62 protein-coding genes, 1 tRNA gene and 1 pseudogene (2 of these 64 running past the window's edge) are annotated in these 54,065 nt (G+C 64.3%); 18 read left to right on the top strand and 46 right to left on the bottom strand.

The genetic code is table 11. From position 1 onward, the window contains the following. The 4 genes in view from ABWO17_RS04075 to ABWO17_RS04060 are tightly spaced (at most 34 nt apart) and all read left to right on the top strand, a layout consistent with a single transcriptional unit that may run on beyond the window. Window positions 1–959: the 3' portion of a metal ABC transporter solute-binding protein, Zn/Mn family gene (locus tag ABWO17_RS04075; RefSeq protein WP_353116310.1), read on the top strand. 67 nt of this gene lie to the left of the window's left edge; the window shows 959 of its 1,026 coding nt (coding positions 68–1,026); the start codon falls outside the window, past its left edge; it ends in the stop codon at window positions 957–959. A 6-nt stretch (window positions 960–965) separates the two neighbouring features. Continuing rightward, the gene (locus ABWO17_RS04070; protein WP_353116309.1) at window positions 966–1,931 is read left to right on the top strand and encodes a metal ABC transporter ATP-binding protein; all 966 of its coding nucleotides are present in this window, start codon (window positions 966–968) and stop codon (window positions 1,929–1,931) included. Beyond that, window positions 1,931–2,755 carry a metal ABC transporter permease gene (locus ABWO17_RS04065; protein ID WP_353116308.1) on the top strand — a complete coding sequence of 275 codons (825 nt, stop codon included), beginning with the start codon at window positions 1,931–1,933 and terminating at the stop codon, window positions 2,753–2,755. The genes ABWO17_RS04070 and ABWO17_RS04065 overlap by 1 nt, the downstream gene beginning before the upstream one ends. Before the next feature lie 34 nt (window positions 2,756–2,789). Next, a complete protein-coding gene (locus tag ABWO17_RS04060) occupies window positions 2,790–3,257 on the top strand; it encodes a Fur family transcriptional regulator (protein ID WP_353116307.1) in 468 nt (155 codons plus the stop codon). A gap of 452 nt (window positions 3,258–3,709) precedes the next feature. Here ABWO17_RS04060 and ABWO17_RS04055 read toward each other — a convergent pair whose 3' ends face one another. From ABWO17_RS04055 to ABWO17_RS04025, 7 genes are all read right to left on the bottom strand, one after another. After that, on the bottom strand, window positions 3,710–4,084 hold the full coding sequence (locus tag ABWO17_RS04055; RefSeq protein ID WP_353116306.1) for an iron hydrogenase small subunit: 375 nt from the start codon (window positions 4,082–4,084) through the stop codon (window positions 3,710–3,712). A gap of 11 nt (window positions 4,085–4,095) precedes the next feature. Continuing rightward, entirely contained in the window at window positions 4,096–5,361 is a 1,266-nt protein-coding gene (locus ABWO17_RS04050) for a [FeFe] hydrogenase, group A (RefSeq protein WP_353116305.1), read from the bottom strand. A gap of 124 nt (window positions 5,362–5,485) precedes the next feature. Beyond that, complete coding sequence (gene hydF / locus ABWO17_RS04045) at window positions 5,486–6,739, bottom strand: [FeFe] hydrogenase H-cluster maturation GTPase HydF (protein WP_353116304.1); 1,254 nt, start codon at window positions 6,737–6,739, stop codon at window positions 5,486–5,488. After that, window positions 6,661–7,704, bottom strand: a complete 1,044-nt coding sequence (gene hydE / locus ABWO17_RS04040) for a [FeFe] hydrogenase H-cluster radical SAM maturase HydE (RefSeq protein ID WP_353116303.1) — start codon at window positions 7,702–7,704, stop codon at window positions 6,661–6,663. Before hydE ends, hydF begins: the two co-directional genes overlap by 79 nt. After that, window positions 7,701–9,329 (bottom strand): aspartate ammonia-lyase, encoded by a 1,629-nt coding sequence (locus tag ABWO17_RS04035; RefSeq protein ID WP_353116302.1) that lies wholly within the window; start codon window positions 9,327–9,329, stop codon window positions 7,701–7,703. Before ABWO17_RS04035 ends, hydE begins: the two co-directional genes overlap by 4 nt. Window positions 9,330–9,354: 25 nt before the next feature. Continuing rightward, window positions 9,355–10,764: a [FeFe] hydrogenase H-cluster radical SAM maturase HydG gene (gene hydG / locus ABWO17_RS04030; RefSeq protein WP_353116301.1), complete on the bottom strand. Its 1,410-nt coding sequence runs from the start codon at window positions 10,762–10,764 to the stop codon at window positions 9,355–9,357. 33 nt (window positions 10,765–10,797) lie between these two features. Next, the gene (locus ABWO17_RS04025) at window positions 10,798–11,067 is read right to left on the bottom strand and encodes a TM1266 family iron-only hydrogenase system putative regulator (RefSeq protein WP_167123316.1); all 270 of its coding nucleotides are present in this window, start codon (window positions 11,065–11,067) and stop codon (window positions 10,798–10,800) included. A gap of 658 nt (window positions 11,068–11,725) precedes the next feature. On the opposite strand from ABWO17_RS04025, the gene ABWO17_RS04020 reads away from it, so the two are divergent. From ABWO17_RS04020 to ABWO17_RS04010, 3 genes are read left to right on the top strand one after another with little or no spacing between them, the layout of a single operon-like run. Then, on the top strand, window positions 11,726–12,739 hold the full coding sequence (locus ABWO17_RS04020) for a FlgO family outer membrane protein (protein WP_353116300.1): 1,014 nt from the start codon (window positions 11,726–11,728) through the stop codon (window positions 12,737–12,739). A 17-nt stretch (window positions 12,740–12,756) separates the two neighbouring features. Further along, a complete protein-coding gene (locus ABWO17_RS04015) occupies window positions 12,757–13,023 on the top strand; it encodes a hypothetical protein (RefSeq protein WP_353116299.1) in 267 nt (88 codons plus the stop codon). Between the two features lie 22 nt (window positions 13,024–13,045). After that, window positions 13,046–13,621 carry a FlgO family outer membrane protein gene (locus ABWO17_RS04010; RefSeq protein ID WP_353116298.1) on the top strand — a complete coding sequence of 192 codons (576 nt, stop codon included), beginning with the start codon at window positions 13,046–13,048 and terminating at the stop codon, window positions 13,619–13,621. Between the two features lie 402 nt (window positions 13,622–14,023). Here ABWO17_RS04010 and lon read toward each other — a convergent pair whose 3' ends face one another. The 5 genes and pseudogenes from lon to ABWO17_RS03985 all read right to left on the bottom strand — a co-directional run bounded on the left by lon (window position 14,024) and on the right by ABWO17_RS03985 (window position 20,811). After that, complete coding sequence (lon, locus tag ABWO17_RS04005; RefSeq protein ID WP_353116297.1) at window positions 14,024–16,483, bottom strand: endopeptidase La; 2,460 nt, start codon at window positions 16,481–16,483, stop codon at window positions 14,024–14,026. A 462-nt stretch (window positions 16,484–16,945) separates the two neighbouring features. Beyond that, the gene (clpX, locus tag ABWO17_RS04000; protein WP_353116296.1) at window positions 16,946–18,199 is read right to left on the bottom strand and encodes an ATP-dependent Clp protease ATP-binding subunit ClpX; all 1,254 of its coding nucleotides are present in this window, start codon (window positions 18,197–18,199) and stop codon (window positions 16,946–16,948) included. 7 nt (window positions 18,200–18,206) lie between these two features. Continuing rightward, window positions 18,207–18,815 (bottom strand): annotated as a pseudogene (clpP, locus tag ABWO17_RS03995) (ATP-dependent Clp endopeptidase proteolytic subunit ClpP); the annotation flags it as partial. A 534-nt stretch (window positions 18,816–19,349) separates the two neighbouring features. Beyond that, entirely contained in the window at window positions 19,350–20,648 is a 1,299-nt protein-coding gene (gene tig, locus ABWO17_RS03990; protein ID WP_353116292.1) for a trigger factor, read from the bottom strand. 78 nt (window positions 20,649–20,726) lie between these two features. Beyond that, a tRNA-Leu gene (locus tag ABWO17_RS03985) sits at window positions 20,727–20,811 on the bottom strand. A 333-nt stretch (window positions 20,812–21,144) separates the two neighbouring features. Here ABWO17_RS03985 and ABWO17_RS03980 point away from each other — a divergent pair. From ABWO17_RS03980 to ABWO17_RS03970, 3 genes are all read left to right on the top strand, one after another. After that, window positions 21,145–22,107: a selenium metabolism-associated LysR family transcriptional regulator gene (locus ABWO17_RS03980; protein ID WP_353116290.1), complete on the top strand. Its 963-nt coding sequence runs from the start codon at window positions 21,145–21,147 to the stop codon at window positions 22,105–22,107. Continuing rightward, entirely contained in the window at window positions 22,104–23,156 is a 1,053-nt protein-coding gene (gene selD / locus ABWO17_RS03975; protein WP_353116288.1) for a selenide, water dikinase SelD, read from the top strand. Before ABWO17_RS03980 ends, selD begins: the two co-directional genes overlap by 4 nt. Window positions 23,157–23,541: 385 nt before the next feature. Continuing rightward, a complete protein-coding gene (locus ABWO17_RS03970) occupies window positions 23,542–24,285 on the top strand; it encodes a hypothetical protein (protein WP_353116286.1) in 744 nt (247 codons plus the stop codon). Window positions 24,286–24,440: 155 nt separating this feature from the next. Here the strand turns inward: ABWO17_RS03970 and rplQ are convergent, their stop codons facing one another. The 32 genes from rplQ to rpsL all read right to left on the bottom strand — a co-directional run bounded on the left by rplQ (window position 24,441) and on the right by rpsL (window position 42,319). After that, a complete protein-coding gene (gene rplQ / locus ABWO17_RS03965; RefSeq protein WP_353116284.1) occupies window positions 24,441–24,845 on the bottom strand; it encodes a 50S ribosomal protein L17 in 405 nt (134 codons plus the stop codon). Then, window positions 24,835–25,878 carry a DNA-directed RNA polymerase subunit alpha gene (locus tag ABWO17_RS03960; RefSeq protein ID WP_035063978.1) on the bottom strand — a complete coding sequence of 348 codons (1,044 nt, stop codon included), beginning with the start codon at window positions 25,876–25,878 and terminating at the stop codon, window positions 24,835–24,837. The genes rplQ and ABWO17_RS03960 overlap by 11 nt, the downstream gene beginning before the upstream one ends. 12 nt (window positions 25,879–25,890) lie before the next feature. After that, window positions 25,891–26,517, bottom strand: coding sequence for a 30S ribosomal protein S4 (gene rpsD / locus ABWO17_RS03955; RefSeq protein ID WP_353116282.1), 627 nt, complete (start codon window positions 26,515–26,517; stop codon window positions 25,891–25,893). A gap of 16 nt (window positions 26,518–26,533) precedes the next feature. Continuing rightward, entirely contained in the window at window positions 26,534–26,923 is a 390-nt protein-coding gene (rpsK, locus tag ABWO17_RS03950; RefSeq protein ID WP_007521058.1) for a 30S ribosomal protein S11, read from the bottom strand. 150 nt (window positions 26,924–27,073) lie between these two features. Then, entirely contained in the window at window positions 27,074–27,442 is a 369-nt protein-coding gene (gene rpsM, locus ABWO17_RS03945; RefSeq protein WP_012611260.1) for a 30S ribosomal protein S13, read from the bottom strand. A 17-nt stretch (window positions 27,443–27,459) separates the two neighbouring features. Continuing rightward, window positions 27,460–27,573, bottom strand: a complete 114-nt coding sequence (rpmJ, locus tag ABWO17_RS03940) for a 50S ribosomal protein L36 (protein WP_007521055.1) — start codon at window positions 27,571–27,573, stop codon at window positions 27,460–27,462. Between the two features lie 85 nt (window positions 27,574–27,658). Beyond that, entirely contained in the window at window positions 27,659–28,453 is a 795-nt protein-coding gene (gene map / locus ABWO17_RS03935) for a type I methionyl aminopeptidase (RefSeq protein ID WP_353116278.1), read from the bottom strand. A 1-nt stretch (window position 28,454) separates the two neighbouring features. Continuing rightward, complete coding sequence (secY, locus tag ABWO17_RS03930; protein ID WP_353116276.1) at window positions 28,455–29,768, bottom strand: preprotein translocase subunit SecY; 1,314 nt, start codon at window positions 29,766–29,768, stop codon at window positions 28,455–28,457. A gap of 3 nt (window positions 29,769–29,771) precedes the next feature. Then, window positions 29,772–30,221: a 50S ribosomal protein L15 gene (rplO, locus tag ABWO17_RS03925; RefSeq protein WP_353116274.1), complete on the bottom strand. Its 450-nt coding sequence runs from the start codon at window positions 30,219–30,221 to the stop codon at window positions 29,772–29,774. Next, window positions 30,221–30,391: a 50S ribosomal protein L30 gene (gene rpmD / locus ABWO17_RS03920; RefSeq protein ID WP_035063968.1), complete on the bottom strand. Its 171-nt coding sequence runs from the start codon at window positions 30,389–30,391 to the stop codon at window positions 30,221–30,223. Before rpmD ends, rplO begins: the two co-directional genes overlap by 1 nt. 9 nt (window positions 30,392–30,400) lie before the next feature. Continuing rightward, the gene (gene rpsE / locus ABWO17_RS03915) at window positions 30,401–30,892 is read right to left on the bottom strand and encodes a 30S ribosomal protein S5 (protein ID WP_353116272.1); all 492 of its coding nucleotides are present in this window, start codon (window positions 30,890–30,892) and stop codon (window positions 30,401–30,403) included. Between the two features lie 18 nt (window positions 30,893–30,910). Next, complete coding sequence (rplR, locus tag ABWO17_RS03910) at window positions 30,911–31,270, bottom strand: 50S ribosomal protein L18 (RefSeq protein WP_007521046.1); 360 nt, start codon at window positions 31,268–31,270, stop codon at window positions 30,911–30,913. Window positions 31,271–31,284: 14 nt separating this feature from the next. Further along, window positions 31,285–31,821, bottom strand: a complete 537-nt coding sequence (gene rplF, locus ABWO17_RS03905) for a 50S ribosomal protein L6 (RefSeq protein ID WP_353116270.1) — start codon at window positions 31,819–31,821, stop codon at window positions 31,285–31,287. A 9-nt stretch (window positions 31,822–31,830) separates the two neighbouring features. Next, window positions 31,831–32,211 (bottom strand): 30S ribosomal protein S8, encoded by a 381-nt coding sequence (gene rpsH, locus ABWO17_RS03900; protein WP_353116268.1) that lies wholly within the window; start codon window positions 32,209–32,211, stop codon window positions 31,831–31,833. Between the two features lie 18 nt (window positions 32,212–32,229). Further along, on the bottom strand, window positions 32,230–32,415 hold the full coding sequence (locus ABWO17_RS03895) for a type Z 30S ribosomal protein S14 (protein ID WP_007521040.1): 186 nt from the start codon (window positions 32,413–32,415) through the stop codon (window positions 32,230–32,232). A 12-nt stretch (window positions 32,416–32,427) separates the two neighbouring features. After that, on the bottom strand, window positions 32,428–32,967 hold the full coding sequence (gene rplE / locus ABWO17_RS03890; protein WP_353116266.1) for a 50S ribosomal protein L5: 540 nt from the start codon (window positions 32,965–32,967) through the stop codon (window positions 32,428–32,430). A gap of 11 nt (window positions 32,968–32,978) precedes the next feature. Then, entirely contained in the window at window positions 32,979–33,302 is a 324-nt protein-coding gene (gene rplX / locus ABWO17_RS03885) for a 50S ribosomal protein L24 (RefSeq protein WP_167128968.1), read from the bottom strand. A 10-nt stretch (window positions 33,303–33,312) separates the two neighbouring features. Continuing rightward, window positions 33,313–33,681 (bottom strand): 50S ribosomal protein L14, encoded by a 369-nt coding sequence (gene rplN / locus ABWO17_RS03880; RefSeq protein ID WP_007521033.1) that lies wholly within the window; start codon window positions 33,679–33,681, stop codon window positions 33,313–33,315. A 9-nt stretch (window positions 33,682–33,690) separates the two neighbouring features. After that, complete coding sequence (rpsQ, locus tag ABWO17_RS03875) at window positions 33,691–33,957, bottom strand: 30S ribosomal protein S17 (protein WP_353116263.1); 267 nt, start codon at window positions 33,955–33,957, stop codon at window positions 33,691–33,693. A 4-nt stretch (window positions 33,958–33,961) separates the two neighbouring features. After that, the gene (rpmC, locus tag ABWO17_RS03870) at window positions 33,962–34,147 is read right to left on the bottom strand and encodes a 50S ribosomal protein L29 (RefSeq protein WP_353116261.1); all 186 of its coding nucleotides are present in this window, start codon (window positions 34,145–34,147) and stop codon (window positions 33,962–33,964) included. A gap of 1 nt (window position 34,148) precedes the next feature. Beyond that, complete coding sequence (rplP, locus tag ABWO17_RS03865) at window positions 34,149–34,562, bottom strand: 50S ribosomal protein L16 (protein WP_353116259.1); 414 nt, start codon at window positions 34,560–34,562, stop codon at window positions 34,149–34,151. After that, the gene (rpsC, locus tag ABWO17_RS03860; RefSeq protein WP_353116257.1) at window positions 34,562–35,203 is read right to left on the bottom strand and encodes a 30S ribosomal protein S3; all 642 of its coding nucleotides are present in this window, start codon (window positions 35,201–35,203) and stop codon (window positions 34,562–34,564) included. The genes rplP and rpsC overlap by 1 nt, the downstream gene beginning before the upstream one ends. A gap of 3 nt (window positions 35,204–35,206) precedes the next feature. Further along, the gene (gene rplV, locus ABWO17_RS03855; protein ID WP_012611250.1) at window positions 35,207–35,545 is read right to left on the bottom strand and encodes a 50S ribosomal protein L22; all 339 of its coding nucleotides are present in this window, start codon (window positions 35,543–35,545) and stop codon (window positions 35,207–35,209) included. A gap of 12 nt (window positions 35,546–35,557) precedes the next feature. Then, the gene (rpsS, locus tag ABWO17_RS03850; RefSeq protein WP_007521020.1) at window positions 35,558–35,839 is read right to left on the bottom strand and encodes a 30S ribosomal protein S19; all 282 of its coding nucleotides are present in this window, start codon (window positions 35,837–35,839) and stop codon (window positions 35,558–35,560) included. A gap of 9 nt (window positions 35,840–35,848) precedes the next feature. Further along, entirely contained in the window at window positions 35,849–36,679 is an 831-nt protein-coding gene (rplB, locus tag ABWO17_RS03845) for a 50S ribosomal protein L2 (RefSeq protein ID WP_353116255.1), read from the bottom strand. A gap of 2 nt (window positions 36,680–36,681) precedes the next feature. After that, complete coding sequence (gene rplW, locus ABWO17_RS03840) at window positions 36,682–36,972, bottom strand: 50S ribosomal protein L23 (RefSeq protein ID WP_353116253.1); 291 nt, start codon at window positions 36,970–36,972, stop codon at window positions 36,682–36,684. Window positions 36,973–36,983: 11 nt separating this feature from the next. Further along, window positions 36,984–37,604 (bottom strand): 50S ribosomal protein L4, encoded by a 621-nt coding sequence (gene rplD / locus ABWO17_RS03835; RefSeq protein ID WP_353116251.1) that lies wholly within the window; start codon window positions 37,602–37,604, stop codon window positions 36,984–36,986. Between the two features lie 18 nt (window positions 37,605–37,622). Further along, the gene (rplC, locus tag ABWO17_RS03830) at window positions 37,623–38,252 is read right to left on the bottom strand and encodes a 50S ribosomal protein L3 (RefSeq protein ID WP_353116249.1); all 630 of its coding nucleotides are present in this window, start codon (window positions 38,250–38,252) and stop codon (window positions 37,623–37,625) included. A gap of 12 nt (window positions 38,253–38,264) precedes the next feature. Beyond that, the gene (gene rpsJ, locus ABWO17_RS03825; RefSeq protein WP_007521013.1) at window positions 38,265–38,582 is read right to left on the bottom strand and encodes a 30S ribosomal protein S10; all 318 of its coding nucleotides are present in this window, start codon (window positions 38,580–38,582) and stop codon (window positions 38,265–38,267) included. 785 nt (window positions 38,583–39,367) lie between these two features. Then, entirely contained in the window at window positions 39,368–41,443 is a 2,076-nt protein-coding gene (gene fusA, locus ABWO17_RS03820) for an elongation factor G (RefSeq protein ID WP_353116247.1), read from the bottom strand. A gap of 18 nt (window positions 41,444–41,461) precedes the next feature. Next, window positions 41,462–41,932 carry a 30S ribosomal protein S7 gene (gene rpsG / locus ABWO17_RS03815; protein WP_012611244.1) on the bottom strand — a complete coding sequence of 157 codons (471 nt, stop codon included), beginning with the start codon at window positions 41,930–41,932 and terminating at the stop codon, window positions 41,462–41,464. Window positions 41,933–41,947: 15 nt separating this feature from the next. Beyond that, entirely contained in the window at window positions 41,948–42,319 is a 372-nt protein-coding gene (rpsL, locus tag ABWO17_RS03810; RefSeq protein ID WP_007521010.1) for a 30S ribosomal protein S12, read from the bottom strand. A gap of 1,147 nt (window positions 42,320–43,466) precedes the next feature. Between rpsL and sat the strand changes: the two genes are divergently transcribed. Continuing rightward, window positions 43,467–44,753 (top strand): sulfate adenylyltransferase, encoded by a 1,287-nt coding sequence (sat, locus tag ABWO17_RS03805; protein ID WP_353116244.1) that lies wholly within the window; start codon window positions 43,467–43,469, stop codon window positions 44,751–44,753. Between the two features lie 193 nt (window positions 44,754–44,946). Here the strand turns inward: sat and ABWO17_RS03800 are convergent, their stop codons facing one another. Continuing rightward, a complete protein-coding gene (locus ABWO17_RS03800) occupies window positions 44,947–45,963 on the bottom strand; it encodes a M48 family metallopeptidase (protein ID WP_353116242.1) in 1,017 nt (338 codons plus the stop codon). 92 nt (window positions 45,964–46,055) lie between these two features. On the opposite strand from ABWO17_RS03800, the gene ABWO17_RS03795 reads away from it, so the two are divergent. The 7 genes from ABWO17_RS03795 (at window position 46,056) to dsrP (ending at window position 53,072) form a co-directional block, all read left to right on the top strand. Further along, window positions 46,056–47,096 carry a hypothetical protein gene (locus ABWO17_RS03795; protein WP_353116240.1) on the top strand — a complete coding sequence of 347 codons (1,041 nt, stop codon included), beginning with the start codon at window positions 46,056–46,058 and terminating at the stop codon, window positions 47,094–47,096. 450 nt (window positions 47,097–47,546) lie between these two features. Continuing rightward, window positions 47,547–48,092, top strand: coding sequence for an RsbRD N-terminal domain-containing protein (locus tag ABWO17_RS03790; protein ID WP_353116238.1), 546 nt, complete (start codon window positions 47,547–47,549; stop codon window positions 48,090–48,092). A gap of 15 nt (window positions 48,093–48,107) precedes the next feature. Next, on the top strand, window positions 48,108–49,115 hold the full coding sequence (gene dsrM, locus ABWO17_RS03785; RefSeq protein ID WP_353116236.1) for a sulfate reduction electron transfer complex DsrMKJOP subunit DsrM: 1,008 nt from the start codon (window positions 48,108–48,110) through the stop codon (window positions 49,113–49,115). Window positions 49,116–49,124: 9 nt separating this feature from the next. Next, complete coding sequence (gene dsrK / locus ABWO17_RS03780) at window positions 49,125–50,735, top strand: sulfate reduction electron transfer complex DsrMKJOP subunit DsrK (RefSeq protein ID WP_353116234.1); 1,611 nt, start codon at window positions 49,125–49,127, stop codon at window positions 50,733–50,735. A gap of 2 nt (window positions 50,736–50,737) precedes the next feature. Then, a complete protein-coding gene (gene dsrJ, locus ABWO17_RS03775; RefSeq protein WP_309541591.1) occupies window positions 50,738–51,118 on the top strand; it encodes a sulfate reduction electron transfer complex DsrMKJOP subunit DsrJ in 381 nt (126 codons plus the stop codon). Further along, window positions 51,118–51,897: a sulfate reduction electron transfer complex DsrMKJOP subunit DsrO gene (gene dsrO, locus ABWO17_RS03770; RefSeq protein WP_353116231.1), complete on the top strand. Its 780-nt coding sequence runs from the start codon at window positions 51,118–51,120 to the stop codon at window positions 51,895–51,897. Before dsrJ ends, dsrO begins: the two co-directional genes overlap by 1 nt. 11 nt (window positions 51,898–51,908) lie before the next feature. Further along, window positions 51,909–53,072: a sulfate reduction electron transfer complex DsrMKJOP subunit DsrP gene (dsrP, locus tag ABWO17_RS03765; RefSeq protein ID WP_353116229.1), complete on the top strand. Its 1,164-nt coding sequence runs from the start codon at window positions 51,909–51,911 to the stop codon at window positions 53,070–53,072. 589 nt (window positions 53,073–53,661) lie between these two features. On the opposite strand, the gene ABWO17_RS03760 is transcribed toward dsrP, so the two are convergent. Further along, window positions 53,662–54,065 carry the 3' end of an OmpP1/FadL family transporter gene (locus ABWO17_RS03760; protein WP_353116227.1) on the bottom strand. Its footprint extends 883 nt past the window's final position, so the window shows 404 of its 1,287 coding nt (coding positions 884–1,287); the start codon falls outside the window, past its right edge; its stop codon occupies window positions 53,662–53,664.

Here is a 54,065-nt window from a genome sequence, read left to right as displayed (position 1 = left end):
TGTCCGCCCTGTTCTTCCTGTTCCTGCTGTCCGGCCTGCTTGCCGCGCCCGGCACCCCCGCCGTTGCGCCCGCCAGTGCCGCTGCCGCCGTGCAGGTGGCGGTCAGCATCCTGCCGCAAAAGTATTTCATCCAGCGCATCGCGGGTGACCTGGCCGAGGTGACGGTGATGGTGCCCCCCGGTGCCGACCCGCACACCTACGAGCCGAAACCCAGCCAGATGCGCGGACTTGCCAGCGCCAAGCTGTACATGACCATCGGCGTACCCTTCGAAAAGGCCTGGCTGGACCGCATCACCTCGGCGGGCGGCAAGGACATGACCCTGGTGCGCCTGGAAAAGGGCATCGACCTTTTGCCGGAAGAAGAGCGCGCCATGGACGGGGATCCCGACCATGACGGTGACCATGACCAGCACGACGGCGAGGCCGCCGCAGGGCACCACCACGACCACGAAGGCGGCGACCCGCACATCTGGCTGTCTCCCGCACTGGTCAAGATGATGGCCGGTTCCATCAAGGCCGCGCTGGTCAAGGCCGATCCGGCCCATGCTGCCGTGTACCGCGCCAACCACGACGCCTTCGTGCGCGAACTGGACGAACTGGACCTGCGCATCAACGACCTGTTCCAGAACGTGCCCGAAAACCGCCGCCGCTTCATGGTCTTTCACCCGGCGTGGAGCTATTTCGCCCACAACTACAACCTGCGTGAAGTGGCCATAGAAGTGGAAGGCCGCGAACCGGGACCCAAGCAGTTGACCCGCATCGTGGAGTTCGCCAAGAAGGAAAAGATCGAAGCCATCTTCGTCCAGCCGCAGTTCTCCAAGCGCGGCGCGGAAACCATTGCCCGCAACGTGGGGGCAACGCTCATCGAGGCCGACCCGCTGGCCGAAGACTGGGCCGCCAACATCCGCCGCGTGGCCGAAGCCATGGCCAAAACCCTGACCCAACCCCCCAGCAAGTAAACACGCATGCACATGCCCTCCAGTGCGCCCGGCATGCCGGGCGCACCGCATACATCGCACGAACCGGTCATCGCCGTGCGCGACCTGTGCTTCGCCTACGGCGATGAACCGGTGCTGGACCACGTGGACCTTACCGTGGAGCGCGGCGAATTCCTGGCCGTGCTCGGCCCCAACGGCGGCGGCAAGACCACCCTGCTCAAACTGCTGCTGGGCCTGCTGGCCCCGCGTTCCGGCAGCGTGACGCTGTTCGGTGGCGCACCGCAGGCGGCGTTGCCGCGCATCGGCTACGTGCCGCAGTACTCCACGGCCCGGCTGGACTTTCCCGTCACCGTGCTGGACGTGGTGCTGATGGGCCTTGCGGGCACCCGGCGCGGTCTTTTCGGCCGCCACTGGCGGCGCGATGGTGCGTCCATCGACCGCGCCCGCGAGGCGCTGGACCAGGTGGGCCTTTCCGGCATGGAAAGACGCATGGTGGGCGAACTTTCCGGCGGGCAGCGTCAGCGGGCCGTGGTGGCCCGCGCCCTGATGGCCCAGCCGGAACTGCTGCTGCTGGACGAGCCCACCGCCTCCATCGACCCGCAGGGCTCGTTCTGCTTCTTCGAATTCCTGGGCACCCTGCGCGGCCCGCACACCCTGGTGGTGGTCAGCCACGACCTGTCCATCGCCACGTCCACCTTCTCCAACGTGGCCTTCGTCAACCGCACCCTGGTACACAGCCGGGGCGCGGGGCTGACCCCGGACATGCTGAGCATGCTCTACGGCCACCACGAAAAGACCTGCCCCATGGGGGCGTTCATCTCATCCGTCTCCGGGCTGTTCCCGGTGCTGCCGCGCCCTGTGCTGCCAAGCATTGACGAACTGCCATCTTCCGCCGCCACGACGCCAGTTTCCCCCGTTTCCCCCGTTTCCCCCGTTTCCACTGACACCACTGCCCCGAACGCCGCCACTTCTCCCGCCGCAAAGGACGCCTGATGCTCGACGCGCTTTCCTACGACTTCATGCAGCAGGCCCTGGCCGCATCGCTGCTGGCCAGCATTGCCTGCGGGGTCATCGGCACCCTGGTGGTGGTGAACCGGCTGGTGTTTCTGGCAGGCGGGGTGTCGCACGCGGCCTACGGCGGCGTGGGGCTGGCCTTTCACTACGGCTGGCCGGTGCTGCCCAGCGCCATCGGCTTTTCCGTGGCCGCGTCCATGCTCATGGCCGGGGTGGCCCTGAAGCGGCCCGAAAAATCCGATACGGCCATCGGCGTGCTGTGGGCGGCGGGCATGGCCTTCGGGATCATCCTCATAGACCTTACCCCCGGCTACAAGGCCGACCTGATGAGCTTTCTGTTCGGGTCCATCCTGGCCGTGCCGCTGACCGACCTATACCTGATGGCCGTGCTAGACGCCGCCCTGCTGGTCATGGTGGCCCTGTGCCACCAGACCTTGCTGGTAACGTCCTTCGACCGCGAATTCGCAGAGGCGCGCGGCCTGCCGGTGCGCACCGCGCACTACCTGGTGGTGGGCATGACGGCGGTGGGCGTGGTGATGCTGATCCGCGTGGTGGGGCTGGTGCTGGTCATGGCCCTGCTGACCATCCCGCCATTCATCGCGGCGCGCTCGGCCCGTTCGCTGCCCTCCATGATGGCCGCCGCCACCGCCTGGAGCACCGTGTTCTGCGTGGGCGGGCTGGCCCTGGCCTACCGCTGGGATGTCACCTCGGGCGCGGCCATCATCGCCGTGGCCTCGGCAGGGTTCATGGCCGTGTCCGGCGCGGGCGCGCTGCGCAAGGCCGTGGCCCGCAAGACCGCCTGACAGACGCAACAAGGGCGCAAGCCAAGGATACTTCATGACCGACACCACCCATCACCACGCCCCCGCCCCGCGTCCCCTTGCCGAACCAGACGCCCGCGCCCGGCTGGAACACGCCGGGCTGGAGGCCACCCCCCGCCGGATTGCCGTGCTGGAGGCCCTGGCCGCCCTGCCCCATGCCCCTGCCGCGCAGGAACTGCTGGACGCGGTGCGCCGCACCACCCGCATGGACAAGGTGACCCTGTACCGCACCCTGGACCTGCTGGTGGAGGCGGACATCCTGCAACGCCACAGCGGGGCCGACGGCACCTTCCGGCACTGTATGGCCCCGGCGGGGGAAAACGCGCCGCACGGCCATTTCCAGTGCACCCGCTGCGGGGTGATGACCTGCCTGCCGCCGCTGCCCAAGGCGCTGGACGCCGCCGCCCTGCTGCCCGCCGGAGTCACCGTGGAGCATGTGGAAGTGCGTCTGGACGGCGTGTGCGGACGGTGCAGCAAAAGCTGAGCGTCCCATTGCCCACTGACGCCGCGAAGTATAGCCTGACTGCGGCAGAATCCGAGCCGGAAGGATTCACCCCGCAGGGGTGAGGGCACGCCGTACTCCCCGGCATTCCGGTACGATTCTGCCTTTCCTTTTACACGCGCGGTGTGCCGCGCCATGCAGGAACACCAGGGAAGACGCAGGGCTGCCTTTCGGGCTGGCACCTCCTTCCACGTCCGCCTCCCTTCCCCACTCCCAGCCCCACACGGCGCAAGGGCCGGGCACCCGGAACCATCCGGATGCCCGGCCCTTGCGCCGTCATGCATCTGCATCTTCGCTTCGTTCCGTGACCTCGCCCTTGGTGTCAGGGGGTTTTTCCCCTCGTCGCAGGCGGGCCGTCGGATCATGCACGGTCACGGGACAATGCCCGTATCAGGACGCCGTGTCTGGCACCGCGTCTGGGCGGCACCCCGCCGCTATTCGTAGGGATAGGTGTTGCCCGCGAATTCCTTGGCGCGCGGGTTGGGGTAGGCCCCTTCGGCCTTCATGCGCTCGATGGCCTTGGAGCGGTCCACCCAGTGGGTGTGCAGCAACTGTTCGGCCTTGTGGCTCATGGGCTTTTCCATGAAGTCCTTGTACAGCTTCTGGACCTGCACGTTGTCCTGCGAGGCGCGCACCGGGAACTTGGCGTCCGCCCCGTACACCGCGTTGATGCGGTCCATCATGTAATCCTTCAGCTGCTTGGCGGCGGCCACGGCCTTGCCGGTCATGCGAATGCTGATCAGGGCGCCGCCGGTGACGACGCAGGCGGCCTTCAGAAAGCCGCGCCGGGTAAGGTTGACGATCTGCATGGTGATTCCTCCTATGCCCGGCTGGCGCTGGCCATGGCCAGGCGCTTCTTCAGGCCCGCGTACATCTGGGTCACCCTGCGGTCGGCGGCTTCAAGCACGCCGGGCATCACCGGCTGACCGCCGCCGCACACGCAGCCACCGGGGCAGGCCATGAACTCGATGAAGTGCCACGGAGCCTTGCCGGCCTTCACCAGTTCGCACACGTCATGGAAACGCTTGGCGCCGTGCACCACGGCCACCTTCACGTCCACGCCGCCCACGTTCACCGTGGCTTCCTTCACGCCCTGCAACCCGCGCACGCCCTTGAAGTCCATGCTTTCCGGCTTCTTGCCGGTGACGGCCTGGTAGGCGTAACGCAGCGCCGCTTCCATGACCCCGCCGGTGACGCCGAACAGGGTCGCGCCGCCGGTGGATTCACCCATCAGGGTGTCGCGCTTGCCGTCGGGCAGCTTGGTGAAGTCGATCTTGGCCTTCTTGATCATGTACGCCAGTTCGCGGGTGTCGATGGTGGCGTCGATGTCCTTGTAGCCGCTGTCCCACAGCTGCGGACGCATGCCTTCGTACTTCTTGGCGGTGCACGGCATGATGGACACCGTGTACACCTTGGAGCGGTCGTACTTCATGCGGTCCGCGCCGTAGGTCTTGGCCAGCGAGCCCAGCATGCCGATGGGCGACTTGCACGACGACATGTGCGGGAACAGCTCGGGATACAGCGATTCCACGTACTTGTGCCAGCCGGGGCAGCACGAGGTGAACTGGGGCAGCGGCTTGTCCAGCTTCTTGGTCAGGCGCTGCACGAATTCGGTGCCTTCTTCCCAGATGGTCACGTCGGCGGTGAATTCGTTGTCCCAGCAGTGATCGAAGCCCAGTTCCTTGAGCGCCGAGAACATCTTGCCGGTGGTCACGGTGCCCACGGGCAGGCCGAAGGCGTCGCCCAGGGCGTAGCGCACGGCGGGAGCGGGCATGGCGATGACCTTGACGTCCTTGGCCTTGATCTGCTTCTCGATCTCGGTCACCCACGACTGCGCCTCATAGATGGCGCCCACGGGGCAGTGAGTCAGACACTGTCCGCAGTTGATGCACATTTCCTCGTGGGGAATCTTGTGCGCGTCGCCCGTGTCGCCGAAGATGGCGCCCGTGGGGCAGTACTGCTGGCAGGTGTCGCACCCGATGCACTTCGTTTCATCGATCTGGATGAAGAAGAGCTTGTCGGGATCGGCCTTGGGGTCTGGAGCGTGATCTTCGTAAAAGACCTTCTCCATTTCGATACGGCTCATCTGCACGTCTCCTGTGGTTGTAGGTTGCGATCACGTCGTTGGCACCCGCGACGCCGTCCGAACACCTCCTTGTCCCGCGCCGCCTTGTACCGGTCCGACACTGCCCGCCGCCACCGGGGTGGCGTCAGGCGCCCTTCGCCGCCGCGCGGAAGGCGTCCAGCGCCGCCGGGAACGGTCCCAGCGCGCGGGGCAGCACCCCTTGCGTCAGCGAAATGGCCAGCCCGTAATTGGTCATGGGCACTCCCGCCCGCCGCGCCGCGCGCAGCCGGGCCAGCATGTTGCCCCGGTTGATGACGCAGCCGCCGCAATGCACCACCAGCGCATAGGCGGCCATGTCGTCGGAAAGTTCCTTGCCCGCCGTGACGTCGATTTCGATGTCGCCGCCCGCGTACTGGCGCAGCCAGCGGGGAATCTTGACCCGGCCTATGTCGTCGGCCAGGGGGTGGTGGGTGCAGGCTTCGGCTATCAGCACCCGGTCGCCCGGCCCCAGCCGTTCGATGGCCGCAGCACCGCGCGCCAGTTCCACCAGGTCGCCCTTCAGCCGGGCCATCAGGATGGAAAAGGTGGTCAGGGGCACGCCGGGCGGGGTATCCGCCGCCGCCTTCAGCACCACCTGCGAGTCGCACACCACAAGGTCCGGCGGCGCGGAAAGGCGCTCCAGAGCGGCGCGCAGTTCGCGCTCCTTGACCACCAGGCACATCTGGTCGCCGTCCAGCAGGTCGCGGATGGCCTGCACCTGGGGCAGGATCAGCCGCCCCCTTGGCGCACCAAGGTCGATGGGCACCACCAGCACCACAAGCCCTCCCGGCGGCACCAGGTCGGACAGCATGTGCGGCTGGGCGATGGCGTGTTCCGGGGCCAGCATGGCGATGCGCTCGCGCACGGCGTCCAGCCCCTTGCCCAGCAGCGCCGAGGCCGCCACCACGGCAATGCCGCGACCGGCCAGCGCATCGCGCACGGCTTCGGGCAGCACGGCCGCCGGGTCGTCAGCCGGAGCAAGGTCCGCCTTGTTGGCCACCACGAAGTACGGCAACTTGCGCGCGGCGAATGCGGCCTCCAGCGCCTCCTCGTCCCGGCCCCACGCACCGTCGGTGACCAGCAGGGCCACGTCGGTGCGGTCCAGCGCCCGTTCCGAGCGTTCGCGGCGCAACGCGCCCAGCGCGCCCTCGTCGTCGATGCCCGCCGTATCGATGAACACCACCGGGCCGACAGGGTCGAGTTCCAGCGTCTTTTCCACGGGGTCGGTGGTGGTGCCCGGCGTGTCCGAAACGATGGACGCGCCCTGCCCCACCAGCCCGTTCAGCAGCGACGACTTGCCGACGTTGCGGCGCCCGTAGATGCCGATGTGCAGCCGCAGCCCCCTTGGGGTATCCTGCATGCCCTTGCTCCTTGCGCCGGGGCGGGCACGCGCCCGGCCCGGCGGATGGTGTCCAGCGCGTCATCCATGTCCACGCGCCGCTTGTGGTCGTAAATGTGATAGTCCGCCCGGCGGGCGGCGGGGGTGAAGCCCGGCATCAGCACGTTGCCCCCCGCGCGCAGCCCGTCCAGTTGCCCGTCCTGCGGGGCCAGGGTGGCCAAGGCGGTGGTGGCGGGCAGGTTAAGGCCGGGCCGGGCGATGCGCAGCGCCGCCATGCAGCGCAGGGTCAGTTCCACCGGGCCGGGCGCCGCCCCGGCCAGGGGGGTTGCACCGTTGGGCACGAAGGGACCGGCCCCGCACATGTCCGCAGCCAGTTCGCACACCAGCAGGACGTCGTCGGCCAGCGATTCCGGTCGCTGCCCCGGCACCCCCACGATGAACCCGCTACCCACCTCGTAGCCCGCGTCGCGCAGGCGGCGCAGGGCCGCAAGCCGCTGGGCCAGCGTCTTGCCGGGGTGCAGGCGGGCGTACAGGGCGGCGTCCGCCGTCTCGTGCTTCATCAGAAAGCGGTCCGCCCCGGCGGAACGCCACAGGGCGTAGTCCCGCGCCGGGCGTTCGCCCACGCTCAGGGTGACGGCAAGGCCCAACCGGGTCTTCACCGCTTCCACGATGTCGGCAAGATCGCGCGGGGCCATGCCGTAATCGTCACCCGATTGCAGCACCACGGTATCCGCCCCCGCCGCGGCGGCCTCGCCCGTCGCAGCCAGCACCTCCGGCAGGGTCAGCCGATAGCGGCGCGCCTGCGCATTGTCGCGGCGCAGCCCGCAGTACACACAGTTGCGGATGCAATGATTGGAAAATTCCACGATGCCGCGCACGTGCACCATGTCGCCCTTGGCCTCGCGGCGCACCGCGTCGGCGCGAGCCGCAAGTTGGTCGAACGGCGTATCGAACAGCAGACCGAGAATCTCGTCGCGATGCATCATGGCCGCCCCCGGCCATTGCCATGGCTGTCGTCGCGGTCGTTGGCGCGGCCATTGGTACGCCCATAGTCCCGAACATTTCGGGGTGCACCGGGGTGCATCGCCTGCCCGGCGGGACTTCCCAGCCGGGCCATGGCCTCTGGCGAAAGCAGCGCATCCAGCGTAGCCTCGTCCAGCAGGCCGATGTGCCGGGCCGCCTCGCGCAGGCCGCAATCCCGCTCGCGCATGACGCCCACCAGCCGGGTGGCCCCGTCGTAACCCAGCACGGGCACCAGCGCAGTCAGCGTGCCCCACGAATCGTCCACGTGGCGCGCGCAGGCCGCCGCGTCCGCCCGCATGCCTTCCACGCAACGGGTGCGGAACATGACACAGGCGCGGGCAAGGATGGAAATGGTGTCCAGCAGCGCATCGGCCACCAGCGGCAGGAAGGCATTCAACTCCAGTTGCCCGGCCTGCGCGGCCACGGTCAGCGCCGCGTCGTTGCCCAGCGCGCGCATGGCCGCCTGGGCCACCGCCTCGCAGATCACCGAGTTGACCTTGCCGGGCATCAGGCTGGACCCGGCCTGAACGGCGGGCAGCGCAAGTTCGCCCAGCCCCCCGCGCGGGCCGGAGGCCAGCAACCGCAGGTCTGCGGAAATCTTCAGCAGGTTCACCGCGTGCGCCTTCAGGATGCCGGACACCTCCACGAACACATCGGCGTTCTGGGTGGCGTCCACCAGATTTTCGGCGCGGGCCATGCCAAGGCCTGTCACCTCGCGCAGCCGCTCCACCACCAGAAAGATGTAGTCGCGCGGGGCGGTGACGCCCGTGCCCACCGCCGTGCCACCCAGGTTGACCACGCGCAGCCGCTCCTCGCACTTGAAGATGCGCCAGCGGTCGCGCGAAAGCGCTTCCGCCCAGGCGGAACATTCCGCCCCCAGGGTCATGGGCACGGCGTCCTGCAACTGGGTGCGGCCCAGCTTGACCACCCCGGCAAAGTCGCGTTCGCGGTCCTGGAAAGTGCGTTGCAGCGCGGCCACGGCCCGCTCCAGTTCGCGCAGGCCGCGCATGGCCGCCACGCGCAGCGCCGTGGGAAAGACGTCGTTGGTGGACTGGTGCAGGTTCACGTGGTCCAGCGGGTGCACCAGTTGGTACGCGCCGCGCGTGCCGCCCATGAACTCTTCCGCCCGGTTGGCCAGCACCTCGTTGACGTTCATGTTGGCCGAGGTGCCCGCGCCCCCCTGCAAGGCGTCCACCACCACGTGCGCGCCAAGATCGCCGTGCTGCATGTCGTCGCAGGCGACGCATACGGCGTCGGCCACGCGCGGTTCCAGGTAGCCCAGCTCCGCATTGGCGCGAGCGCAAGCCTTCTTGACCAGGGCAAGCGCCTCCACGAGTCCCGGGTGGAGGCGCCGCCCGGCAACGGCGAAGTTGTCCAGTGCCCGCTGGGTGTGGATGCCATGATAGGCATCCGCGGGCACGGACATTTCGCCCAGCAGGTCGTGCTCCGCGCGGACGGGTGCGTACGCCGCGCGGTTGCACGTCCCGCAGGTATCCGAGGACAAGGTGGTGGCCGCGTCCGTCCCTTCCGTCCCTTCCATCCCTTTCATCAGGGACGGTGCAGACGTGATGGACGGTGCGACCGCCATGCCCTGCCCCGCAGAAGCGACAGGTTCAGCAGAAGACATCCCTGCGCCCTTCCTGCACCTTGCCCAACATGCGTTCGGCCACGCGGCGGGTGCGGTCGTCCATGCAGCCGAGTTCGGCGGCGATGACGCCCTGGCCCACCTCGCGCTCCATGGGGCTACCGTAGTCGATAAGGTATTCGAGGAAGGTGGACAGCGCGTTGGGGGCGCACTTTTCCTTGATCAGGCCGGGCTTGGCGAGATCCATGAAGTCCTGCCCGGTGCGGCCCAGCCGGTAGCAGGCGGTACAGAACGAGGGGATGTAGCCCATGCGTCCGATGTCGGCCACGACCTCGGAAAGGCTGCGGTGATCGCCAAGCTGGAACTGGCTGGATTCGAACTTTTCCGTCTCCACATAGCCGCCGGGGTTGGTGCGGCTGCCCGCCGATATCTGCGACACGCCAAGGGCAAGGGTGGAATGGCGCACTTCGGCGTTTTCACGCGTGGACATGATCAGGCCGGTGTAGGGCACGGCCAGCCGCAGAATGGCCACCAGTTTGCGGAACTCGTCGTCGGTCACGGCCTGCGGCGGACAGCTGGCCATCTCGGAACCCACGGCGGGCTCGATGCGCGGCACGCTGATGGTGTGACAGCCCACGCCGAAGCGGTCTTCCAGATGGCGGATGTGGCTCATCAGCGCCAGGGTGTCGAACCGCCAGTCGGCCAGCCCGTACAGCACACCCAGGCCCACGTCGTCGATGCCCGCGCGCATGGCCCGATCCATGGCCGAGGCGCGCCAGTCGAAGTCGCGTTTCAGGCCGCCCACGTGCACACGGGCGTAGGTGGGCCGGTGGTAGGTTTCCTGGAACAACTGATAGGTGCCGATGCCGCGTTCCTTCAGACGGATGAAGTCTTCCACCGTCAGCGGGGCCACGTTGACATTGACGCGGCGTATCTCGCCGCTTTCCTCGTGCACCGAGTACACGGCGTCGATGGCCTTCAGCACGTACTCGAAGCCTTCGCCGGGGTACGATTCGCCCGCCACCAGCAGCACGCGCTTGTGGCCCTGGCGCACCAGCACGCGGGTTTCGGCGGCCACTTCGTCCATGGACAGGGCGCGCCGGTCCAGTTCCTTGTTGGTGGCGCGGAACGCACAGTACAGGCATTCGTTGGCGCACAGGTTGGAGATGTACAGCGGCGCGAACATGACCAGCCGGTTGCCGTAAATCTCTTCCTTGACCCGGCGGGCGGTGTCGAACAACTCATCCACCAGGCCGGGACTGTTCACGTGCATCAAAGCGGCCACGTCGTCGTGGTCCAGCCCTTCCAGTTCGCGGGCCTTGGCCAGCACCTCGCGAATCTTGCCTCCGTCCTCGGCGGTGTTGCGGGCCAGCGTGTCCGCGATGAAGCCGTCGTCAAGCCACGAAACATCCCTGTCGGCATCCGTTGCCTTGCCCATGGTCCTGCTCCTTCCACGGTATGGCGGCGCGGCTCATGCCGCGTCGGTAAGCAGAAGCGTCTTGATGCGCACGCCGGGGATGGCCCCCAGCCTGCCCGTCATCGCCCCCAGTTCGTCGGTGGTGCCGTCCACGATCAGCGAAATGACGCCCACTCCGCGTTCCCGGTACGGCACCCCCATGCGTCCGATGACCAGCGAACCGAACTCGCTGATCACGGCATTGACCTTGTCCGCGCAGGCTTCGCGGTTGCCGACCAGCAACGCCACCACACCCACGCGCTTGCATTGTCCGTTGACGTGCATCCCCGCCCCGCCTCCCCGGCCTCGCCACCCCGCCATCCAACCCGCACCCGTCGCATGACGCGCGCACAAGGGGTACGCCCCAATGCGCGCCAGCGAGCCCCAATGAGACGGATGCGCACGAACGCGCCCTGATGCAGACGGACGCGCACAACCACCCAGCAGGGCTGCGTTGCCAACGTTTGGCGGGCCTGCACGCGAAGCCGCCGTTTCCACGAGCGTCTTCTTGCATCGCGCTTGATGGCCACCGTGTTATGTTTTTTATTGCGATTACTCCCATGTGTTACCTATGTCAATTTCGTGCTACATTTTTATGCTACATATCCAATCCTGAAAATAGATTTCATCAATGCGAACGTTCCGGGTTGTTCCACCAAACAATACAGAATGCACGAGCATTGGTGCATCCGCCACCCAATGCCGCTGACGCATGACGCAAAAGTTGTCCCACGCGCACAACCGCTTGCCGCCACCCGGCCTGCGGCATGCCGGGAACACTGCCGCCATGGGGATTGCAACCTCAAGCTTTTCGTGTTTCCGCCGATAGGACGAGCAACGAAGCATCCCGCAGGCAGCGCCCGGCCACATCGGCCAGACAGGCGCGCCGCAGAATGCGGCGCGCGGCCCGGTGCCGCGCGGATACCATCGGAGGCCCCCCCCCATGTCCCGCGAATTCCGCGAACCCCGCGAGTCACATATTCTGAAAGAAGTCGGGCAGGCCGATCTGGCCGATCTGGCCAATCCGGGCGATCACGAGGGCAACGGCGACGGGCGCGGACGCCCCAGTTCGCCCAGTGCGGGCCGTGCACTCCGCACTGGCCCCGTTGCCGCCGGACTGATCGGGACCGGCCTGATCGTCACGGGCCTGGCCCTTGCCGCCCTGCCGCTGCTGCCCCCCGGCGGCACACCCGCAGGGGCGGAGATGCGCCAGTCGCAGGGCGTCCCGACGCAGCCCGCGTCCATGGCGCCCCAACCGCCGCGCCTTGGCGCTGACCCCGGCGCCCCGCTGGTGGCCAAGGAATCGGGCGAGGCCAACGTGAACGGGCAGACCATGCCCCTGTCCACGGTGGTCACCCACGACAACGGCTTCATGGTGCCCGACAATCAGGGCGGCATGTTCTGGAGCAAGGGCGCGCCGCGCCCCCAGGCGGACCCCAACTACATGGAGGCCCGCGAACTGAAGCTGAAGGTGCGCGAACTGGTGGACCAGTTGCTGGCCACGGTGCCCAACGATGCGCTGATGGGGTACATTGCCCTGCCCACGTCGTTCGTGAATCAGGACGACTTTGACGAATCGTCGTCGCTTGGCCGGTACATCGCCGAGCAGTTGTTCTACGAATTCAACCAGCGCGGCTTTCCCGTACGCGAATACCGCCTGCCCGGCACCCTGCGCCCGCGCGAGGGCGAAGGCGAATTCCTGCTGTCGCGCAACGTGGGCGTGTTGCCCGCGCGCGAAGGCTGGGCCGTGTTCGTGGCGGGCACCTACTACCGCGACAAGTACAGCGTGTTCATCAACGCCCGGCTGATCCGCGCGGCGGACGGGCTGGTGCTGCGCACGGCAGAACTGGTGATGCCCGCCAACGGCCTGCTGGGCCGCATGCTGGCCAATACCGGGCGCAAGCTGATGGGCGGTTCCATGAACATCGGCGATTTCGACCGGACCACCCGGAAATAGCCGCAAGGAATACAACCATGCGTATCCCCGCCATTCTTCTGCTGCTGGCCAGCCTTGCCCTGCCCGCCCTTGCGGGGTGCGGCAAGCAGGTGGCCTCCATACCGGATAGCGACGAGGCCCTGCACAACTGGCACCAGGGCCGCACCTACCAGGCCCAGGGCCGCTATGAACTGGCCCGCGAACACTACCTGCTGGCCCTTGCCGCCGCGCGCTCTGACGACGTGCGCGATGCCCTGGCCCGCGAAGTGGACGTGGTGGACCGACAGATAAAGACGCTGCGCTGACGCGGCGATTCCGGAGCATCCCATGAAACGCATACTTGCCCTGCTCGTGCTGACCATAGGTCTGCTGCTGCCCATGGCGGCAGCCGCTGCCAGCGTGCCCGAGGCCGCTGACGCCATGGCTGCGGCCATGGACGTGCAGATGGCCCGCAAACTGGGGCAGGAAGCCCCGCCCGCCAAGGGCATAAGCATCATGGTCACCACCCCGGTGGACCTGGGCGACCTGGAAGGCGCCAACGGGCTGGCCCGCCAGATGGCGGAGGAAATGTCCCGCTGGTTCGTGCAGGCTGGCTACCGGGTGCAGGAAATCCGCAAGGGCCGCACCATCCTGTTCCAGCCGGAAACGGGCGAACTGCTGCTGACCCGCAAGACGGAACTGCTGGGCACCCAGAACGTGTCCAGCGTGGCCATTCTGGCGGGCACCTACACCATCACCCCCAAGGCCGTGCGCTTCAACATGCGGCTCATCCACACCCCGTCCAACGAGGTGCTGGCCATGGGCACCGCCACGGTGCCGGTTTCCGAGGAACTGAGGCCGCTGCTGGTGGACGCATCGCGCCTTGGCCCCATCCGGCCCAGCGTGGGCACCAGCCTGCGCTGACCTACAAATTCCGACGCCCGGCCCCTCGCGCCAGGGGGGCCAGGGCCCGGGCACCACGCCCAGGATACGGACCGCCCCGCCCTGCCGTTCAGGACGGGGCGGCTCCTATTTGGGGCGACCGGTTTTTTGTTCGCCTCCGGCGGGCAGGGGGCAATGCCCCCTGCACCCCCTTTATGGGGCCAATCTGTCTTGGCGACATCCCCCTCTTCCCTACGAGTTCCAATTATTCACTACACCCCTCACGACAAAGAGCCCCCGTCGCGTCTCCGCAACGGGGGCTCATCGGACCAATTGAAAAGTTTGCGGGTGGGAAGGGGGTCCGGGGGAAGGGAGGGGGCTTTCCAAAGCCCCCTCCCTTCCCCCGGTTACTCTTGCATCAAATCACCCTTGCTACCACTACGCCTAGTGCGCGGTGGGCACGGGCGGGGTCGCATCGCAGGTGGCGCCTTCGCGCAGGGTGCGGAAGAGCGGCAGTCCTTCGGCGCGACCGGAGAAGATGGCCTCGGCCTCGCTTTCGAGAGCCAGGGGCAGCACTTCGTCCACGTGGTCCACGAAGGTGATGGTCAGGTCCTTGAGGATTTCGTCGGGGACGTCCTTGAGGTCCTTCTTGTTGTCGCGCGGCACGAGCACCTTGGTGATCAGGCCCCGGTGGGCGGCCAGCAGCTTTTCGCGCAGGCCGCCGATGGGCAGCACGCGACCGCGCAGGGTGATCTCGCCGGTCATGGCCACGTCGTTGCGCACGGGCACGCCGAGCAGGGCCGAGACCAGCGAGGTGGTCAGGGTGATGCCTGCCGAGGGGCCGTCCTTGGGGGTGGCGCCTTCGGGCACGTGCACGTGGATGTCGATGTCCTTGTGGAAGTCGCTGCGCAGGCCGAACATGTTGGACCGCGAACGCACGTAGGACAGGGCGGCCTTGGCCGATTCGGTCATGACCTCGCCAAGCTTGCCGGTGATGACCACCTTGCCGGTGCCGGGCATGAGGGCGGTTTCCACCATCAGCAGTTCGCCGCCAAGCTCGGTCCAGGCAAGCCCGGTGGTCACGCCCACCTGGGGATTGGCCTCGCGCTCGCCGTAGCGGAACTTCTTCACGCCCAGGAACTGGGACAGGTTCTGCCGGGTGACGGTGACCGTCTTGTCCAGGTCGTCGGCCTCGACGATCTGCATGGCCACCTTGCGGCACACGCCCGCCAGCTCGCGCTCGAGGTTACGCACCCCCGCCTCGCGGGTGTAGGTGCGGATCATTTCCAGCACGGCGTTGTCCGACATCTTCATGTTCTCGGTCTTGATGCCGTGGGCCTCGATCTGCTTGGGCAGCAGAAAATCGCGCGCGATGCGGCGCTTTTCCGTTTCGAGGTAGCCGGGCAGCCGGATGATCTCCATGCGGTCCTGCAACGGCAGGGGAATGGAGTGCAGGCTGTTGGCCGTGGTGATGAAGAACACCTGCGACAGGTCGTAGTCCATGTCCAGGTAGTGGTCGTTGAAGGTATTGTTCTGCTCGGGGTCCAGCACTTCCAGCAGGGCGGCGGAGGGGTCGCCCCGGAAGTCCATGCTCATCTTGTCGATTTCATCCAGGCAGAACAGGGGGTTGTTGAACTTCACCCGCTTCAGCGACTGAATGATCTTGCCGGGCAGCGCGCCCACGTAGGTACGCCGGTGGCCGCGGATTTCGGCCTCGTCACGCACGCCGCCAAGGGAAAGACGCACGAACTCGCGCCCCGTGGCCTTGGCCACGGACTTGGCCAGCGAGGTCTTGCCCACGCCGGGGGGGCCCACAAGGCACAGGATGGGACCCTTGAGGCGGTTCACCAGCTTCTGGACGGCCAGATACTCGAGGATGCGTTCCTTGGGCTTTTCCAGGCCGTAGTGGTCGGCGTCGAGAACCGTGCGGGCCTTCTCGATGTCGATCTCGGTTTCCTTCAGGGTGTTCCACGGCAGATCGAGAATCCAGTCCACGTAGTTGCGCACCACGGTGTACTCGGCGGACGAAGGCGGCATCTGGCGCAGCTTCTTCATCTCGCGCAGGGCCTTCTCGCGCGCCTCGTCGGGCATGTTCTTTTCCGCCAGGCGCTGTTCCAGCTCGTTGACCTCGGCCTGGGGATCTTCCTCGCGCCCCATTTCCTTGTGGATGGCCTTGATCTGCTCGTTCAGGTAGTACTCGCGCTGGTTGCGCTCCATCTGGTTCTTGACGCGGTTCTTGATGCGCTTTTCCATGGACGAGATGGCAATCTCGCCCTGGAGCAGCTCGTACACCTTTTCAAGGCGCACCACCGGGTCTTCCAGTTCCAGCACTTCCTGCTTCTTGCGGTAGTCCACCTTCAGGTGGGGCATCACCGCATCGGCCAGGCGGCCCGCCGTGTTGATGGCGGTAATGGCCAGCAGGGTTTCCTGCGCCAGCTTCTTGTTGATCTTGCTGTATTCCTCCAGCGCTTCCTGCGTGGCGCGCACCAGCGCCTCGGACTCCGCAGTCAGGGCGTCGGATTCGCGCAGGGGCAGGATGGAGGCGCGGGGAAAGTCGCCCTCGCCTTCTTCGCCAAGGGCTTCCCAGCGGGCGCGGTACAGGCCTTCAAACAGCACCTTGATGGTGCCGTCGGGCAGGCGCAGCAGTTGCAGGATCTTGCTGACGGTGCCGACCTCGAACAGGTCCTCGCCGCCGGGCTTTTCCACTTCGGGCTCGCGCTGGGCCACCAGGAATATCTTCTTGCCGTAATCGGAGATGGCGTTCTCGATGGCCCGGATGGACGCCTCGCGCCCCACGAACAGGGGCACGATGGAGCGCGGGAACATCACCACCTCGCGCAACGACATCAGCGGCAGGTCCAGAACGGGACGGGCCTTATCGCCATCAACGTCGAAATCGCTCATTCATTCCTCCAGAACGGCGGCAGGGGCCGCCGGGTGCCCGCGCGCCGGAAGGGGGCGCGGGAGCCCCGCGTGCGAGACGGGGCACAATGCACACAAACTAGTGTCCCTATTCCCGTTGTCAACGCACCCGCCGGGGAGCCGCCGGGGTGATCGACGTGGTACCCATTGGGGTACCGAGCGGAAATCCGCCGCTGGCGCCATGCCGGGTGGCCGGTGCATTGGCCGCCCTTCCGTGAAAAGTTCCCCGTGCATGGGGGGCAAGGGGCGGACTCTGCCGACCGTGACAGTTGGGGCGACCGTGGCAACTGGGGCGGCCCTGGCAACTGGGGCGATTGGGGCAACTGGCGTCAGCTAGGGCGACTGGCGGCAACCGGCGGAAGCTGGGCCGAAGGAGCCACGCCCGCAAGTGCGCGGGACGAAACCATAACGGCGCGGCCCTTGCGGACCGCGCCGTTGCATTCATCAGGAGCCGGTCTTGGCCTCGGTGTGGTAGATCATCACCGGTTCGCGGCTTTTATCCACCACGGCGCGGTTGATGACGCATTCCTTGATGTCCTGCTGCGAGGGCAGCTTGTACATGATGTCGAGCATCACCGATTCCATCACGTTGCGCAGGCCGCGCGCGCCGGTCTTGCGTTCGATGGCCTGGCTGGCGATGCTCTTCAGCGCGTTGGTGGTGAAGCGCAGGTTCACCTTGTCCAGCTCGAACAGCTTCTGGTACTGGCGCACCAGGGCGTTCTTGGGCTCGGTAAGGATGCGCACCAGGTCGTCCTCGCTCAGTTCCTCCACGTGGGTCACCACGGGGATGCGGCCCACGAATTCGGGAATCAGGCCGAACTTCACGAGGTCATTGGGGTGCACCTGGCCCAGCAGTTCGCCGAAAGGCAGGTCCTTGCGGCTGGCCACCTTGGCGCCGAAGCCCATGGCCCCGCCACCGATGCGCTGCCCGATGAGCTTGTCGAGACCGATGAACGCCCCGCCGAGGATGAACAGGATGTTCGAGGTGTCCATCCTGATGAATTCCTGCTGCGGGTGCTTGCGCCCGCCCTTGGGCGGAATGTTGGCCTCGGTGCCTTCGATGATCTTCAGCAGGGCCTGCTGCACCCCTTCGCCCGACACGTCGCGGGTGATGGAGGGACCGTCGCCCTTGCGGGAGATCTTGTCGATTTCATCGATGTAGATGATGCCCTTGGACGCCGCCTCGATGTCGTAGTCGGCGTTCTGGAGCAGCTGGACGAGAATGTTCTCCACGTCCTCGCCCACGTAGCCGGCTTCGGTCAGGGTGGTGGCGTCGGCGATGGCGAAGGGCACCTTCAGCACGCGGGCCAGGGTCTTGGCCAGCAGGGTCTTGCCGCTGCCGGAAGGACCGATGAGCAGGATGTTGCTCTTTTCCAGCTCCACCTCGCCGCCCAGGGCGCTGGCGAAGAAGACCCGCTTGTAGTGGTTGTGCACCGCCACGGACAGGATCTTCTTGGCCTGATGCTGGCCGATGACGTATTCGTCGAGCTTGGCCTTGATCTCGGCGGGGGTGAGCAGCTTGCCCTCCTCCACCGTTTCGGTGATGTGCTCCTGCGCGATGATCTCGTTGCACAACGAGACGCATTCATCGCAGATGTAGACGCCGGGCCCGGCAATGAGGCGCTGCACGGCGTCCTGCCCCTTGCCGCAGAAGGAACAACGCAGCTCGCGTTCCGAGCCGCCCTTGGTATTGGCCATGATGTACCTACTTCGCTTGGTTCTGCGTGGCATCCCGCCGCGAGGTGAGAATGCTGTCGATAATGCCGTATTCCTTGGCCTCGGCGGGTCCCATGAAGTAATCACGCTCGGTGTCGTCGGCAACCCGTTCCACGGATTGGCCGGTGTGGCGGGCCATGATGTCGTTCAGGTTGGCCTTCATGCGCAACACTTCGCGGGCGTGGATGTCGATGTCGCTGGCCTGCCCGGAGAAGCCCCCCGAGGGCTGGTGGATCATGATGCGGCTGTTGGGCAGCGCGTGGCGCATGCCGGGGGCACCGGCGGCCAGCAGCAGCGCGCCCATGCTGGCGGCCTGGCCCAGGCACAGGGTGGCCACGGGCGAGGTGATGTACTGCATGGTGTCGTAGATGGCCATGCCCGCCGTCACCGCGCCGCCCGGAGAGTTGATGTACAGGTAGATTTCCTTCTCGGGGTTTTCCGATTCGAGGAACAGCAGCTGCGCGCAGATGAGCGAGGCGATCTGGTCGTCGATGGGGGTGCCGAGCAGGATGATGCGGTCCTTCAGCAGGCGCGAATAGATGTCGTAGGCGCGTTCGGAACGGCCCGAGGTCTCGATGACTATGGGAACTGGCATGTGCCTCTCCTGCGTGTGTCGGCGTGAACCGCCGCGTGCTGCCGTGTGCGTTGGTGATGCGCGGGCCACCCGGTCCGGCCGACCGGCTGGAGTTCCGGCCAGCGGCCCGCCAGGCAGTCAGCCTGACGACCGGGCTGACGACCGGGCTGACGACCGGGCTGACCCGGAAGGCGGCCCGGCTGCATGATGTCCCTGATCCGGCCCCCCGTGCCCACGACGTACCCGGACATGCCCGGACATGCCCGGAACGGAACCGGGAGCGGGCGGCGGATGCATGGCCGGTTCGGAACTGGTTCGTTGCCCGAAGGATAGCAGAAGACCGCCCCGCACCACAAGGCGCCCGTGGCGGTCCGGCCACCCCCGTGAAAGGGGCGCCCGGCCCTTGCGCCCTGCATCCGTCTTGTCGGCCAAAAAACGCGATGCTTTACGAAACACCCGCGAAAACAAGGGCAGGGAAGGTGCGGGTGCACCCCCCCTGCTCCGAACGTGCGTCCATGAACCGGGCGGGCCGGTTCGCGTGCGCGGGCAAAGCGGCCGCTATTTCGCGGCGGGCTCCACCTCGGTCACGGTGGCCTTCTCGTAGATGGCGTCCATGGCCTTGTCGGCCAGCATGCGGTCGCGCAGCGAGAAGATCAGGTTGTTCTTGATGTAGTAGTCTTTCAGGGCGTTGTAGTCCTGGCCCGAGCGCATGGCGATCTGCTGGAGCTGGGTGTCGATCTCCTGCTCGGTCACTTCCACGCCTTCCTTGCGGGCGGCGCGCAGCAGGAATATCTGGGTGCGGGTCACCTGCTCGGCTTCGGGGTGCACTTCGGCGCGCAGTTCCTCGGGCTTCTTGCCCAAGGACTCCATGCTCTTGCCCTGGCGTTCGAGCTTGGTGCGCATGTCGTCCAGCAGGTGGCCGACGTACATGTCCACCATGCTTTCGGGCAGGGGGAAGTCCACCATCTTCAGCAGCTTGTCCAGCATGGTCTTCTGGGCGGTGGCCTTCACCAGCTGGGTGCGGCTCTGCATGTAGGAAGAGGTGACCGCCTCGCGCATCTTGTCCATGGACTCGAAGCCGCCAGCCTTCTGGGCCAGGTCGTCGTTGGCCTCGGGCAGGCGGCGTTCCTTCACGGCGTGCACCTTGACCTTGACGGTCAGGCTCTTGCCCGCGAAGTCGGGGTTGATGAAGTCCGCCGGGAAATTCAGGGGGCCTTCGCCCTCTTCGCCGGGGGCCAGGGTCTTCACCAGGGCCTCGAAGTCTTCCAGGGCCTGGCGGTCGCCAAGGTTCATCTGGAAGTTCTCTGCGCTGATGCCTTCCACCGGCTCGCCGTTTTCGAACGCGGCGAAGTCCAGCACCACCACGTCGCCGTCATTGCCGGGGCGCGCTTCGGCCACGGGCACCAGTTCGGCCATGTTGGTGCGGATGCGGGTGATGACCTCGTCCACTTCCTTTTCGTCCACCACGGCCTTTTCCTGCTCCACGGCAAAGCCGTCGTAGTCGGGCAGGTCGAATTCGGGCAGCACTTCAAAGGAGATGCTGTACTCGAAGGGGGTGCCGCGTTCCAGCTGCCCGCCGTCGAAGTCGATGCGCGAGATGGGGTTGGCGTCCAGCGCGGTCATCACTTCGTTGATATGCACGTTGACGAGGTCCTGGGTGGCCTCGCCGTAGATTTCCTTGCGGAAGCGGCTTTCGACCAGATTCGAGGGCACCTTGCCCTTGCGAAATCCGTCGAGGCTCATGTTGGTGCGGTACATGGCGATGGCGGCGGACAGGGCTGCCTCCACTTCCTCGACCGGCACCGTGATGTTGACCTTTTTCTTGACCGGGGAAATATCTTCGACGGTATATTCCATGGTGCAGCGCTCCTTGTGAAAGTCTGTTGGTGCCCGGCGCCACGGGCCGTGCCCGTTGCGGGTGCGGCGCGGCGGCGCTGGTGCCGGGGGCGGGGATTGAACCCGCATGGTGTGAACCACTGGCTTCTAAGACCAGCGCGTATACCAGTTCCGCCACCCCGGCAGTGCGACGGCGCGATTCCGGGCCGCCAGCACGGCGGCGCCCCCCGTGCCACATGCGTGCACGGCAGAAGGCGGTCCGGTGGCGGTCAGGCGACGCTTCGGAAAGCCCGCTCCTTTACCATTTGTGCCAACGGAGCGCAAGCCCGCGCCAGCGCGGAAGCATCCCCCCCCTTCCCCCCTCCCCCCGTCCGCGTACCGGGCAAAGCACCCTGCGGTCCGGCGTGGCACACCCTGCCTGCCCGCAGCCAGCGGCACCGCCGGCATGCATGAGAAAGGTGGATTCCAAACTGCCAGCTTTCTTGACGTATCGCTTTCATCAATATACACAATCAGCATGCTGGATTTCAGAAGACTCGAAGCATTCTGCAAGGTCTACGAACTGCGCAGCTTCTCGCGGGCCGGGGCGGACCTGTTCCTGTCCCAGCCCACCATCAGCGCACACGTCCTTGCACTGGAAAAGGAACTGGGCGTCCGCCTGCTGGACCGCATGGGGCGGCAGGTATTGCCCACGCCCGCCGGAGAGGTGCTGTACCGGCGCGCGTCAGAGGCGTTCGCAAGCCTTGCCGCCGCAGAGGCCGAGATCGGCCAACTGCGCGACGAGGTCAGCGGCGACCTGGTGATTGGCGGCAGCACCATACCCGCGCACCACGTCCTGCCGGATGTCATCTCCCGTTTCGTGCGCACCTACCCTTCGGTGCGCGTGCACCTGCGCGTGGGCGACACGGCGGACATCGTGCAGCGCGTCACCGATGGCGAGCTGATGCTGGGGCTGGTGGGCGCGGTGGACGCGCACCCCGACCTGGTGTTCGAACCGCTGGTGGACGACGAACTGGTGGTGGTGGCCACGCCGGAACTGGCGGGCGGCAGGCGCCACGTACAGGTCGAGGAACTGGCCCAGTGGCCGTGGATCATGCGCGAAGCCGGGTCCGGCACGCGGCGCACCTTCGCCGAGGCACTGGCCTCGGCGGGCATGGACGTGCGGCGGCTGCCTGTGGCCCTGGTTGTGGACAGCACCCAGGCCGTGGTGCAGTACGTGCGGGCGGGCCTTGGGATCAGCGCCACCTCGCGCCTGGCCGTGGCCGAAAGCATCGCCAGGGACGAACTGGTGGAACTGCAACTGGATGACTGTCGCCCGGCGCGACAATTCCATTCGGTGCGGCACGCCCGGCGGCACCAGTTTCCGGCGGCTGCGGCCTTTGCCGCCTTTCTGGGCGAGCATACCCGCCACCTGCGTAACGATTGCGCCTCGGACAGCGAAACGGGCAACAACAAGGTCCGCCACAAGGACAAGGCATGAGCCGCATCCGTCTGGTCGATTCGGTCAAGGCCGCCGGTTGAGCCGCCAAGGTGGCTCCGGGGGACCTGGAGCGCATCCTGGCGGGGCTTCCGCGCGACCCGTCCGTTGAAGACAGGGTCATCGTGGGCACGCGTCACAACGAGGACGCAGCCGTGGTGCGCCTGCCCGGTGGGCAATCCATCGTGCAGACGCTGGACTTCTTCACGCCCATCGTCAACGACCCGTACAGCTTCGGGCGCATTGCAGCGGCCAACGCCCTGTCCGACGTCTACGCCATGGGCGGCGAGCCGTGGTGCGCCATGAACATCGTCTGCTTTCCGGTGAAGCGGCTGCCGGAATCCATCCTGGCGGACATCCTGCGCGGCGGGTCCGACGCCCTGCGCGAGGCAGGCGCGGCGCTGGTGGGCGGGCACAGCGTGGAAGACGACGAAATCAAGTACGGGCTGTCCGTCACCGGGCTCATCGACCCAGACGTCATCGCCTCCAATGCCGGGCTGCGCCCCGGTGACCGGTTGCTGCTCACCAAGCCGCTGGGCACCGGCATTCTGGCCACCGCCGTCAAGGCCAACTGGCCCGGCTGTGATGCCCACGAGGCAGAACTTTTCCGCTGGGCCTCGCGCCTGAACAAGGGCGCGGGCCGGGTGATCCGCGAGTTGCGCCTGAAGGCCGCCACCGACGTTACCGGCTTCGGCCTTGGTGGGCATTGCCTGGAGATGGCCGGGGCTTCCGGGGTCACCGTGGCCCTGGACACTGCCGCCCTGCCCGTGCTGCCCGGCGTGCTGGAACTGGCGGGCATGGGGCTGGTGCCGGAAGGCAGCCATGCCAATCGGGCATATTGCCACAAATACGTGCGCACGGAACCCGGCGTCAGCCCGGTGCTGGCCGACGTGGCCTTCGATGCCCAGACTTCGGGCGGCATGCTGCTGGCCGTATCCCCGGACCAGGTGGACGCAGCCACGGCGCTGCTGGCCGAAACCGGAGACCCCGCCTACCCCGTGGGCGAAGTGCTTGAGGCCCTGCCCGGCGGCGTGCGCCTAATGCTGCGCTGACCTCTGCCCGCTGCATTCATCCACGGACAAAGGCCACGCGTTCCCGTTGATGGCGGAACGCACAGTGGACCGAAGCGCCGTGGTGTTTCGCAACCCCCTCCCCCTTTCGGCGCTTGGCGCATCGCTGCAGGATGCGCAGGTGACCGTAGTTGCAGACGATCCCTTGCACAGGCGAAAAGGCGGGGGAGCCGGGTTGCTGCGGGCGGACAAGAACCGACCAGGCGCAGCACTCCAAGGCCTGGGAAGGTCCATACTGTCGAACCAAGGCAGACGCGATGGCAGGCGGCAGGCCTGCCTTTTTCTTTGCGCATTATCGCGTATGCGTAAAGTTATGCAGAGGAGCGCCGATAGTTCAGGAAGGAGACAACAGTAGGGAGGCATCCTCATGAGCATCGACGGAATCGGCAATGGCCTTAGCGAGCGTATGGGAACTCTCGTTGTTGCGTCACGGCTTCGCAACCAGGACGCTGCGGATACCGCCTCGACTGTCGCTGCGGAGACGTCGCCAATGGCAACAGCGGCGGTATCAGCCCCGTCAGCTCCCAGTCCATCAAGCCTCATGGATGGCAACTTCGTCGATGCGAACCATGCAGATTCACGGTATATCGCTGCACGCAAGGCGGCATTCCAATCCGACAGCAACATGACCAATCGCCAGAATGCCGTTCTCGCCGTGACCGTAGCGGAAATGGCGCTCATGATGTCCAGTGGAATGTCCGCCAGCGCGGCGCAGTACCTCGCTGGAAGGAAATCAGAACGGCGCATGCGCGAGGAACAGCAAGCCTCCACCACCGAAGTATCCAAAAGCAATCTCGATGAAATGAAGAAGGATATCGAGCAAAAGGCACAGGAGGCGACCCAGCAGGGCACGGAAGGCAACAGCAGCGCAGAATCTTCGGAAGAAGCGACCTCCTCGGGCACGGCCTCTGGGCAGTCCCTGTCACCGGCTACCCCGCAGACCGCTCCAGCCGCTTCCACAGCCATCTCGGCTCCCCCCGCTGCCCAGACCGGAGCGGAAACCGGGATTGCCGCCACGCCCGACAACTCCGCGTCGCTGGCGGAGGCGGAAAATGCCGCAGTAACCACCGCCACTACCGCATCCGCCATGCCCATAGACATCACGGTATGACGCAAGGTCGGCCTGCCCAGGGCAGCCTGACCTTTTACCTGATGATGCGGCTTGCCCTTTCAAGACGCGGGCCGCACCGCCTGGCCGAAAAGGAAAAACGGGGCGGACCATGCGGTCCGCCCCGTTCGGGTACGTGATGCCAAAGGCGTTGCCGATTACTCGGCGGCCTTCTTTTCTTCCGCCGGAGCTTCGGCGGTGGCGGGCTGGTGGGTCAGTTCGATGACCGCCAGCGGGGCGTTGTCGCCCTTGCGGGGCAGGCCCAGCTTCACCACGCGGGTGAAGCCGCCGGACACGCCGACAAAGGCGGGGCCGATGTCGTCGAACAGACGCTTGACCAGCTGGTGCGAACCCAGCACGTCGTACGCCAGGCGGCGGGAGTGCAGGTCATTGCGCAGGGCCAGGGTGATCAGCGGTTCGACAACACGACGCAGTTCCTTGGCCTTGGTCTCGGTCGTGCGGATCTTGCCGTAAGTCAGCAGGGCCTTGGCCATGTTGCGGAACAGGGCCTTCCGGTGGGACGGCGTCCTGCCCAGCTTCTTGCCGGAATTGCTATGCCTCATTTTGCTGCTTCCTCTTCCATTCCTGGTATTTCTTCTCGAAGCCGTCGACCTTCATGCCGAAGTCAAGGCTCATGTCGCACAGCACCCGCTTGATTTCATCCAGCGACTTGCGACCGAAGTTCTTGGTCTTCAGCATTTCGTTCTCGGACTTCTGAACCAGTTCGCCCACCAGGGTGATGTTGGCGCTCTTCAGGCAGTTGGTGGCGCGCACGGACAGTTCAAGCTCGTCGATCCCCTTGAACAGGTTCTCGTTGAGGTCGCTGCTGCCCGACGAATTGCCGGAACTTTCACCCGAAATGCGCTCATCGAAGTTGATGAAGACGGATATCTGGTCCTTGATGATCTTCGCACTGTAGGCAATCGCATCTTCGGGGGTCACGGACCCATCGGTCCAGACCTCGATGATGAGCTTGTCGTAGTTGGTCATCTGGCCGACGCGAGCCTGCTCCACCGTGTAGGCGACCTTGCGGACCGGGGCGAAGCTGGAATCCAGCTTGATCAGCCCGATCTCTTCGCTGAGGCCTTCGTGCATGTCGGCGGGCACGTAGCCCTTGCCCATGCGCACCTCGAACTCGAAGGTGAGTTCCAGGTCTTCGGTCAGCGTGGCGATGTGCAGGTCGGGGTTGAGGACCATCACGTGCTGGTTGGTCTTGATGTCGCCGGCCTTCACCGCGCCCTTCTTGTTCACGGAAAGCTCCAGGAACTGGGGCTCGTCCGTGTCCATGGCAAGACGCACCTGCTTCAGGTTGAGGACGATGTCAGTCACGTCCTCGAGCACGCCGGGAATGGTGGTGAACTCGTGCTGTACGCCCGAGACCTTCACCGAGACAAACGCCGCGCCCTGAAGCGACGACAGCAGAACCCGACGCAGCGCGTTGCCGATGGTGGTGCCGTAGCCACGTTCCAGCGGTTCGCACACGAACTTGCCGTACATGGCATCGGCCGGGTCGCTGTCCCGGGTGATCTGCTCGGGCTTCACGAGCTCCGACCAGTTCCGGGTGTTGATAAGCCTGTCGCCTTGTTTGATGAGCATGCTCACACCCGCTTATTTGGAGTAAAGCTCGACAATCAGGTGTTCGTTGATCGGGAACTGAATGTCTTCGCGCTGCGGCAGGGCCTTGACCATGCCCTTGAAGTTCGGACCATCAGCTTCCAGCCACGAGGGGCAGCCGCGACGGGCGATGACTTCCTGGGCTTCGGCGATCACGGGGATCTTGCGGTTGGCTTCAGGCACTTCGATGATGTCGCCCACGCGAACCTGCAACGAAGGGATGTTCGCCTTGCGGCCGTTCAGCGTGAAGATGCCGTGGCGCACCAACTGGCGCGCCTGCTGGCGCGAGTTGGCGAAGCCGAGGCGGTAGATCACGTTGTCGAAACGGCGTTCGAGAATGGCCAGCAGGTTGGCGCCGGTCACGCCCTTGGCCATGTCGGCCTTGTGGAAGTAACCGCGGAACTGGCGTTCAAGAACGCCATACACGCGACGGACCTTCTGCTTCTCGCGCAGCTGGACGGCGTAGTCGCTCACCTTCTTGCGGGCGCGGCCATGCTGGCCGGGCGCGTAAGGACGACGGTCATAGGCGCACTTGTCGGTATAACAGCGGTCGCCCTTGAGGAAAAGCTTGGTGCCTTCACGCCGGCACATCCGGCATTTTGCGTCATTGTACTTAGCCAAGGCTGGATCCTCCTAACTAGACGCGGCGCCGCTTGGGCGGACGGCAGCCGTTGTGGGGAATCGGGGTGATGTCACGGATGAAGGCGACCTTGAAGCCAGCGGCGTTAACGGCGCGCATGGCGGCTTCACGGCCGGAGCCGGGGCCCTTGACGTAGATGCCCACGGTGCGCATGCCGTGATCCTGGGCGCGCTTGGCGGCCTGTTCGGCAGCCACCTGTGCGGCGAACGGGGTGCTCTTGCGCGAGCCCTTGAAACCGCTCTGCCCGGCGCTGGCCCAGCTGATGGTGTTTCCCCGCGTGTCCGTGAAGGTCACGATGGTGTTGTTGAACGTCGCCTGAATGTGAACAATCCCGACCGGGACGTTCTTCTTCTCTTTCTTTTTGACCGTACGCTTGGGTCTTGCCATGACTTACTCTCTGCGGACTAGAATTAGGGGCTTGCTGCAGGAACCTCAAAACGAGCTCAGTCATGACAGAGCCGTGCCGCGCTGGCCACCGGGAAATTTACTTGCCCTGGCGACGCAGGTGAGATTCCACGCCTTTGTGCTAGCCTTGGATTACTTCTTCTTGCCGACAGCGCCGCGACGCGGTCCCTTGCGGGTGCGAGCGTTGGTATGGGTGCGCTGACCGTGAACCGGCAGACCGCGACGATGGCGCAGGCCGCGGTAGCAGCCAATGTCCATCAGACGTTTGATGTTGCTGGAAATCTCACGACGGAGATCGCCTTCAACCTTGTGGTTCTGCTCGAGTTCCTTACGGATTTCGTTGACTTCGTCGGCGCTCAGGTCGTCGATGTTCCGGCTCCAATCAACGCCGGTAACATCCAGAATCTGAAGCGCGGTAGTGCGCCCGATACCGTAGATATAGGTAAGGGCGATGTCAACGCGCTTGCCACGGGGCAGATCGACACCTGCAATTCTGGCCACTGTTTACTCCTGACGGCTTAGCCCTGGCGCTGCTTGTGCCGGGGGTTGTCGCAAATGACCCTGAGAATGCCCCGGCGGCGGATAACCTTGCACTTGGGGCACATCTTCTTGACGGAAGGCCTGACTTTCATGTTCGACTCCGTTGTTTGTCTTTGGCCCGACATGACGGAAGAGCAACGTCGGAACAGGGGTGCATATCACCCCTACCGGCGCCCGTCAACCAACATGTCGCGCCGCCTCTGCCTGCGACAGGCTGAGAATGATCGGCCCGTCCGGCGTGATGGCCACGCTGTGTTCGAAGTGGGCCGACAGCTTGCGGTCACGGGTGACCGCCGTCCAGTTGTCGGCGAGGATTTCTACCTCGTACGTACCCACCGTGACCATCGGTTCGATGGCAAGCACCATGCCCGGCTTCAGGGGAACACCCGGCATGCCGCGCGGCACGAAGTTGGGAATCTCCGGCTTCTCGTGCAGCGAACGGCCGATGCCGTGCCCCACGAACCGGCGCACCACCCCGAAACCGGCCGCCTCGACGTGCCGTTGCACGGCCGCCGAGATGTCGTACAGGGAGTTGCCCACCCGCGCTGCGGCGATGCCCTCGAAGAGCGATTCGCGGGTCACGCGGATGAGATGCGCAGCTTCGTCGCTCACCGCCCCTACCGGATAGGTACGGGCGGAGTCGCCGTAGAAGCCGTCGTACACGACACCCATGTCGAAGCTGACGATGTCCCCTTCCTGGAGAATCCGCTGCGCCGAGGGAAAGCCGTGCACCACTTCTTCGTTCACCGAGCAGCACAGGGCAAACGGGAACCCGTGGTAGCCCTGAAAGGCCGGACGGACGCCGTGCTTGCGGCACTCCGCCTGGGCCAGCTCTTCGAAATGCATCGTCGAGACGCCCGGGCGAACGTGTTCGCCCAAAACATCCAGTATCGCGGCAACGATTCGATTGGCCTCCCGGAGGAGGCCAATCTCGTTGTCATTCTTGATGAAGACTCCGCGGAACTTCTTCAACTCACTGCCGTCCCTTGATGCGGGTCTTGTTCATGAGACCCTCGTACTGCCGTGAGATCAGGTGCGATTCCACCTGGGACATGAAGTCCATGGCCACGCCCACGAGAATCAGCACGCTGGTGCCGCCGAAATAGAACGGCACGTTGAACTGCGCGATGAGGATCATGGGCAGGACGCAGATCGCGGATATGTAGATGGCTCCCCAGATGGTCATCCGGGTGAGCACCCTGTCTATGTACTGCCGGGTCTTGTCCCCGGGACGGATGCCAGGGATGAACCCGCCGCCCTTCTTCAGGTTTTCGGCGATGTCCTTCGGGTCGAAGATGATCGCCGTGTAGAAGAAGCAGAAGAACACGATGAGGCTGATAAACAGGATGTTGTACATCACCGTGTGCGGGGCGAACCACGCGGCCACCCGCTGAAGCATCTCGTTGGCCGAGAAGCTGGCGATGGTCGCGGGGAACAGCAGCAGCGACGAGGCGAAGATGGGCGGAATGACGCCCGCCGTATTGATGCGCAGCGGCAGATGCGTGCTCTGCCCGCCGAACATCTTACGGCCCACCTGCCGCTTGGCGTAATGGATGGGGATGCGCCGCTGCCCGCGTTCCATGAACACGATGCAGCCAAGCACCACCGCCATCATCGCCAGCACCAGAATCGCCGTGAACACGCTCATGTCACCGGCCTTGATGAGCTGGCCGGACTTGACGATGCCGCCGGGAATACCGGCGACGATGCCCGAGAAGATGATCAGCGAAATGCCGTTGCCGATGCCCTTCTCGGTAATCTGCTCGCCAAGCCACATGATAAGGACGGTACCGGCGGTCAGGGTTGCGATGGTGATCATCCGGAAACCCCAGCCCGCATCCAGCACCACGGGCGCGCCCGCGGGGCTGTGCATGTTTTCAAGGCCCACGGCAATGCCGAAGCCCTGAATCACGGTGATGAGCACCGTGGCATACCGGGTGTACTGGGTGATCTTGCGGCGGCCCGACGCCCCTTCCTCCTTGGCCATCCGCTTCAGTTCAGGGCTTACGACCTGCAAAAGCTGGATGATGATGGAGGCGGAGATGTAGGGCATGATGCCGAGGGCGAACACCGACAGATTGCGGAGCCCGCCCCCGGAGAACATGTCGAAGAGGCCGAAAAGGGTGTTCTGGACGCTGGCGAAGAAGTCGGCCAGCGCTCCGGAATCCACCCCGGGAACCGGGACGTGAACCCCGATGCGGTATGCGGCCAGCAACAGGAACGTCCAGAAGAGCTTCTTGCGAAGCTCCGGCAGACGCGCCAGGTTTTCTACACCACTAAGCGCCACGGCTTACCCTTCCAGTGCCTTGGCTTCGCCACCGGCGTTGCGGATCTTTTCGGCGGCAGAGGCGCTGAACTTGTGCGCTTCCACCGTAAGGGCCACGCTGACTTCGCCCACGCCGAGAATCTTCACCGAGGCGCCAGCCTTGCACAGGCCGCGCTCGTAGATGTCTTCCAGCGTGATATCGGTCTTGCCTTCAAAGGCCGCCACCAGGCGATCAAGGTTGATCACTTCGTAGGTGGCCTTGAAAGGAGCGTTCTTGAAGCCGCGCTTGGGCAGCCGACGCTGCAGCGGCATCTGGCCGCCTTCAAAACCGGGGCGTACGCCGCCACCAGCGCGAGCATTCTGGCCCTTGTTACCCTTGCCGGAGGTGCAGCCGAGCCCCGAACCGGAACCGCGGCCCACGCGCTTGCGCGTTGCCCGTTCCTCGGCGAACGGATAGAGTTCGTGCAGTCTCATTATTCACTGACCTCGACCAGGTGCTTTACTTCGGCGATCATGCCGCGAATGGCGGCATTGTCCTCAAACGACTTCTCGCAACGGATCTTTCGCAGGCCAAGCGCGTCAAGAACCTTGCGCTGCTTGGGGTTGCAGCCGATCCAGCTGCGTACGAGCTTCACCTTGATCATGATTGCGTCCTACTTTCTGGGCGCTTCGAGCTTCATGCCGCGAAGCTGGCTCACGTACTCGGCGCTGCGCAGCGAGGTAAGCCCCGCCATGGTGGCGCGCAGCACGTTGTGCGGGTTGTTGGTGCCGATGGCCTTGGCAAGCACGTCGGTCACGCCAACGGCTTCCATGACGGCGCGCACTGCACCACCGGCGATGATGCCGGTACCCTTGGAGGCGGGCTTCAACATGACGCAGCCGGCGCCGAACTCGCCCTGGATTTCGTACGGAAGGGTGCCGTCCACCAGCGCAATCTGGACCATGTCCTTCTTGGCGCGTTCGGTGGCCTTGCGCAGGGCTTCCGGCACTTCCTGGGCCTTGCCGAGGCCGAAGCCCACGGCGCCCTTGCCGTCGCCCACGACTACGAGGGCGCTGAAGCTGAAGCGGCGACCGCCCTTCACAACCTTGGCAACTCGGTTAAGGTAGACAATCTTCTCTACCAACCCGAACTCATTCTGTTCCATGCCAGTACCTACCACCCGTTAGAATTCCAGGCCGCCCTCACGGGCACCGTCGGCAACAGCCTTGATGCGCCCGTGATACAGGTAGCCGTTACGGTCGAACACCACGCGCTTGATGCTCTTTTCGCCAGCAAGACGCGCGATTTCCTTGCCCACCAGTTCCGCCCCGGCCTTGTTGCAATGCGCCCCGGCCTGGGCCTTGCCGATGGCAAGGGTGGAGGTGGCAACAAGCGTGGCTCCGGTGGCGTCGTCCACGATCTGGGCGTAGACATGCAGGTTCGAGCGGTAGACAACCAGCCGGGGACGCTCGGTGCTCCCGGCGATCTTCTTGCGAATGCGGACTTTGCGCCGCTTTCTGGCATCGTTCTTGGTCATCGTCATTTTCTCATACCTGCCTATTTGCCACCAGACTTGCCGGCCTTGCGGCGAATCTGCTCGTTGTCGTACTTGATGCCCTTGCCCTTGTAGGGTTCAGGCTTACGCACGCGGCGGATGCGTGCGGCGATCTCGCCGACCACTTCCTTGCTCATGCCCGAGATGGTCAGCTTCTGGCCTTCCACCTTGGCTTCGACGCCTTCGGGCATTTCCATGATCACCGGGTGCGAGAAACCGACCGCGAGTTCCACCAGGTTGCCCTTTACGGCAACCTTGTAGCCGACGCCGATGACTTCCAGGGTCTTGGAAAAGCCCTTGGTCACACCCTGAATGCAGTTGGCGAGCAGGGTGCGGCGCAGGCCGTGCTGGGCACGGGCGATGCGGGTTTCGGTGGCGCGGGTGATGACGACATGACCGTCTTCAACCGCGTAGTTCAGTTCCGCGTGGGTAGGGGTGACAAGCACGCCCTTCGGGCCCTTGACCTCGACGGCTTCGGTCCCGACCTTCACTTCGACGCCGGAAGGAATGGCGATGGGGAGTTTACCGATTCGCGACATGTCCGTACCCTACCAGATTTCGCAGAGCAGTTCCCCGCCAACCTTGCGGTCACGGGCCTGCGTGCCCGCAAGGACACCGCTGGAGGTGGACAGAATGCAGATGCCAAGGCCGTTCTGGACCTTGGGGATGTCGGAAGAACCGACATACACCCGGCGGCCGGGCTTGCTCACCCGCTTCAGGCCGGCGATGACCGGCTTGCCTTTGAAATACTTGAGGGAGATCTTGATCTCGGCCTCTTCCATCGCCACGTCTTCGATGTAGCCTTCCTGCTTCAGGATGGCGGCGATGGATTCCTTGATCTTCGAGCGCGGCACACTCACTTCCTTGTGCAGGGCCAAGTGTGCGTTGCGGATACGCGTAAGCATATCAGCAATAGGATCAGTCAGCATTCCTTACTCCTTGGTGACTTACCAGCTCGACTTGCGAACGCCGGGCAGTTCGCCGCGCAGGGCCATGTTGCGGAAGCAGATACGGCAAAGGCCGAACTTGCGCATGTAGGCACGCGGGCGGCCGCAAACCGGACAACGGTTGTAGGCGCGGGCGGAGAACTTGGGCTTGCGCTGCGCCTTCACTTCAAGCGATGTACGAGACAAAGCCGTTTCTCCTTACTTCTTGAAAGGCATGCCGAGCTGGTCGAGCAGCAGCTTGCCTTCCTTGTCCGTCTGGGCAGTGGTAACGATCGTGATGTTCATCCCCTTGGGATTTTCAACGCGATCCACTTCCAGCTCGGGGAAAATGGTGTGTTCCTTGATACCCAGGGTAAAATTGCCCCGGCCATCGAAGCCACGGTCCGGTATCCCTCTGAAGTCGCGCACGCGGGGCAGCGCGAAGTTCATCAGCTTGTCCAGAAAGTCCCACATGCGTTCCTTGCGCAGCGTCACGCGGCAGCCGATAGGCATGCCTTCGCGCAGCTTGAACGACGCGATGGACTTCTTTGCACGGGTCACGACGGCCTTCTGCCCGGCGATGGCGGTCAACTCCTTGATGGCTTCTTCCATCAACTTGTTGTTCTGGCTCGCGGCGCCGAGGCCGATATTCAGAGAGACTTTCTCAATCCCGGGAACCTGCATCGAAGAAGTGTAGTTAAACTCCTTCTGCAATACCGGAACCACTTTCTCGCGGTATATCTGTTCAAGACGCGTCATCGTCTCTCACCCTATCCAATGATTTCGTTGCACTTCTTGCAGAAGCGAACTTTCTTGCCGTCCTCGGTGTAGCGGTAGCCCACCTTGGTGGCCTTGGCGCACGCATCGCACATCACCATCACGTTGGAGATGTCAACAGGCATCTCCTTCTCGATGATGCCGCCCGGCTGCTGCCGGTACGGATTTGCGCGCATGTGGCGCTTGACCATGTTGACCTTCTCGACAAGCACTCCGTCCTTCTTGGGAAGAACCTTCAGCACCTTGCCGATCTTGCCCTTGTCCTTGCCGGCGATGACGACAACCTTGTCGTCCTTGCGGATGCGGAACTGTTTCATTTGTGGGCTCCTAGAGCACTTCGGGCGCCAGCGAGACGATCTTCATGAAGTTCTTGCCGCGCAGTTCGCGGGCAACGGGGCCGAAGATGCGGGTGCCCACCGGCTCGCCCTGCTTGTTCAGCAGAACGGCCGCGTTGGAATCGAACTTGATGTACGAACCGTCGACGCGGCGAACTTCCTTGCGGGTGCGCACGATGACGGCCTGCATCACGTCGCCCTTCTTCACCTTGCAGTGCGGCAGGGCTTCCTTCACGGAAACGACGACGATGTCGCCCACGGTGGCGTAGCGGCGCTTGGAGCCGCCGAGCACCTTGATGCACGCGACTTTCTTCGCACCGGAATTGTCCGCCACCTGCAGCGTGGATTCTACCTGGATCATCGCAAACCCCTACACGGCTTTTTCGAGAATGGAGACCAGATGCCAGCGCTTGTTGCGGCTGAGCGGACGGTACTCGATGATCTTCACCTTGTCGCCGATGCCGCACTCGTTCTGGGGATCGTGAGCGGTGAACTTGTTGCGGCGGCGCACGTACTTCTTCAGCAGGGGATGCTGCACCAGCGTCTCGACGCGAACGACGACGGTCTTGTCGTTCTTGTCGCTGACGACGATCCCGGTGAGCACCCTGCCCTTGCGGTTCATCAGTTCTTCGGACATGGGCTTACCCCTTTTCCTTCAGGATGGTCAGAATCCGGGCGATGTCGCGCTTGGTCGCCGGGAGGCTGGAGGTCTTCTCCAACTGCGCGGTGGCGTGGCGGAAGCGCATATCGAACAGTTCCTTGCGGGATTCTGCCAACTTGTCCTTGAGCTGTTCAGCGCTGAGCTTTCTCAGTTCTGCGGCGTTCATTCTAGAGGCCCTCCCGCACGACAATGGTCGTCTTGATGGGGAGCTTGTGGGCGGCGCGCGTCAGAGCTTCCTTGGCAAGCTCCAGGCTGACGCCCTTGATTTCGTAAAGCACGCGGCCCGGCTTCACCGGAGCGCACCAGCCCACCGGGGCGCCCTTACCGGAACCCTGGCGGGTTTCGAGGGGCTTGGCGGTGACCGGATGGTCGGGGAAGATGCGGATCCAGACCTTACCGCCGCGCTTGATATGGCGCATCATGGCGATACGGGCGGCCTCGATCTGCTGGCTGGACAGCTTGCCGTGTTCTACTGCCTTAAGACCGATATCACCGAAGGCGACAGTGGCGCCGCGGGTGGCCATGCCACGCAGACGGCCCTTCTGCCACTTGCGGAATTTAACCTTTCTGGGGCTCAACATTACTGTTCTACCTCGTTGTCCAGAATTTCACCCTTGAAAATCCAGACCTTGACGCCGATCACCCCGTAGGTGGTGCGGGCCTCGGCAAAACCGAAGTCGATGTCGGCACGCAGGGTCTGCAGGGGCACGCGACCATCGCGGTACCATTCGGTACGGGCGATTTCGGCCCCGGCGAGGCGGCCGGAACAGGTCACCTTGATGCCTTCGGCACCGAACTTGCGCGACATGGACACCGTGCGCTTCATGGCGCGACGGAAGGCCACGCGGCGTTCAAGCTGCAGCGCGATGTTTTCGGCAACGAGCTGGGCTTCCACTTCGGGGCGGCGGATTTCGTTCACCTCGATGGAGAACTCGCGCTTGAACTTCTTGCGCAGGTCGCCACGAAGCTTTTCGATTTCCACGCCCTTGCGGCCGATGACGATGCCCGGACGCGCAGTGGAGAGGATCAGCCGCACCTTGCCGCCGGCACGCTCGATCTCGATCTTGGACAGACCGGCGTGGTACAGCGTCTTCTTCACGAACTTGCGGATGTTGTGATCCTCGAAGACGAAGGTGGGATAGTCCTTCTTGCTGAACCAGCGCGACTGCCAGTTCTTGTTGTACCCCAGCCGGAAGCCGTAAGGATGTACTTTCTGACCCATAACCTATTCCTGCCCTTCTGCGAGAATCACGGTGATGTGGCTGGTACGCTTCCGGATCTTGGTGGCGCGACCCTGCGCACGCGGAAGAAACCGCTTCCAGGTGGGGCCTTCGTTGATGACGATCTGCTTCACGACCATGGCGTCCACATCGATGCCGGGCAGCTGCTCGGCGTTGGCGAGGGCGGAACGCAGCACGCCGAAGATGATGTCGGCGGGCTTGTTGGGCGTAAACTTAAGGATATTCATGGCGTCTTCGACAGGCAGCCCGTTCACGTTCTGGGCAACAAGCCGGGCCTTACGCGGCGACACGCGCATGAATTTCGCGGTGGCTCTCGATTCCATCGGATTCACCCACTACTTCTTTGCTTTGCTCTTCTTGTCCGCGGCATGCCCGTAGAACGTGCGGGTCGGGGCGAATTCGCCCAGCTTGTGACCCACCATGTTCTCGGTGACGAACACGGGAATGAACTTCTTCCCATTGTGGACCGCGAACGTCAGGCCGACCATCTCGGGAGCGATGGTGGACCGACGCGACCACGTCTTGATGACGCGGCGGTCGCTGTTCGACACGGCCAATTCCACTTTCTTGATCAGATGGTCGTCGATGAACGGACCTTTCTTCAGGGATCTGGGCATGCTCTACTCCTACTTCTGACCGCGTCGCTTGACGATGAGCTTCGAGGAAGCCTTCTTGCGATCGCGGGTCTTGTACCCCTTGGTGGGCACGCCCCACGGAGTCACCGGATGGCGACCGCCGGAGCTGCGGCCTTCACCACCACCCAACGGGTGGTCGATGGGGTTCATGGCGACACCGCGGACCTTGGGACGACGACCGAGCCAGCGATTGCGGCCCGCCTTGCCCAACGAGATGTTCTCGTGGTTCACGTTGCCGACCTGGCCAATGGTGGCGCAGCAGGCAGCAAGCACCTTGCGCACTTCGCCCGAAGGCATGCGCAGGAGGGCATACTTGCCTTCCTTGGCCACCAGCTGGGCGTAGGTACCGGCGGCGCGGCAGAACTGGCCGCCACGGCCGGGGTGGAGCTCGATGTTGTGCAGCACGGTACCGACCGGGATGCGGGCCATGGGCATGGCGTTGCCAGGCTTGATGTCCGCGCCTTCGCCAGCCTGCACCTTGTCGCCCTGCTTGATGCCAAGCGGAGCGAGGATGTAGCGCTTCTCGCCATCTGCGTAGTGCAGCAGCGCGATGCGGGCGGTACGGTTGGGATCGTACTCGATGTGCGCGACGGTGGCCGCGATACCGAGCTTGTTACGACGGAAGTCGATGATGCGGTACAGGCGCTTGTGACCGCCGCCGCGACGGCGCATGGTCACGCGGCCATTGTTGTTGCGACCGCTCTTTTTGGTCAGCCCCTCGGTAAGGGACTTCTCGGGCGTGCTCCTGGTGACTTCCTCGAAATCCGAGACGGTCTGGAAGCGGCGACCGGGAGATGTCGGTTTCAGCTTGCGAACAGCCATGCTTACACTCCCTCGAAGAATTCGATTTTTTCGCCGGGAGCCAGGGTCACATAAGCCTTCTTGCAGCCGGAGATCCGGCCCACGACGCGACCCTGACGGACCTTGTCGGCAGGCTTCTTGGTGACGACATTGACGTCGGTCACCTTGACCTTGAAGGCGGCTTCGACGGCCTTCTTGATTTCGATCTTGTTGGCCCGGGGGTTCACAAAGAACACGACCTGCTGGGCCTGGTCCTTCACGAAGGTGGCCTTTTCGGACACCAGGGGCTTCACGAGAATCTGTGTATAATCCATGACCAACCTCCCTACTTCAGCCGGGCCTGGACGGATTCGACGGCGCCCTCGAACATCACCAGCTTCGGGTGCTTCAGAATCTCGTAGACGCTGAGCTGGTCGGCGGTGATCAGGGTAATGCCGGGAATGTTGCGGGCCGAAAGGGCGAGGGTGGTATCCGCTTCGGCGGTGATCACCAGGGCCTTCTCGAGACCCAGGGTACCGGCCACCTTGGCGAACAGCTTGGTCTTGATCTCGGGCAGTTCGATGCCCTTAACCACCATCAGGTTCTCGCCGGCAAGCCGCGAGCTGAGCGCCATCTTCAGGGCCAGCTGGCGGACCTTCTTGTTCACCTTGAAGCCATACTCGCGGGGCTGGGGGCCGAAAATGACCGCCCCGCCGCGCCAGATGGGCGAACGGTTCGAGCCGGAACGGGCGCGGCCTGTGCCTTTCTGGCGCCAGGGCTTTGCACCGCCGCCGGAAACAAAGGCGCGGGTCTTGGTGGCATGGGTGCCGGAGCGCAGCCCGGCGCGGTGCGCACGGACCACGAGATTGAGAATCTCAGGCTTCACCTCGACCTCGAACACCTCGGGAGCGAGCGTCAGTTCGCCGGCTTCCTTCTTGTTCTGATCGTATACTTTCACCACAGCCATGTGATCATCCTCATTTCGTTACTGCTTGCGCACCAGAACCAGGCCGTTCTTGGGGCCGGGAATGGCACCCTTCACCAGAATGACGTTGTCTTCGGCGCGAATGTCGACGATCTCGAGGTTCTTGACCGTCACGCGCTCGTCACCCCAGTGGCCGGCCATCTTCTTGCCCTTGAACACGTGACCCGGAAAGGTGTTGTTACCGATGGAACCACCGGAACGATGCACCTTTTCGCAGCCGTGCGTGTCCTTGGAGCCGGCGAAGTTCCAGCGGCGCATGACGCCCTGGTACCCCTTGCCTATGCTGGTGCCGGTCACCTTCACCTTTTCGCCAGCGGCGAACAGGGACACGGTGAGTTCCTGGCCGACTTCGAATTCGGCAGGCGCTTCCAGGCGAATTTCGCGGAGGTTGCGGAAAAGACCCTTGCCTGCCTTGGCGAAGTGGCCACGGGCGGGCTTGGTTACGTGCTTTTCCTTGGCTTCCTCAAAGGCGATCTGCACGGCGTTGTAGCCGTCGGTCTCGCCGTTGCGAACCTGGATGACCGGACAGGGACCGGCCTGGATGACCGTAACAGCCACGGCGGAACCATCACTGGCGAAAATGCGGGTCATGCCGACCTTGCGACCCAGGATACCCAATTTCTCAGCCATGACTTCCTCTCACTAGAGCTTGATTTCGACGTCCACACCGGCGGGCAGGCTCAGCTTGCCCAGTGCGTCCACGGTCTGCTGCGTAGGCTCGAGGATGTCCATGAGCCGCTTGTGGATGCGCATTTCAAACTGCTCGCGCGACTTCTTGTCGACGTGCACGCTCCGGTTGACGGTGTACTTGTGAATGTTGGTGGGCAGGGGGATGGGACCAGCCACCCCGGCGCCCGTGTTGCGCGCCGTATCCACGATTTCCGCCACAGCCTTGTCGAGGATGCGGTAATCGTAAGCTTTCAGCTTGATTCTGATACGATCACTGCTAACTGTCGTCATTGTTGATTACTCCGTTATCTGGCAAACGTACCCTTGCCGTCCGGCGCCCGACTGCCATGAGGTGAGAGGCAGGAGCCGTAGGCTGCAGAGTTCCTCACGTTCGGTGGCGGCACACCGAGACCCGCCATAAGCATCCGGAGCTACGCGATACCCGGACGCCGCTTCCGCGACGTGGGCTCAGGTGGCATGTGACGCCATGGCGGCTTGCCGTCCGGCGGGGGACGGGGTGCCGTGATCTTCGAGGATGTGGAGCGATGGAGAGAAAGACGGGGAGGGAGGCCGACTGGCACACCCAAAGGTCTTCTCACTCGCCTCGCGGCACCGCTTTCGCGGTATCCGTCCGGGAAGATCACCCATGTTGTCGCCAGCCTGGCCCTGGCCGGAGCATGCTCCGGCGAGTGCAGGTGGACCACAGGGGTCACCGAATAGGGCGCAAGCGCCCCGCACGTACAGTACCTTACAGCCCGCCAACAAGGGGTTAACGACGGGCTGGAACGGCATGACATAATTGCGGCATTCGGTAACGCCTGCAATTGTCAAAGCTTGGCTTGCGCCAAACGCATCAGGACAGGCTCGACCTGCCCTTCCCCTGCCGTTACAGGGGCCCCCGAAGCTTCGGGGATCACGTTTTTCGCACCGGAGAACCGGCGCGAGTGGATTGATTACCCCACCCAGCCATCCCCGTCAAGAATTTTCGAAAAAAAAGAGCCCCGGGTTTTTGCCCGGGGCTCTGCTTTCTACGGAGTCCTTTACCGATGGCTCCGCTCTCTCCACGAGAGGAAGGGCTAGCCCTTCTTCTTGATCACTTCTTCGGCGAGCTGGGCCGGAACCCGCTCGTAGTGATGGAACTGCATGGAGAAGGTGGCGCGGCCCTGCGTCTTGGAACGCAGGTCGGTGGCGTAGCCGAACATCTCGGACAGCGGCACCTGGGCGCGCACGGCCTGGGAGCCCACGCGGGCTTCCATGTTCTGCACGCGACCGCGGCGGCCGTTCAGGTCGCCCATGACGTCGCCGAGGTATTCGTCGGGGGTCACCACTTCCACGTCCATGATCGGTTCGAGCAGAACCGGCGAGGCCTTGTGGATGGCGTCCTTGATGGCCATGGAGCCGGTCACGTAGAACGCCTGCTCCGAAGAGTCGACGTCGTGGTACGAACCGAACACCAGGGTAACCTTGATGTCCACGGTGGGGAACCCGGCCAGCACGCCACTCTTCATGGCGTCCTGGATGCCCTTGTCCACCGGGGAGATGTATTCCTTGGGGATGACGCCACCGGAGATCGCGTTGACGAACTCGTAGCCCTTGCCCGGGTTCGGCGCGATCTCGATGACGGCGTGGCCGTACTGGCCACGACCGCCCGACTGCTTCACGTGCTTCATGTCCGACTTGGACGGAGCGGTGATGGTTTCGCGGTACGCAACCTGGGGCTTGCCCACGTTGGCGTTGACGCTGAACTCGCGGGTCAGGCGGTCGACGATGATCTCGAGGTGCAGTTCGCCCATGCCCGCGATCAGGGTCTGGCCGGTTTCCTCGTCGCCCTTCACGCGGAACGACGGATCTTCCTTGGCCAGCTTGGCGAGGGCGGCGGACAGCGCATCGCGGTCGGCCTTGGTCTTGGGTTCGATGGCCACTTCGATGACCGGCTCGGGGATATCCAGCGATTCGAGCACCACGGGGCGCTTTTCGTCGCACATGGTATCACCGGTGGAGGCCAGCTTCAGGCCAACCACGGCCACGATGTCGCCAGCGCCCGCCCACTTGATCTCTTCACGCTTGTTGGCGTGCATGCGCAGCAGGCGGCCGACGCGTTCCTTCTTGCCGGTGGTCGAGTTCAGCACGGTCATGCCGGACTCGATGAAACCGGAGTAGATGCGGAAGAAGGACAGGTGACCGATGTACGGGTCGGAGAACAGCTTGAACACCAGACCGGCCAGAGGTTCCTTGTCGTTGCAATTGCAAACGATGACTTCCCCTTCTTTGTCCGGGTTCATGCCCTTCATCTGTTCGATGTCCAGCGGCGAGGGCAGGAAGTCGACCACCGCGTCAAGCAGCGGCTGCACGCCCATGTTGCGGAAGGCAGAGCCGCAGAACACCGGAACGATGTTGCGGGCAATGGTGGCCTTGCGCACGCACGAGATGATTTCTTCCTCGGTCAGCTCTTCGCCGCCCAGGTACTTCTCGAGCAGGGCTTCGTCCTCCTCGGCCACGGCTTCCACCATGGCAAGGCGCTTTTCTTCGTACATGTCCATCATGTCGGCGGGCACGTCTTCTTCCGTGAACTCCACGCCCTTGCTGGACTTGTCGAACTTGATGGCCTTGCCGCGGATGAGGTCGACCACGCCTTCGAACTTGTCTTCGCTGCCGATGGGCAACTGGATGGGAATGGGCTTCGCGCCCAGGCGTTCGACCATCATGTCGACGCAACGGAAGAAGTTGGCGCCTATGCGGTCCATCTTGTTGACGAAGCAGATGCGCGGAACGCCGTAACGGTTGGCCTGGCGCCACACCGTTTCCGACTGCGGCTCGACGCCGGCAACGGCGTCGAACACGGCCACGGCACCGTCAAGCACGCGCAGCGAACGTTCGACTTCGATGGTGAAGTCGACGTGGCCGGGCGTGTCGATGATGTTGATGCTGTAATCTTTCCAGCTGCACGTGGTGGCAGCGGAAGTGATGGTGATGCCGCGTTCCTGTTCCTGCTCCATCCAGTCCATGGTGGCCGCGCCATCATGGACTTCGCCGATCTTGTGGGAAACGCCGGTGTAATAGAGGATGCGCTCGGTGGTCGTGGTCTTGCCCGCGTCAATGTGGGCCATGATCCCGATGTTCCTCTGCCGTTCGAGGGGGACGGTTCTGGACACGATGGGTACTCCGGCGCCCTACCAGCGGTAATGGGCGAAGGCCTTGTTGGCTTCGGCCATGCGGTGGGTGTCTTCCTTCTTCTTCACGGCGCCGCCGCGACTGTTGAAGGCATCAATGAGCTCGGCGGAAAGCTTCGCGGACATGCCCTTCTCGCCGCGCGAGCGGGCATAGTTGATCAGCCAGCGGATGGCCAGCGAGACCTGACGGTCGGGCCGCACGTCCATGGGCACCTGGTAGGTGGCGCCGCCAACGCGGCGGGCCTTCACTTCAAGGTGCGGCTTCACGGACTCGACGGCGCGTTCGAACGCCTTCAGGGGCTCTTCACCGGTCTTTTCGCCCAGGGTTTCGAGCGACTTGTAGAACAGCTTTTCTGCCACACCCTTCTTGCCGTCGTACATCAGGCGATTGATGAAACGGGCGGCCAGCCGGCTGTTGTACACCGGATCGGGCAGAATTTCACGTCTGGGGACGGGACCTTTACGAGGCATCGAAATACTCCCTTGCTATTTGGGACGCTTGGCGCCGTACTTGGAACGGCCCTGGCGACGATCCTGCACACCGGCAGTGTCGAGGGTGCCGCGCACGATGTGGTAGCGGACACCGGGCAAGTCTTTCACGCGGCCGCCGCGAATCATGACGACCGAGTGTTCCTGCAGGTTGTGGCCTTCACCGGGAATGTAGGCGGTAACTTCGATACCGTTGGTGAGGCGCACGCGGGCGACCTTACGCAAGGCGGAGTTCGGCTTCTTCGGGGTGGTGGTGTACACGCGGGTGCACACGCCACGGCGCTGCGGGCAGGCCTGGAGAGCGGGAGTCTTCTTCCGCTTCAGCACTGCCTTGCGCTCTTTGCGAATGAGCTGGTTGATAGTGGGCATTCTGCTCCTCCGTGAAAGTGGATCGGAAACTATCGGTAAAGGCGCATGGGCATAGCCCAGCGCCTGACCGTTGTCAAGCAACATGATACGGAACCCGCCCATCACCTACGGGGCAGGTTCGCGCCGAACACACGGTCACACGGGCTACCGGACGCACCGCAAGCGCTCCGGTGGGGCGGGGTTCCAGCAGCCAGCATCCCCGCAAAATCGCCCACCATGGTCCTGAACCCAGCTTCTGTACCCCTTTTCCTCCCGATGGACAAGTTTTTTCCATACCAACCTTCGGGCAACGTTACGCCCTTCCCCCACGCCCACGGGCGGCGCGACCATGCACAACCGCGAAGCTGGCAGCCCCTGCCCCTGCACCTGCCCCTGCACCTGCACCTGCACCACCGCAGCCACCCCAGAACAGGCTGCGTCATGTATTATTGATATGCCCCACGCACAGCATCGGCACAGCTACTCCGGCAGAGCACCCCGCGCGTCGCAGTGCGCTCGGGCCCCATCCTGCAGATGCGGGGGGCTGCCGGACGGACGGGAGAATCCAACACCCCCTACCCATCCCAAGGCGCCCGATGTCGGGCGCCTTGGCCACACCCCCTTGGTCATTTTATCACAACCAAATTGGTGGACAATTGTCACCTTCCGTCGTGCGCCCTCGCGCCATTGCCGCAGGCCAGCGTCGGCCAGCCTGGCCCGCTCCGCATGAACGGCCAATCTAATCCCATGACTTCGGGGTATTATAAAGACCCTCGCCAACACGAAAAACCTACAGATACGGTCCCGCAACAACACACCCGCCAGGCACAGCACGCCTCCGCATCGCCGCCCCCGCCCCTTCCTGCCGCCTGAACACAGCGCCGCGCAAACCTGCGTTTTTCCCCATGCGCGGCAATCCGGGCCGCCCCATCCGTACCGGGCGTGCGTGCTTTTTCCGGCGCAAAATCAGCGGGCTGACGCTTTTCTCCCATTTGCCGCTTGACATTATGTAAAATATTTCACAAGAGGAATACGTGAACGGCGAGATGCACTCCCGAATGCACCGCCGCTTCCACATGCTTCTCACACGAGAACAGTTTTTTCGTACGCCGCCGCCCCCGAAGCGGCGCGCCATGGCAACAACACATTCATTTGGAGGATGGAAGGTATGTCCAAGCTGGTTCCCCCTCATGGTGGTAAGGGTCTCGTCTGCTGCCTGCTCGAAGGTGCCGCCCGCGAAACCGAACTCAAGAAGGCCGCTGGCCTGAAGCAGATCGAAATCAGCTCGCGCACCAAGGGCGACCTCATCATGATGGGCATCGGCGGCTTCTCTCCGCTGAACGGCTTCATGAAGAAGGCCGACTGGAAGAGCGTCTGCGAAAAGATGACCACCGCCGACGGCACCTTCTGGCCCGTGCCGGTGACCATGGACATCTCCAAGGAAGACGCCGCTGCCGTCAAGGTGGGCGACGAAGTGGCCCTGGTGCGCAAGGGTGAAACCTTCGCCACCATGAAGATCGAAGAAATCTACGAAATGACCGAAGCCGACAAGAAGTGGGAATGCGAACTCGTCTTCAAAGGCGATGGCCCCGACTCCCAGAAGTTCTGGGAAGTGGCGCTCGAAGACCACCCCGGCGTGAAGATGGTCATGGAACAGAAGGAATTCAACGTCGCCGGTACCGTGAAGGTGCTGTCCGAAGGTGACTTCCCCACCAAGTTCGCCGGCGTGTACAAGCGCCCCGCCGAACTGCGCGCCGAAATGGAAGAACGCGGCTGGGCCAACGTTGCCGCCCTGCAGTTGCGCAACCCCATGCACCGTTCGCATGAATTCCTCGCCAAGATCGCCATCGAAGTGTGCGACGGCGTGGTCATCCACTCCCTGGTGGGCGCCCTGAAGCCCGGTGACATCCCCGCCGAAGTGCGCGTGAAGTGCATCGACACCCTGGTCGAAAAGTACTTCGTGAAGCAGAACGTCATCCAGGCCGGCTACCCCCTGGACATGCGTTACGCCGGTCCCCGCGAAGGCCTGCTGCACGCCACCTTCCGCCAGAACTACGGCATCAACCGCATGATCATCGGTCGTGACCACGCTGGCGTGGGCGACTTCTACGGCATGTTCGAAGCCCAGACCATCTTCGACAAGATCCCCTACACCAACGAAGCCTGCCCCGAACCCGGCAAGGCCCTGATCTGCACCCCGCTGAAGATCGACTGGACCTTCTACTGCTACAAGTGCGACGGCATGGCCTCCCTGCGTACCTGCCCGCACGGCAAGGAAGACCGCGTCATCCTCTCCGGCACCAAGCTGCGCAAGGCCCTGTCCGACGGCGCCGCGGTTGCCGACCACTTCGGCCGCGACGAAGTGCTGGAAATCCTGCGCGCCTACTACGAAGGCCTGACCGAAAAGGTCGAGGTCAAGATGCAGCAGGCCGCTTCCGGCTCCGTGATGAAGTAGGCTCCGGCCACTTCAACGCTCGCTACATCGGGGAGGCGCCGCAAGGCGCCTCCCCTTTTTTTGCGTGCTGGCGGGTTGGCACAAGCCCAACGCGCCCACCTCAAACGAAGGCGCGGCCCCCCCGCCGGGAACCGCGCCAGTTCGCACCATCGATAGCGAAGCCGCAGGTGCACAACTTACCGAAACACTACACCTAACGCGCCCACCACGGCACATGCGACCACCCGGAACGCAACCCCTCGCGCCATAGTGCGGCATCCGGGTCCACCCGGTCCAGCAGGGCATGAAAACGGGATGAATGGTCCAGGTGCACGGTGTGGCAAAGCTCGTGCAGCAACACATGGCGGGCCAGTTCGCGCGGCAGGAACAGCAGGCTTGCATTGCAACTGATGGTGCCCCGTGCGGAACAACTGCCCCAGCGGGTCTGCTGCATGCGCACCACGCAGCGCTGGTAGTGAAAGCCATGCTCCACGGCCAGCGCGTGCAGCCACGGCGCCAGCCGACGCCGAGCCACTGCGCGCAACCAGTCGCGCAGAAGGTCCACGGCCACGCCGTCACCGCCACCCCCTTCCGGCACGCGCAGGCGCAGGGCGGCGTCCACCTCGCGCAGTTCCGGGCGCATGCCCGGCGCAAGGGGCGCACGAATCACTCCATACCTCGCCTGCACGGCGGGCAGCACCACCTCGGTGGGTACACTGCGGATGCCGTCCGGCCCAAGGAAGGCCCCGGCTCCGGGCTGGAAGCCCTGCCCGATGCCCGGTCCACCCTCGCCCCCATCCGAACCGTACGCCGGGCCGGGCACCGGCTCGGCCAGCCCGGCCCGCAGCAGGGCCCGCACGATCCACGTACGGTGCCGCTCCAGCACCTCCGGGATGCGCGTTGCGCTGAAGCCGGGCGGTATCACCACCTCCAGCCCGCGCCGGGGCACGATACGCAACCGCACCCGCCGGGCGCGGGGACTGGTGCGCACGTCGTGCCGGGGCGGCCAGGCCACGACGGGTGAAGGAACGGCGGCGGCATCGGGCGAGGCCTCGTCCAGCACACGACCATGCGCGTGGCCGTGCCCGCTGCCGTGTTCCTTGTCATGGATACCGTCAGGGCCGTTGCCCCGGACGATATCCGGCTCAGCCTCGCGTCCGGCTTCGGGCCATCCCGACCGGAGTCCGGCAAACCGTCGCATCAGGTCTTTCAAGGGGTTCGTTGGGCTCATGTGTACGGGGCTTTACCTGTGCCTGTTTACCGCATACTATCGCCTCGCCTCGGGCTGGCCTTTCCGCAAGACCCGCACTGGAGATTCGAGACATGCTCGCGTCAAATCGTTCCGCCTCAATCTGGGGCGGCTTTCTGCTCGCCGCGCTGGGCGCGGCCTTCTGCGCCTGGGCCGCCATCGCCCCTTCCGAGTCGCTATGCGTCAGCACCGGCTGCTCGCTGTACAGCAACCTCACCATATGGGGCCTGCCCCTGTGGTGGTATGGCACGGGCGCGTTCTCGCTCCTAGCCCTGTTCTGCATCTTCGGCAAGCAGGGCGCCGCGCGCGGGTTCGCCTGGCTGATGCTGGCTGCCGACACGGCACTGCTGGCACTGATGGCACTTACCGCCCCCTGTGCGGCCTGCCTGGTGGTGGCCGCGCTCATCGCCGGGGCCTTCGTGGCCATTCCCGGTGAACCACGCCGCGACCGGCAACAGCGCATCTCCATCCTGCTTCTGGTGTGGGGCGGCCTGTTCTTCGCCAACGGCGCGGCCCTGGCCACCGAGCGCATGGGCACCTGGAACCTCACGGGGCCGGAAAACGCCCCCGTCACCCTGTACTTCTCGCCGTCATGCCCGGCCTGCCGCCAGGCCATCACCGCCCTTGCCGGTGCCGCGCCGGACACCGTGGCCTACCGCCCGGTGGCCGAAAACGACGACGACATCCTGGCCATTGAGCAGATGCGCCGCGCCATTGAACAGGGGGCGTCCGTGGCGGATGCCCTGCGCAAGGCTGTGGAGACCCCGGAGGCCCCGGCAATGTCCCTGTACGAGCAGGCCCGGCTGCGCTGGAAGCTGCTGCGCAACAAGGCTCGCGTGCTTTCCACCGGAGCGGACCGGCTGCCGGTGATGCTGATGGCGGGCATGCCCCGCCTGCCCTTCGGCCACGGGGCTGACGGAACCGCCACCACCGCCCCGGCCTCTTCACAGCCCGCACGTCCCGCCGCCCCGCAGCAGGGTCCCTCCACGCCGGTACAGGGGCAGGCAGGCAAGCCAGCCCCTGCCCCCACGGGGCAGGACACACCCCTGCCGTTCCTGACCAACGACTTCGCGGGCTGCGGGCAGACCCCCTCCAGCAACGCCACCTGCAACTAGGCATCACGCAGGGCCTGCCGTCAGCGCCGCCGCCATTGCCCCCCCGGCAGCGCCGCCCGCCTGCTCCGTTTCACCACGCCGGGCGCCTGCCCAGGGCCGGAATGCGGCCTGTCGGGGTTGTACCAGACTGCGGGCCCTGCCATGCCCCGCGCCACGGCCTGGCCTGGGCCGTAGTGGACCAGGCTCCTCCCCCTGCCCCCGGTACCGCCGGACTCGCCCGACAAATTGAGCAGTCAACCAGAAACCGCAAGATTTGTTGACCTTTCGGGCGTTTCAGACTATGTGAAAAAAATCATTTTTTCAGACATCGCACCCGTGCGCGCCGTGCGCGGGGTTTGTCCGGGGAGGCGACGCATCCCCCCTTTTCGCTTGGACAAAGCGAAAAAAACGCCGTATAGGGGGGTGCGCCGCAAGAGGCGCGCCCGCTAACCGCAACGGCAAAGAGTTCACATGACCATCAGGGACCTGCTCGCCGAGCACAAGGACGCCATCATCCACAAGTGGATAGATGCCATGTATGGCACCTATCCATTTGATACCGTAGGTTTCCTGCGCAGCAGCAGGGACCAGTTCTCCAACCCCGTGGGGCACACCACCGCGGCTTCCGCCGTGGTCATCTTCGACGCCATTGCCGGCGAAGACGTGGACGATGCCCGCCTTTCCGAGGCCATAGAGGATGTCATCCGCATCCGGGCCATCCAGAATTTCTCCCCGGAACAGGCCGTGGGCGTGCTGTTCGTGCTGAAGACGGTGCTCCGCAAGATGCTGCGGCCCGCCATCGTGAAGCACGGGCTGCACGACGAGCAGCTGGAGGTGGAATCGCGCATCGATACCGTGGCGCTCATGGCTTTCGGCAAGTATGCCGCATGCCGGGAGCGCCTGCACATGATGAAAGTTGACGATTTCAAACGTGGGTACGCCCAGCTCCTGCGCAGGGCTGAACGTATATTGGACAAGCCGGTAGGGGAACCGGACACGCAGAAACCGATAGCCTAGCAGCGAGGTAACGGAATGTTCATTTCACTTTTAGCGGTCATTGCGCTGGGTTGCATCGCCTGGCTGGGAGCTGCCTCTGGCTTCCAGTATCTTATCGGGGTGGTGTTGCCGTATGCCGCGGTGCTCGTGTTCATCGGCGGTTTCGTCTGGCGGATGGTGGACTGGGCCAAGTCGCCCGTTCCCTTCCGCATCCCGACCACGGGCGGCCAGCAGAAGTCGCTGGACTGGATCAAGCCCGCCCGGCTCGACAGCCCCTTCACCACCGCTGGCACCGTGGGGCGCATGCTTCTCGAAGTGCTGCTGTTCCGGTCGCTTTTCCGGAACACTTCGGTCGAAATCCAGAAAGGCCCGCGCGTGGTCTACTATTCGGCCAAGTGGCTGTGGCTTTTCGCGCTGCTGTTCCACTACTGTTTCCTGCTGATCTTCATCCGGCACTTCCGGTTCTTCCTTGAACCGGTGCCCTTTGCCCTGACCGCCATCGAGTTCGTTGACGGCATCATGCAGATCGGCGTGCCCCGCATGTTCATGACCGACGTGCTGGTGGTGGCGGCCCTCGGCTTCCTGCTGGCCCGCCGCCTGTTCAGCGAGAAGGTGCGCTACATCTCGCTAGCCAACGACTACTTTCCGCTGTTCCTGCTGCTGGGCCTTGTGGGCAGCGGCATCTGGATGCGCTACTTCGCCAAGGTGGACATCGCCGCGGTCAAGGTGCTGACCATGGGCCTCGTGACCATGAACCCCGTGCTGCCCGAAGGCATCGGCGCGGCGTTCTTCATCCACATCTTCCTGCTCTCGTGCCTGCTTGCGTACTTCCCGTTCAGCAAGCTGATGCACATGGGCGGCGTCTTCCTCAGCCCCACGCGCAACCTGCCCAACAACACGCGCGCGGTGCGCCACGTGAACCCCTGGAACCCGCCCAAGAAGTACCGCACCTACGCGGAATACGAAGACGAGTTCCGGGAACTGATGGAAGAAGCGGGGCTGCCTGTCGACAAAACCTCTGAAGAAGCCGCTGCCGCCGAGTAAGGAGCCGACATGTCCAAACTGCCAACTCCCGACAAGCTGATCGCGACCATCCCCGCCTTCCCCATGGAAGGATGGATGGACACCAAGCCGGATTTCAAGCCCGGCACGTGGTGCTATCCGGCCAAGGTCGACAACATGAAGGCCCTCGGCATGCCGAACCCTCACGAGTGGTCGGCCGATCAGGAAGACTGGAACCTGCCGGAAAACTGGGAAGAGATCATCTACGAAGGCCTCAAGGCGCGCCTTGACAAGCACCGCTCGCTGAAGGTGTTCATGGACATCTGTGTGCGCTGCGGTGCCTGCGCCGACAAGTGTCACTTCTTCATCGGCACGGGCGACCCCAAGAACATGCCCGTGCTGCGCGCCGAGCTGCTGCGCTCGGTGTACCGCCGCGACTTCACCACCGCCGGCAAGCTGCTGGGCAAGCTGGTCGGCGCCCGCAAGCTGGACAAGGACGTCATCAAGGAGTGGTTCTACTACTTCTACCAGTGCACCGAATGCCGCCGCTGCTCGCTGTTCTGCCCCTACGGCATCGACACCGCGGAAATCACCGCCATCGCGCGTGAGCTGCTGCACGAGCTGGGCCTTGGCATCCACTGGATCATGGAGCCGGTGTTCAACTGCAACCGCACCGGCAACCACCTTGGCATCCAGCCGCACGCCTTCAAGGAAATCGTCGAGTTCCTCTGCGAGGACATCGAGGCGGTGACCGGCATCAAGATCAACCCGCCCTTCAACGAAAAGGGCCACGAGATCGTGTTCATCACGCCCTCTGGTGACGTGTTCGCCGACCCCGGCATCTACACGTTCATGGGCTACCTGATGCTGTTCCACGAAATCGGGCTGGACTACACCCTGTCCACCTACGCCTCGGAAGGCGGCAACTTCGGCTCGTTCACCACCTTCGACATGGCGAAGAAGCTGAACGCCAAGATGTACGCCGAAGCCGAGCGCCTGGGTTCCAAGTGGATCCTGGGCGGCGAATGCGGGCACATGTGGCGCGTGGTGCACCAGTACATGGACACCTTCAACGGCCCCACCCCGTCCAGGATGGAAGTGCCCAAGTCGCCCATCACCGGCACGGTGTTCAAGAACGCGGCGTCCACCAAGATGGTGCACATCGCCGAGTTCACGGCCGACCTCATCAAGCACAACAAGCTGCGCCTCGACCCCAGCCGCAACGACCACCTGACCGTGACCTTCCACGACTCGTGCAACCCGGCGCGCGGCATGGGCCTGCTGGACGAACCCCGCTATGTGCTCCAGAACGTGTGCAACAACTACGTGGACATGCCCGAGAACACCATCCGCGAGCAGACCTTCTGCTGCGGCGGCGGTTCCGGCCTGAACACCGACGAGATCATGGAAATCCGCATGCGCGGCGGCCTGCCCCGCGGCAATGCCCTGCGGTACGTGCAGCAGAAGCACGGCGTGAACACCATGGCCTGCATCTGCGCCATCGACCGGGCCACCCTGCCCCCGCTGGCCAACTACTGGGCCCCCGGCGTCACGGTCTACGGTACCCACGAGCTGGTGGCCAACGCCCTCGTGATGCGCGGCGAACAGAAGCGCACCATGGACCTGCGGCAGGAAGAACTGCCCGGTATGGAGGATGAATAACCATGTATAACGGCAAATACATCATCCCCGGCATCGTGATCTTCGTCGGGCTGTTCACCTTTCCCTTCTGGTCCAACCTGCTGACGCCCAAGTACGAGCGTCCGCAGCTGGCCCTGCCCGCAGGCCAGAAGGAATGCATCGAACCGGCCGAATACATGCGCGCCGAGCACATGCACATCCTCGACGTGTGGCGCGACCAGGCCCTGCGCGAAGGCAAGCGCGCCTATGTCGCCTCCAACGGCAAGGTCTGGGACATCAGCCTGCAGAACACCTGCATGAAGTGTCACACCAACAAGGCCGATTTCTGCGACAAGTGCCACAACTCCAACAGCGTGAGCCCCTACTGCTGGGATTGCCATGTGGCGCCGAGGGGGAACCAGTAATGAGCACCACCAGAAGACAATTCCTGAAGATCGCCGGGCTTGCCGCCTTCGGCCTTGGCACCTCGACCGCGCTGGACGTGGCCGACGCCGCCGCCAAGGACATGCCGGGCGCCAAGTACGAGGTGGGCGGCAAGCACCTTGCCGCCAAGCGCTGGGCCATGGTCATCGACACCCGCAAGCTGGAATCGCGCGAGGACTTCGATCGCATCATCCAGGCGTGCCACTCCATCCACAACGTCCCCTCGATTCCCACCAAGCAGGAAATCAAGTGGATCTGGACCGACAAGTATGACCGGGTGTTCACCGACGACATGAGCCAGCACCTGTCCCCCGCCGTACGCGAACGCGACTACCTGCTGCTGTGCAACCACTGCGAGAACCCGCCCTGCGTGCGCGTGTGCCCCACCAAGGCCACCTTCAAGCGCGCCGACGGCATCGTGGTGATGGACTACCACCGCTGCATCGGCTGCCGCTTCTGCATGGCCGGGTGTCCGTACGGCGCGCGCAGCTTCAACTTCGGCGACCCGCGCCCCTACCTGAAGGACACGAACCCCGCCTTCCCCACCCGCATGCGCGGCGTGGTGGAAAAGTGCACCTTCTGCTCCGAACGGCTTGAGGTGGGCCTGCTGCCCGCCTGCGTCGAAGCCTCGAACGGGGCCATCCTGTTCGGCGACCTCGACGACCCGAATTCGCCGGTTCGCAAGGCCCTTGCCGAGAACTTCAGCATTCGCCGCAAGCCCTCCATCGGGACCCAGCCCGGCGTCTACTACATCGTGTAGGAGGAGAAGCCATGATCGAGAAGGTTCTGAAAGGCTCCCCGGCGTTCTACATCTGGCTGCTGTTTCTTGGCGGCATCGCGAGCCTGGGCGTCTTCGCGTACATCTTCCAGCTGAAATACGGGCTGACCATCACCGGCATGAGCCGCGACGTGTCGTGGGGGCTGTACATCTCGCAGTTCACCTACTTCGTCGGCGTGGCGGCCTCTGCCGTCATGCTGGTGCTGCCCGCCTACTTCCATCACTACAAGAAATTCAAGAAGATGATCATCCTCGGCGAGTTCATGGCGATCTCGGCCGTGCTGATGTGCATGCTCTTCATCGTCACCGACATGGGGCAGCCGCAGCGCATGCTGAACGTCATCCTGCACCCCACGCCGAACTCCATCATGTTCTACGACATGATGGTGCTGATGGGATACCTGGTCATCAACGCGCTGGTCGGCTGGGTTACCCTGGAAGCCGAACGCCACGACGTTGACCCGCCCAAGTGGATCAAGTTCTTCATCTACCTGTCGGTGGTGTGGGCGTTCTCCATCCACACCGTCACCGCCTTCCTGTACGCGGGCCTGCCCGGCCGCCACTACTGGCTGACGGCCATCATGGCTGCCCGCTTCCTGTCTTCCGCGTTCGCCTCCGGTCCGGCCATCCTGCTGCTGCTGGTCATCGCGCTGCGCCGCCTGACCGGGTTCGATCCGGGCCGCGAAGCCATCCAGACCCTGACCAAGATCATCACCTACGCCATGGCCATCAACGTGTTCTTCTTCCTGCTGGAAGTGTTCACGGCCTTCTACAGCGGCATGCCGGGCCACCAGCACCCGCTCACCTTCCTGTTCGTGGGCCATGACGGCCACGCCTCGTGGGTGGTTGGCTGGATGTGGACGGCAGCCGTGCTGGCCATGCTGGCGCTGTGCCTGCTCATTCCCCCGCAGATCCGCGACAACGAGCGCGTACTGCCGTGGGCGCTGGGCATCCTGGTCATCGCCAGCTGGATCGACAAGGGGCTGGGCCTCTTGATCGGCGGCTTTACCCCCAACCCCTTCGACACGGTGACCGAATACGCTCCCAGCTTCCCGGAAATCCTCGTCACCGTGGGCGTCTACGCCATCGGTCTGATGGTGCTTTCCGTGCTGTGGAAGATCGCCCTCGACGTGAAGAAGGAAGCGGGCACCTTCTAGGCCGCTTCCCGCAATATCCCGCCTGACTGCAAAGGGCCCGTGTCGCATCGGCACGGGCCCTTCCGCATGTATGGCAGACATGCCGTTGGCGCGGTGCGCCCGCCGTCACGCGGGTCATGCCGCGTTCTTCCCATCCTCCCCTTCGCATCGCCTGATGGTGCGTCTTGCCCAGTCTGCCGCGCCCTGACGCAACGCCGGGCGGCACACCACATGGCCGTTGCCGCAACACATCGTCACCGCCGCCGATACTCTGGCACGGACTGCCCTGTGCAGGGCATTGTCCTGCACAGGGAGGCAGTCCCCAACGCATGGGGGCCACACTTGCACGCCCGTGTGTCCGCAGGGTATCGGCAATCGCGCGCAGGGGCGGCCCACGGGGCTGAAATCGCTGCCGCCTGCACACGACTCGGCAAAGGGCCACTGCACGTGCAGCCAGCCACCGCACCACGATTCGCAACCGGATCATGGCGGCAGCGGTGCGGCATCGCTTCCACCCACGCGTGTACCGATGCTCCTCGTGCGCCAGCCGCCCGGACGCAAAAGGGCCGCCCCCGAAGGAGCGGCCCCGTGCATGCATGAGAAAGGCGGTCTAGAACGCGTAGCCGAGCGAAAGGCCGATCACGTGGGTGCGGCCATCGCGCGAGGAACCGTCGTAGACGCCGCCGCCCTGGTTGTCATATTCCGCGTCGGATGCGACGATGTAGGTGTAGGACAGGTCCACGGTGTAGCTGTCCCAATGGAAACCGGTACCCACGCTGTACAGCTGGCGGTCGTCGGTGGGGATCAGGTAGTCGATCTTGCCGCTGCGGGCCGGCGATTCGTCATAGGTGTAACCGGCGCGCAGATCCATCCACGGAGTGGCGGCGTACTCGACACCGATGCTGTAACGCCATGCATCACGCCAGTCCTTTTCGGAATTCACAAGAGCGCCAGCGCCTCCGTAAAAGGGCGACTCGTGATAGATGGCCAGGTTGTCATACAGCGACCAGCGGG

Origin of the sequence: Nitratidesulfovibrio sp. (genome assembly GCF_040373385.1) — a bacterium.
GTDB lineage: Bacteria > Desulfobacterota > Desulfovibrionia > Desulfovibrionales > Desulfovibrionaceae > Cupidesulfovibrio.
This window is presented reverse-complemented; position numbering and strand designations above follow the sequence as displayed.

What these genes read in the sequence shown, in the direction of transcription:
- hydG (WP_353116301.1), bottom strand. Translation starts at nt 10,764, where the DNA reads ATGGGCAAGGCAACGGATGCCGACAGGGATGTTTCGTGGCTTGACGAC.
- rplR (WP_007521046.1), bottom strand. Translation starts at nt 31,270, where the DNA reads ATGACGATGACCAAGAACGATGCCAGAAAGCGGCGCAAAGTCCGCATT.
- dsrK (WP_353116234.1), top strand. Translation starts at nt 49,125, where the DNA reads ATGTCCAAACTGCCAACTCCCGACAAGCTGATCGCGACCATCCCCGCC.
- dsrJ (WP_309541591.1), top strand. Translation starts at nt 50,738, where the DNA reads ATGTATAACGGCAAATACATCATCCCCGGCATCGTGATCTTCGTCGGG.
- rplF (WP_353116270.1), bottom strand. Translation starts at nt 31,821, where the DNA reads ATGTCGCGAATCGGTAAACTCCCCATCGCCATTCCTTCCGGCGTCGAA.
- rpmC (WP_353116261.1), bottom strand. Translation starts at nt 34,147, where the DNA reads ATGAACGCCGCAGAACTGAGAAAGCTCAGCGCTGAACAGCTCAAGGAC.
- hydF (WP_353116304.1), bottom strand. Translation starts at nt 6,739, where the DNA reads ATGCAGGATACCCCAAGGGGGCTGCGGCTGCACATCGGCATCTACGGG.
- rplX (WP_167128968.1), bottom strand. Translation starts at nt 33,302, where the DNA reads ATGAAACAGTTCCGCATCCGCAAGGACGACAAGGTTGTCGTCATCGCC.
- rplO (WP_353116274.1), bottom strand. Translation starts at nt 30,221, where the DNA reads ATGAGACTGCACGAACTCTATCCGTTCGCCGAGGAACGGGCAACGCGC.
- rplC (WP_353116249.1), bottom strand. Translation starts at nt 38,252, where the DNA reads ATGGCTGAGAAATTGGGTATCCTGGGTCGCAAGGTCGGCATGACCCGC.
- rplB (WP_353116255.1), bottom strand. Translation starts at nt 36,679, where the DNA reads ATGGCTGTTCGCAAGCTGAAACCGACATCTCCCGGTCGCCGCTTCCAG.
- ABWO17_RS03980 (WP_353116290.1), top strand. Translation starts at nt 21,145, where the DNA reads ATGCTGGATTTCAGAAGACTCGAAGCATTCTGCAAGGTCTACGAACTG.
- rpsQ (WP_353116263.1), bottom strand. Translation starts at nt 33,957, where the DNA reads ATGTCCGAAGAACTGATGAACCGCAAGGGCAGGGTGCTCACCGGGATC.
- dsrM (WP_353116236.1), top strand. Translation starts at nt 48,108, where the DNA reads ATGTTCATTTCACTTTTAGCGGTCATTGCGCTGGGTTGCATCGCCTGG.
- ABWO17_RS04020 (WP_353116300.1), top strand. Translation starts at nt 11,726, where the DNA reads ATGTCCCGCGAATTCCGCGAACCCCGCGAGTCACATATTCTGAAAGAA.
- ABWO17_RS03790 (WP_353116238.1), top strand. Translation starts at nt 47,547, where the DNA reads ATGACCATCAGGGACCTGCTCGCCGAGCACAAGGACGCCATCATCCAC.
- rplQ (WP_353116284.1), bottom strand. Translation starts at nt 24,845, where the DNA reads ATGAGGCATAGCAATTCCGGCAAGAAGCTGGGCAGGACGCCGTCCCAC.
- rplP (WP_353116259.1), bottom strand. Translation starts at nt 34,562, where the DNA reads ATGTTGAGCCCCAGAAAGGTTAAATTCCGCAAGTGGCAGAAGGGCCGT.
- lon (WP_353116297.1), bottom strand. Translation starts at nt 16,483, where the DNA reads ATGAGCGATTTCGACGTTGATGGCGATAAGGCCCGTCCCGTTCTGGAC.
- rpsH (WP_353116268.1), bottom strand. Translation starts at nt 32,211, where the DNA reads ATGCTGACTGATCCTATTGCTGATATGCTTACGCGTATCCGCAACGCA.
- ABWO17_RS03800 (WP_353116242.1), bottom strand. Translation starts at nt 45,963, where the DNA reads ATGAGCCCAACGAACCCCTTGAAAGACCTGATGCGACGGTTTGCCGGA.
- ABWO17_RS03960 (WP_035063978.1), bottom strand. Translation starts at nt 25,878, where the DNA reads ATGCTCATCAAACAAGGCGACAGGCTTATCAACACCCGGAACTGGTCG.
- ABWO17_RS03970 (WP_353116286.1), top strand. Translation starts at nt 23,542, where the DNA reads ATGAGCATCGACGGAATCGGCAATGGCCTTAGCGAGCGTATGGGAACT.
- ABWO17_RS04050 (WP_353116305.1), bottom strand. Translation starts at nt 5,361, where the DNA reads ATGAGCCGTATCGAAATGGAGAAGGTCTTTTACGAAGATCACGCTCCA.
- rpsG (WP_012611244.1), bottom strand. Translation starts at nt 41,932, where the DNA reads ATGCCTCGTAAAGGTCCCGTCCCCAGACGTGAAATTCTGCCCGATCCG.
- ABWO17_RS04025 (WP_167123316.1), bottom strand. Translation starts at nt 11,067, where the DNA reads ATGCACGTCAACGGACAATGCAAGCGCGTGGGTGTGGTGGCGTTGCTG.
- hydE (WP_353116303.1), bottom strand. Translation starts at nt 7,704, where the DNA reads ATGATGCATCGCGACGAGATTCTCGGTCTGCTGTTCGATACGCCGTTC.
- rpsS (WP_007521020.1), bottom strand. Translation starts at nt 35,839, where the DNA reads ATGCCCAGATCCCTGAAGAAAGGTCCGTTCATCGACGACCATCTGATC.
- ABWO17_RS04010 (WP_353116298.1), top strand. Translation starts at nt 13,046, where the DNA reads ATGAAACGCATACTTGCCCTGCTCGTGCTGACCATAGGTCTGCTGCTG.
- rplN (WP_007521033.1), bottom strand. Translation starts at nt 33,681, where the DNA reads ATGATCCAGGTAGAATCCACGCTGCAGGTGGCGGACAATTCCGGTGCG.
- dsrO (WP_353116231.1), top strand. Translation starts at nt 51,118, where the DNA reads ATGAGCACCACCAGAAGACAATTCCTGAAGATCGCCGGGCTTGCCGCC.
- dsrP (WP_353116229.1), top strand. Translation starts at nt 51,909, where the DNA reads ATGATCGAGAAGGTTCTGAAAGGCTCCCCGGCGTTCTACATCTGGCTG.
- ABWO17_RS04055 (WP_353116306.1), bottom strand. Translation starts at nt 4,084, where the DNA reads ATGCAGATCGTCAACCTTACCCGGCGCGGCTTTCTGAAGGCCGCCTGC.
- rpsE (WP_353116272.1), bottom strand. Translation starts at nt 30,892, where the DNA reads ATGGAACAGAATGAGTTCGGGTTGGTAGAGAAGATTGTCTACCTTAAC.
- rplW (WP_353116253.1), bottom strand. Translation starts at nt 36,972, where the DNA reads ATGGATTATACACAGATTCTCGTGAAGCCCCTGGTGTCCGAAAAGGCC.
- ABWO17_RS04070 (WP_353116309.1), top strand. Translation starts at nt 966, where the DNA reads ATGCACATGCCCTCCAGTGCGCCCGGCATGCCGGGCGCACCGCATACA.
- ABWO17_RS04015 (WP_353116299.1), top strand. Translation starts at nt 12,757, where the DNA reads ATGCGTATCCCCGCCATTCTTCTGCTGCTGGCCAGCCTTGCCCTGCCC.
- rpsC (WP_353116257.1), bottom strand. Translation starts at nt 35,203, where the DNA reads ATGGGTCAGAAAGTACATCCTTACGGCTTCCGGCTGGGGTACAACAAG.
- clpX (WP_353116296.1), bottom strand. Translation starts at nt 18,199, where the DNA reads ATGGCCAATACCAAGGGCGGCTCGGAACGCGAGCTGCGTTGTTCCTTC.
- rpmD (WP_035063968.1), bottom strand. Translation starts at nt 30,391, where the DNA reads ATGATCAAGGTGAAGCTCGTACGCAGCTGGATCGGCTGCAACCCCAAG.
- rpsK (WP_007521058.1), bottom strand. Translation starts at nt 26,923, where the DNA reads ATGGCAAGACCCAAGCGTACGGTCAAAAAGAAAGAGAAGAAGAACGTC.
- rpsL (WP_007521010.1), bottom strand. Translation starts at nt 42,319, where the DNA reads ATGCCCACTATCAACCAGCTCATTCGCAAAGAGCGCAAGGCAGTGCTG.
- rpsJ (WP_007521013.1), bottom strand. Translation starts at nt 38,582, where the DNA reads ATGACGACAGTTAGCAGTGATCGTATCAGAATCAAGCTGAAAGCTTAC.
- rpmJ (WP_007521055.1), bottom strand. Translation starts at nt 27,573, where the DNA reads ATGAAAGTCAGGCCTTCCGTCAAGAAGATGTGCCCCAAGTGCAAGGTT.
- rplV (WP_012611250.1), bottom strand. Translation starts at nt 35,545, where the DNA reads ATGGAATCGAGAGCCACCGCGAAATTCATGCGCGTGTCGCCGCGTAAG.
- ABWO17_RS04060 (WP_353116307.1), top strand. Translation starts at nt 2,790, where the DNA reads ATGACCGACACCACCCATCACCACGCCCCCGCCCCGCGTCCCCTTGCC.
- ABWO17_RS04065 (WP_353116308.1), top strand. Translation starts at nt 1,931, where the DNA reads ATGCTCGACGCGCTTTCCTACGACTTCATGCAGCAGGCCCTGGCCGCA.
- ABWO17_RS04035 (WP_353116302.1), bottom strand. Translation starts at nt 9,329, where the DNA reads ATGGCGGTCGCACCGTCCATCACGTCTGCACCGTCCCTGATGAAAGGG.
- rplE (WP_353116266.1), bottom strand. Translation starts at nt 32,967, where the DNA reads ATGACGCGTCTTGAACAGATATACCGCGAGAAAGTGGTTCCGGTATTG.
- rplD (WP_353116251.1), bottom strand. Translation starts at nt 37,604, where the DNA reads ATGGCTGTGGTGAAAGTATACGATCAGAACAAGAAGGAAGCCGGCGAA.
- sat (WP_353116244.1), top strand. Translation starts at nt 43,467, where the DNA reads ATGTCCAAGCTGGTTCCCCCTCATGGTGGTAAGGGTCTCGTCTGCTGC.
- tig (WP_353116292.1), bottom strand. Translation starts at nt 20,648, where the DNA reads ATGGAATATACCGTCGAAGATATTTCCCCGGTCAAGAAAAAGGTCAAC.
- ABWO17_RS03795 (WP_353116240.1), top strand. Translation starts at nt 46,056, where the DNA reads ATGCTCGCGTCAAATCGTTCCGCCTCAATCTGGGGCGGCTTTCTGCTC.